This is a genomic window from Roseobacter sp. CCS2 (assembly GCF_000169435.1).
GTDB lineage: Bacteria > Pseudomonadota > Alphaproteobacteria > Rhodobacterales > Rhodobacteraceae > Yoonia.
Map to the genome: position 1 here is coordinate 1 of NZ_AAYB01000003.1, position 57,671 is coordinate 57,671.

Below are 57,671 nucleotides of genomic sequence, written 5' to 3' on the forward strand. Positions count from 1 at the left end.
GTTACCAACCGCCATGACAAGATGATCGTCCGCATCCCACCACGCTGAAAAGGCTGTTGTCCAATCGTCTGATGGGGGCAAAAGACTGCCCTGCGCAAACGCGCAGGCACCATCCCCCAGCATCAGGCGGTTCTGTCCGACGCGCATCACAAACAGGTCCATGAACCCATCACCATTGACGTCAAGCGGATAGGCACCGGTGACGCCAGTCATTTCTTCAATCGGGGTCGCGTTGAAGGTCATGTTGCCTTCATTGACCATCATCTTGGCCGGGTTTTCACCACCGGCAGCAAAGATATCAGGCAAGGCATCGCCATTGCAGTCGAATACGGCCACGCCACCGCCGACGAAATGTTCCCATCCGCCGTCATAAACATGATCCGGCAAACCAGCAGAGCGATCTTCAAACAGTGGATCAGCGATGGCGGGTGTGCCCGCTAGCACCATTACAAGAACCCGCATCATGCGCGTGCTTCGCCCAATGCCGCGTCCGTCACAGCCTCAAGCGCCAGTGCCGTCGCGCCGCGCGCCCAGATCATGCCACCCCATGCGTGGATTTCCACTTTGCAGGGTGTGCGGCCATCGCTGAGGGTCAGTTTCTGCATCTCGGACAGCACCTCGTTTGAATACAGATAGTCATACTGCATGCGTTCACCCGATAGGATAATCAGGCCGGGATCAAAAAGTTGGATCACATTTGACAGGCCCACCGACAGATAACGCCCGGCGCGGCGAAAGATCGTGCGTGCGGCTTCATTTCCTGATTTGGCTTGGGTGAAAAGCGTGTCCATCATGGCGTTTGTACTTTGCGGGATACGCGGGTTGCGGTCCAGCGCCGTCGCCGCCTCGCGCGCCAAAGCGTAATCCGCCAGATAAGCCTCAAGACAACCCCGTTGCCCGCAACGGCAAAGCGCGCCATCCAGTTGCACCTTGGTGTGACCCAGTTCCAGACCCATCCCACGCGCACCGCGAAACAGGCGGTTGTCAAGGACAAGCCCCATGCCAACGCCGTTTTCAATCGTCACAACAGCAAAGTCAGAAATCGAGCGTCCAGCGCCGAACCACAGTTCAGCAAGGCTTAGCACATTGGTGTCGTTGTCGACATGAACAGGCACGCCAAACCGCGCAAGGAACGCCGTGCGCAGATCAACGTCTGATGTGTTCAAAAATGGGGACCACGCAATCGTACCGGTATTGTGGTCGATAATGCCGGACATTCCCACCCCCACGGCAGACACCTCTGAAAGTGGCATCTTGGCCTCTTTCAAGGCCAGATCCATCAGGACGTCCATTTCCTCCAACAACGTCTCTAATGACTTGCGGCCCGGCGATGATGGCAAGGTCGCAGACGCCACGATACAACCCGCAAAATCGGTCAGAACGGCAGAGTGTGTGTCATCTGACAGCTTTATCCCGATCACATGTCGGGCCTCTGGTACAACTTCAAGCGCGACTGGCGGGCGCCCGCGACCCGTCTCGCGCGGCAAACCGTCTACCTCGCGCAATAGACCTGCGGCGATCAAATCAGCAGTCAATGTCGTGGCGGAACCCGCACTGATGCCAATCGCCCGTGTGATGTCAGCGCGCGCAGCCCGTCCATGCGCACGGACATGTTCAAAGATTTGTTGACGCAGGGGCTTGGCGTCAGGAGTATCAGTGGACAACAATGGCCCGCAGCCCGCCGGACCGTCCGATTCGTCGTGCTGATCTGTTATAACGTCATACATAGTTCAATCTCTGAATTAATATGGCGCTTCTCCCTACCATTTTGCCCTGATTTCGCTAGACTGCCCAATAATTTGGCGCGTGCAAAGCGCTTTTTCCTATTTTGCACCAATTTTTATTTTGACAACTGAATTTAATAAGTCATGCTGATGAACGTAGGGTCAAAAGGCCCACGCCCCAATGCATGGGGCACACTATGGGAGGAAAACATGCATAAATCCGTTATCGCGGCAGCCATTGTTGCTGCCGGTTTCAGTTCTGCCGTATTGGCTCAGGACAGTGTCACAGTTGGCGTCAGCTGGTCTGATTTTCAGGAAGAGCGTTGGAAAACCGACGAGGCCGCCATGTTGGGCGCTTTGGAAGAAGCTGGTGCTGAATATCTGTCTGCCGACGCGCAATCATCTGCAACAAAGCAGCTGGCAGACGTCGAAAGCCTGATCACACAAGGTGTTGATGCGCTGATCATCTTGGCCCAAGACGGCGCGTCCATCGGCCCTGCACTGGATGCTGCCGAAGCTGCTGGCATTCCGGTCATTGGCTATGACCGCCTGATCGAAGATCCGCGCGCGTTCTATTTGACTTTCGACAACGTCGAAGTGGGCCGGATGCAGGCCGCAGCCGTTTTTGCTGAACAGCCGACGGGCAACTATGTCTTCATCAAAGGTTCGCCCACAGATCCAAACTCTGACTTCCTGCGTGGCGGTCAGCAAGAGGTGCTGCAAGCCGCAATCGACAGCGGTGCGATCACCGTTGCTGGCGAAGCCTATACAGATGGCTGGCAGCCAGCCAACGCGCAGCGCAACATGGAGCAGATCCTGACACAGACCAACAACGAAGTTGATGCTGTTGTGGCGTCTAACGACGGTACTGCTGGTGGTGTTGTGGCGGCTCTTGCTGCACAGGGTATGGACGGTATTCCGGTATCCGGTCAGGACGGCGACCATGCCGCACTGAACCGCGTGGCCCTTGGTACGCAGACCGTATCTGTCTGGAAAGACAGCCGTGAGCTGGGCCGCAATGCAGGCGAAATCGCCGTTGCACTGGCCGGTGGTGCTGCACTTGGCGACATTGAAGGTTCTGCCACATTCACATCACCTGGTGGTGTAGATGTAACGTCCATGTTGCTGGCCCCACAACCCATTACACAAGACAATCTGAACCTTGTGCTGGATGCTGGCTGGATCGAAAAAGACGTCCTTTGCCAAGGTGTCTCGGGCCTCGCGGTCTGCGAATAAGCTGACAACCTAAGATATAGGCCCCATCCGCCAGCGCGGGTGGGGCCTGTTTATAAGACGGTCCGCAAACGGGCTGAAGGGGAGGGAACCAATGTCTGGCGGACTTGGGAATTTAATCAAAACACTACAGATTGATACGCGACTGCTGGGTATGATCGGTGCGTTCATCGTGATCTCTTTGGTGTTTCATGTGGCAACCGGGGGCACGTTTCTGACACCCCGCAACCTGTTTACGCTGACCTTGCAGACCGCATCGGTGGCGGTGATGGCCACAGGCATGGTCTTTGTCATTGTGACCCGGAACATCGATCTTTCGATTGGGTCTATGCTGGGTATCATCGGGATGCTGATGGGTGTTATTCAGGTCCAGATCCTGCCCGATATTGTGGGCTTTGGCAGCCCATCCATATGGATGATTACTGTGCTGGCGGGCCTGTTGCTTGGCGCTGCTATTGGCGGTTTTCAGGGGTGGTTGATCGGCTATTTGGCGATCCCGTCCTTCATTGTCACGCTGGGCGGGCTGCTGATCTGGCGCGGTGGCGCTTGGTGGGTGTCGAAAGGCACCACGATTTCGCCCCTTGATCCGACCTTTGTCAAACTGGGCGGGGCGTCAGGAACCATCGGCGTCACCGCAAGCTGGGCGCTGGCCATCGTGGGCTCGATCCTGACAATCATTTTCCTGATCAACACACGACGCAAGCACATCAGCCACGGTTTTGCAGTCAAGCCGCTTTGGGCCGAGTACGCACTGGGTGGTATCCTTGTGGCCGCGATTTGCGGGATCACCGCAATCATGAACGCCTATCTGGTGCCAACCCGCATTCTGGAGCGGCGGTTCGCGGCAGAGGGCCTTGAGATGCCAGAGGGCTATACCGAAGCTTACGGTTTTCCGATCTCGGTTCTGATTGTCCTCTTCGTCACAATCGCGATGACCATCGTTGCCAAGAAAACCCGCTTTGGTCGGTATGTCTTTGCCATGGGCGGCAACCCTGATGCGGCAGAATTGTCTGGTATCAATACGCGCATGCTGACAGTTAAGGTCTTTGCACTGATGGGCGCGCTGACTGCGATCGCCGCGGTCATCGCATCGGCCCGTTTGGGGTCCGCTGGTTCGTCCTTGGGTGAGCTTGACGAATTGCGCGTGATTGCCGCTGCCGTCATCGGTGGCACCGCGCTGGCTGGCGGCGTTGGTACGATTTATGGCGCGATCCTTGGTGCCTTGATCATGCAGGCGCTTGTGTCCGGCATGGGCATGGTGGGCGTCGACAGCCCTTTGCAAAACATGATCGTCGGTGGCGTGCTGATCCTCGCTGTCTGGATCGATATTATCTATCGCCGCAGAACAGGAGACGCGTAATGAGCACCCCACTTTTGGAAATGCGCAATATCTCGATCCATTTTGGCGGGATCAAAGCGGTTGATGATGTATCCATCGACGTGATGCCGGGCGAAGTTGTGGGCCTTTTGGGCCACAACGGGGCAGGAAAATCCACACTGATCAAGATCCTCTCAGGTGCTTACAAGAAGGACGCGGGCGAGATTTTCGTGGACGGCAAGAAGGTCGAGATTAACAGCCCGATTGATGCGCGCGAACACAACATCGAGACGATTTATCAGACGCTTGCGTTGTCTGATAACCTTGATGCCGCATCAAACCTGTTCTTGGGGCGCGAGATCACCACCAAGTTCGGTTTGGTCGATGACACTGCGATGGAAGCGGAATCGCGCAAGATCATGGCGCGGTTGAACCCGAACTTTCAACGCTTCTCTGAACCGGTCCGGTCTTTATCAGGCGGTCAGCGCCAATCAGTTGCCATTGCGCGCGCGGTGTATTTCAACGCGCGCATTCTGATCATGGATGAACCGACAGCGGCGTTGGGCGTGCATGAAACGGCCATGGTCGCGGACCTGATCAAAGAGCTAAAGGCCCAAGGCCTTGGCATCTTTTTGATCAGCCACGACACTCGCGAAATGATGGATCTGTGTGACCGTGTATCGGTGATGAAAAACGGCCAGTTGATCGGAACCGAGCGGGTCGAGGATGTCACCGAAGATGACATCCTGTCGATGATCATCATGGGTAAGAATCCTAAAAAGGCCGCATAATGTATATCGGTCTTGATCTGGGGACCTCCGGTCTCAAGGCTGTTTTGATCAATGACGCACAGGCGATTCTGGCGGAAGCCACAGCACCGCTTGAGGCCGTGCGCCCGGCACCCGGTTGGTCAGAACAGGCCCCTGCAGATTGGTTGGAAGCAGCGGAGGCTGCGATGCAGGCGCTTGCCGCGCAGACATCGCTGGCATCGGTGCGTGGCATGGGGCTGTCGGGGCAGATGCATGGCGCGACTTTGCTGGGTGCGGATGATCAGGTGCTGCGGCCCTGTATCCTGTGGAATGACACGCGCGTCGCCGGTGAGGCGGCAGCGCTGGATGCGGATCCGCAGTTTCGGGCGCTGACGGGAAATATCGTGTTTCCCGGCTTTACCGCGCCAAAGCTGGCGTGGGTTGCAAAGCATGAGCCAGAGGTTTTTGCAAAGATCGCAATGGTCTTGCTGCCCAAGGACTATTTACGCCTTTGGCTGACGGGCGAAGCGGTGGCTGAGATGTCTGATGCAGCAGGTACAAGCTGGCTGAATGTGGGTGCGCGTGATTGGTCGGATGACTTGTTGGCGACCACTGGCATGAACCGCGCACAGATGCCCCGTCTTGTTGAAGGGTCAGAAGTGTCAGGGCAACTGCGTGACAAACTGGCCACGCGTTGGGGCCTGCCCAAGGGCGTCGTCGTGGCTGGCGGTGGCGGTGACAATGCGGCGAGTGCTGTTGGCGTGGGCGTCGTGAAAGCGGGCGATGCGTTTGTGTCGCTGGGCACGTCCGGCGTGTTGTTCGCGGCCTCTGATGCCTACCAACCTGACGCCGCAACGGCAGTGCATACATTTTGTCACGCGCTGCCAGATACGTGGCACCAGATGGGCGTGATTTTGGCGGCGGCGGACGCACTCAATTGGTTCGCCAAGATCACTGACAAACCTTCGGCGATGCTGACGGCAGATTTGGGTGATCTGCAAGCGCCCGGTCGTGCGTTGTTCCTGCCGTACTTGGGCGGCGAACGGACACCGCATAACAATACCAATATCCGCGGGTCTTTCCTGCATCTTGATCATAGCACCGATCAGGCGGCGATGACCCGCGCTGTTTTGGAAGGTGTGACGCATGCTATTCGCGATAGCTATGATGCTTTGTCCGCGACAGGCACCCAGATCAGCCGCTTGATCGCCGTCGGCGGCGGATCGCGATCTGATTACTGGGTGCAGGCAATTGCGACCTCGCTGAACCTGCCTATTGAACTGCCGGTCGCGGGTGACTTTGGCGGCGCGTTTGGCGCGGCTCGCCTTGGCATGATGGCAGCAACCGGTGCAGGGGTTGAGATCGCGACTGCACCCCAAATTGCGCGCACAATGGACCCCGATACATCCCTTACCAGCGCCTTTACCGAGGCGCATGAAAGATACCGCGCGGGTTACAGCGCGTTGAAAGGACTGACATGACCGACTTTTTCAAAGGCATCCCCGCGATCAAATACGAGGGGCCCGATAGCGACAATGATTTCGCCTTCCGCCACTACAACCCTGATGAAATCGTCATGGGCAAGGCGATGAAAGACCATTTGCGCTTTGCCGCGGCCTATTGGCATTCCTTTGCATGGCCGGGTGGTGATCCCTTCGGCGGGCAGACCTTTGATCGCCCTTGGTTCGGTGACAGCATGGATGCGGCGCGCATGAAGGCGGATGTGGCGTTTGAGATGTTCCAGATTCTCGGCGTGCCATACTTCTGTTTCCACGATGCCGATGTGCGGCCTGAAGGGGCGACGTTTGCGGAAAGCACCGCCAACTTAGAAGCTATCGTTGATTACTTTGCTGAAAAGATGGACCAGACCGGCACCAAACTGCTTTGGGGTACGGCGAACCTGTTCTCACACAAACGCTTTATGGCCGGGGCGGCGACGAACCCGGACCCGGATGTGTTTGCCTACTCTGCCGCCACGATCAAAACTTGCATGGATGCGACCATGAAACTGGGCGGTGAAAACTATGTCCTTTGGGGTGGGCGCGAGGGGTATGAGACCCTGCTGAACACCGACATGGGGCGCGAACGCCAGCAGGCGGGGCGCATGTTACAGATGGTCGTCGATTATAAACACAAGATGGGTTTCAAAGGCGCGATCTTGATTGAACCCAAGCCGCAAGAACCGACCAAGCACCAGTATGACTACGATGTGGCAACGGTTTATGGTTTCCTCAAGGACTTTGGTCTTGAGGATGAGGTGAAGGTGAACATCGAACAAGGACATGCGATCCTGGCCGGGCATTCGTTTGAACACGAGCTTGCGCTGGCACGCGCGTTGGGTATCTTTGGGTCCATCGACATGAACCGCAATGATTACCAGTCAGGTTGGGACACCGACCAATTCCCCAACAACGTACCAGAGATGGCGCTGGCTTATTACGAGGTGCTGCGTGCTGGTGGGTTCACCACAGGCGGGACCAATTTTGACGCCAAGCTGCGCCGCCAATCGCTTGATCCAGAGGATTTGATCCTTGCGCATGTAGGCGGAATGGACGCTTGCGCTGCAGGGCTGAAAGCGGCTGCTGCGATGCTTGAGGATGGCAAATTAGAGGCCGCGCGTGATGCCCGCTATGCCGGATGGGATACGCCGGATGCGCAAACATTGCTGACGCAGACCACATTGGATCACTGCTATGACTGTGTCGTACGCGACAACATCAACCCTGCACCACGCTCTGGCAGGCAAGAGCGGTTGGAAAATCTGGTAAACCGCTACCTCTAAGCGCTGACCTTGTGCCTTGGTGCTGCCACCCATAACGTGGTCTGGCAAGCAACAGGTGCGGCGACGTGATCGGTACGATTTTCAAAACCTTCGGGCGCAAATACATGGATGTGACCCTGCGCACGGGCGATGACTATGTCGTGCGTATCGTGGAACGTCCGGGGCTTTGGATGGACGATGCCGCACTAGGCGCGCTAAGCGCAGATCTGCGCACGATTGCTGGACGAACGCTGAAGGCGGGCAACCTGACCTACGGTGTGTTTTCAGGCAAGAAAGAGCGGATGGGCGCTGTGATCATCACGCTTGTATCACGGCGTGACGGCACACCTGTCGCCTTTAATGCGTTGGCGGTGATGGCGCTTGATACCGCGCCGCACCCGACAGATGTGCTGCACCTTGGCCTTGTGATGGTTGACCCGGACGAACGATCCAAAAACCTGTCTTGGGTGCTTTATGGCCTGACCTGCTTTTTGATTTTTTTTCGGCGACAGTTCCGCCCTGTTTGGGTGTCCAATGTCACGCAGGTCCCTGCCGTCGTTGGCATGGTGGCGAATATGTTTTCGGACGTCTGGCCCAGCCCGCGCGACGGGCGGCGGACGCTGAACCATTTGCTCCTGGCCCGTGAAATCATGGAAACCCACCGGCATGTATTTGGCGTGGGGGATAAAGCTGGATTTGACGAAGAACGGTTCGTCATCACGGATGCCTATACAGGCGGTTCGGATGATCTGAAAAAAACATGGGAAACAGCCCCTAAGCATCGCGACGAAAGCTACAATATTTTTTGTAAAGAAGCGCTTGATTACGTCAGGGGCGATGATGTGCTGCAACTGGGGCAAATGGATTTGGCCGCGATGCGCACTTACCTCACCCGCGAAGTGCCAAAGTCCGCCGTCATTGGCCTGCTGTTGACCGGTGGTCTGGTTGCATTGCGCCGGATTGTGCTTCCTGCGATCCATTGGGCCGATACCACACGAGGCTGGTCCATTTTGCGTCCCTATAAGGTGCGCGGCAAATGATAGCTGCCGCAACGATAATGACGCAGCTTTTTCTCTCATGCGCAGCACTGATCGGGCTTTTTGTCCTGCAAACGGTGTTGGACCGCCGCGACCCGTGGGAGCCGATCAATCGCCGGTTTCTGTTCGGGGTGCGCATCACCATGGTGCTGTTTGCAGGGCGTGTCCTCATGATCCTAACGGGGATTGAGGCATTTCGTATCCTGATCCTCTTTGCCGCGGCGGTCATCCCGCTGGCGGTGCTGATCTTGACCGAAGGGTTGCTACGCAGGCATGCACCGCCATTGGTCAAGACGGTGATTGGGGGCGGTGCTGTTGCTTTCGCGATCTCATCGCTTTGGTATTCTGAAAGCATTGATCCCACGCGTCTGTTTGCGCTGCTGGGGTTCCAGCTGTTGGGTTTTATTCTATCTGGATGGCTGATTGTGATGCGGGACAAGGCGTCGCTGTCGATCAACGAAAATGCGATGGTTGTGCGCCTTGGCCTGTCGTTGATCCTGTTCATTCCGCTGGCGGCGGGGGATTTTCTGTTGCTTTATATCGGCTTGCCGATCCAGTTTTCGGCGCTTGGTGTGCTGATCCTGTGCTGGCTTGCGATTGGGTTGGGGCGCACGCATCTGGGGCATCGCGCAACTTTGGTCAACCTGGGTGTGATGGTGGGGGCCGCTTTGATCGTTGGCGGGATGATCGGCACGTTTGCGCAGCTAGGGCGTGATGGATATTTGCTGACGATCGCAGCTATCATGACAACGCTGTTTGTCGTGGCAATCCTGAATGATGCGCGCGCACTACGGCTGGAAGAACAAAGCCTTGGGTTACTCAACCAACTGGCAACCGCCAGAACCGACGATCCCATGACGTTCCTGCGTGACCTGCAAAACCACCCATTGGTCGAAGGTGCGGTGGTGGTGAGCGAAGACAGCCTGCACGGTCTTCAAGATGATGTGCTGGATAAGATATTCTGCGCAGCACCGGTACTGCGCCGCACAGACCCACCGCAACTGGGGGCCGTTGCAGATGACTATATCACCTATCTTTTTGAGCGGTATTCAGCGACCCATGTCATGCTGGCGATGTCGCGGCCACGCGTGTTAGTCGCGCTTGCGATGCCGTCGCTCAGCACATCACCTTCGGCTGAGTTAGAGCTTCAGGTGGTGCAGCGCATGGCGGCATTGATAGCGACCAGAGAAGGACCAGACGATGCAAAACCCACGCGATGAGGTGCAGCGCATTTTTGGGGCAGGGGTTGCAGCGGCTGATCCGTTTGCCGCCGTACAAAGCGGGTTGGATGATGTGCCCGTACCAGCCTTGATCGTTGCGGTCGGAAAGGCGGCGCGCCTGATGGCAAAAGCCGCGTTGGCGCGGTTTGCAGGTGTGCAATGTTTGGTGGTGACGAACTATGAAAATGCAGCAGATTTGGCCGGTGCTGCCGTCATGGCGGCGGGGCATCCTGTGCCAGATCAGAACGGCGCAGATGCAGCGCAAGCCGTTATTGCAGCATTACATGCGGCGGAAGGGCCGGTTCTGGCGCTGATTTCGGGCGGCGGATCTGCGCTTTTGCCAGCACCTGCCGGGAATTTGACACTCGCCGATAAGGCACGCGTGAACGATCTGCTTCTGGGATCCGGGCTTGATATCGTTGCGATGAACCTGATCCGTCAGCAATTATCGGATCTCAAAGGGGGCGGGTTCCTGCGACATGCGGCACCGCAGCCCGTGACGGCGTTGATCCTGTCGGATGTGATTGGTGATGACCTTTCAGCGATTGCGAGCGGGCCAACGGTTGGCCCGATTGGTACGGTCCTTGATGCTGTGTCTTTGCTGCAAGAGGCCGGACTTTGGGCGGAACTGCCTATCGTCGTCCGGACGCATCTGCAAACTGCGGGTGCACCTGACCCTTTGCCGGAGGCAAAAAACCTTTTGGTTGGTTCAAACGAAAAAAGTGTCACGGCGATGAAGGCTGCGGCTGGCAAAGCGCATGTAATCGCGACACCTATTGAGGGTGATGTCGCACAGGCCGCGCGTCTGATTTGCGACCAAGCGGTGATCGGCACCACCGTTTGGGGCGGTGAGACAACGGTTGTCCTACGCGGGAATGGACGCGGAGGGCGCAATCAAGAGCTGGCGCTGCGCATCGCGCTGGAAGCAGCACGGCGTGGATGGACGCGGTGGACCTGTCTGCAAGGCGGCAGCGATGGCCGCGATGGACCAACAGACGCGGCCGGCGGATTGGTTGATCAGGATACGCTGGGTAAGATCGGCGATCTTGACGGGCTTTTGGCAAATAATGACAGTTATGCCGCGCTGAAAGAGGCGGGCGATTTGCTGATGACAGACGCGACGGGAACCAATGTGGCGGACCTTGGTGTGATGATCCGCACGGGTTGATCCAATTGAAAGCAGCGGAGCCTATGGCAGAAGTTTATCGGGCAAGATTAATGGTTTAGTCGACAGGTAGCCCACTTGGCACTGCGGTCGGGCGCCCCAGCGGGCGGGTCAGGGCCGTTTCACCGGTGAGCGCGTTTAGAAAGGCAATAAGGTCTGCGATATCGGCCTCGCTCAATTCCGTTGGTCGCATGTTGATAGCGGCTGCTTGGCGGGCCATTTCGCGGGTATCTTGCTGAATTGCAAAGTCGGCGGGGGCCAGCCATGGCACGTCTGGCAGGTTGGCTTGCAGGGATGTCCAAGCATCGCGCGTGGCATGCGGATCTGCGTGATGGCGGATAATGTCAGCCAGCGTCGGATAAGCACCATTATGTCCGTAGGGTGCTGTCAGTGCGACATTGCGCAGCGAGGGTGTTCTGAATTTATAGGCATCCTCCAACAGGTTTGTTTCGGCCATGCGGCCAACATCGCGCGATATCTGGTCCCAGACCCGTGTGCGCCCGGGTCCAAAAGCGGGCAGGCCAAGCGCGTGAAAGCTTTGATCGGTGAACAGATCACCTGCGTGGCATGATGCACAGCGACTATTAAAGAAAAGTTGACGGCCCCGTTCGGCATCATCAGGCAAGGGCGTACCGGCCAACCATTTGTCGTAAGGGCTGTCGTAGGATTGCCATTCACTGATGATGAACGCCCCCAGCGCATTGCCGATTTCGACGATGGTCACATCTGCTGGTTCTTCAATGTGATCAAATGCTTGCACGAACATTTCGCCATAGGCGGGAATTGTGCGGACGCGTTTGGCGATGATCGGCCAGGCCACATCAATGCGGTCATGTGTGGCTCCGGCGATTTCGTTTTCGCGCGGGTTTCCCGCCATCTCAAACTGGGCGATCAGCGGGAACAGGGCCTGGGCCGCGACAAGGTTATCAAGGCCTTTTGGCAGCCGCTCGTCGGCAGGTGAATCGAAACCGTTCCCGTAGATTTCAGAACGTGTTAGGCGCCCATCGTGAAACAGAACATCGATGTCATTATGCCCAAGATTCCAAAGGCTTGGCGCATTGCGGGGGATGCGTTTTCTGATCGCATCTGGGCCGGTGCCAGCGGTGCGTTCAGGGCCCACGCCGACACCGCCTTCGCCGATACCAAGGGACAGCCCATCACCACCGGCGTGGTCATGGTGGTGGCATGTTCCGCAAGAGATATTTTTGTTGCCTGACAGTATCTTGTCGTAAAACAATAGCTGCCCCAAGCGGGCTTGATCCGGGTCGGTGGGGATGTAATCATCAGCGCTGATCCCCTGTGCCGCAGCCATGCCGCCGCCCAAAATCACACCAAGGAGAGCCGTATGAACCCCGTACATAACACGTACAGAACCTGTACATACGTTTGTACTGCTTTGCTGGTCTTCGCGACCTCTGCGCTTGCCGATATGGAAGAAGCGCGCGACCTGATGGAGGCGGGTGAATACACCCAGGCCCGGGAATTGTTTGAGGTTTATGCGCGATCCGGCAATGCCGAGGCCGAAGAACTGATCGGCGTGATGTATGCCCTTGGCCTTGGTGTCGACCGCGATGATGAGCGGGCGTTTGACTGGTATTTGCGGGCGTCGTTGAAAGGGCATGCCGGGGCGCAATCGGGGCTGGGGTGGTACTATGAAGTGGGGCGCGGGTTGCCGGCCCCTGATATGGTACGAGCCTACCTCTGGTATGCGTTATCGGCAATAGGCGGAGACCCGGATGCGTTGGATTCCTTAGAGTTGATTACGCCTCGGTTGACGGCGGAAGAACGGGCGCGGGCGGAGGTGTTGGTAGATGACTACAAGGGGTGGATTTATCCGTTTCGTTAAGGAGGGACACGGCGGACACTGATGAATTTTGCAGCGATGGTCGGTAAGAGCCCAAAGCAGAAGTGCCAGATTTGTGCTGCGTGCGCTCGCAGCACGGAAATTGCTGCAGCTGCGTACTTCCCCGTTTTGCAATACGGCGATAAAGCCGGTCATTCATGCGGAGCGCTGCATGGGTTACTCATAGTGCCTGAAAACCGCTTCGCAAATCTCAAAATCCGCTTCGACAAATTCATTAAAGTCGGTGCCGTCATCGCCATTTTCCATCATTGTGACAAGTTTTGCGACATACAATTGCGCATAGGCGAATATCGTCAGACCGCTTTCATAATTTGCAGTCTCTGAATCGAGCCCGGCTTGCATTTTCATAGCCTGCGCTTGCCCCTGAAAATAACCATAAATAGTCCGTACATGGTCAATATCCTCGATGAGGCCGTGATTGCCATTCCGTGCCAAATTTTCTGATGAGTCCAACCTAAAACGCAAAAGACCGCCACACTGATGAACGATAGCTCTTGAGGGTGGTATGATATAACCCGACGTTGTCAGATCGTTTAACACAAGGGCTGTTTGCGAATAAGTAGGCAAGGCGACAAGAGCCGCCGCGCAGTACAGTAGTGCGGCTTTGAACTGACAAATGGGTGAAATCATAGGGTACGCCATGGTTTATAAGCTGAAATAACGTAGAAACGGGTGACAGAGGCTCTGACTAAAAACAAACGGGTGCACGGTGCCGCTGCGACAGCCAATCCGATTGCACCTACGTGCAACAAATACCAACCATAAATTTCTGATGTACGTGAACCTGGCATTGATGGCTAGCATTATCAAGCATCTATGCTCCTCCAAAATCGTTGGAGGCCAGAATCTCACATGACAGACCACCGCGATACCATGGGGCGCTCGCACCGTTTACGGTTGGATTTGGTCCATGGTGGCAGATTTGAATGGCCGCTCTGGTGAAATCCGCTGCACCGCAAAAAAGCGCTTTGCTGCAACCGTGAGCAGATGCTGCGTCAGCAACATGCCCAAAAATCAATGTCGGCTTAGTCCGCATAGCTACCCCCGATATCTGTTGCAGTCAAAGTCTGTTTTGCACCACGACAACATAAAAGGCCGCCCTTTCGGACGGCCTTTCTTTCGTTTTGCTCAATCAGTGCTTAGTTCAAATCGCTCTCGTAAGCCCCTTCAAGCTCTGCCTCGACCTGGGCCACGGCTGCTTGTAGTGCGTCCAGCATTTCGCTGCCGCCATCGACGTTTTCGCGGAACCATGCGTTTACAGGCTCGGCCGCTTCTGCGAATGCGGCTTTCTCTTCCGGGCTGGGCATATAGATGTCGCCGCCACCTGCGACGAAAGCTTCATAGGCTTCGATTGATTTGCGCTTGGGCGACGCGAATGTTGCCTGTTGCAGCGCAGAGAAACCATCGACAACCACACGGCGCAGGTCTTCTGGCATCGCAAGGAAGTTTTCGTTATTCATCCACCACATCGCACCCATGTAAGAATGCCCGTCGAGCGTCAGGTATTGCAGGCCTGCATCAGGGAATTTCATGCCCATGATGTCGGTGATCCCGTTTGCGGTGCCTTCCACAACGCCGGTTTGTAGCGATGTGAACAGCTCTGGCCACGGGATGGGCGTTGCGGAGGCGCCCATCGCTTCGACCAGTTGCACGGGCAGATCAGCCACAACGGTGCGCAGTTTCAGACCTTCCATATCGGCGGGGCTTGTCACGCGGCGTTCGGTGTTCGCAAAATTGCGCCAGCCGCCGGTGTTGCCGATGGTCATCAGGCGGATGGTGTTGTCGCTGTCCTCAAGCGCTTTGGCGCGCATTGTGCGGACGAAGTCGCCAGACAGCACTTCTTCGGCCACACGGTCGGATGACATCAGGTAGGGCAGGTCCAGCACTTGCACATAGGGGAAGATGCCCGCGGCACCGCCCGAAGTCGAGATATAGACGTCGATGGAGCCTTCAGAGACACCTTCAAGGCATTCCGCACCTGTGGCGCACAACTGCGTGCCGATGAAAAGTTCGACCGCGATGCGCCCGTTTGAGGCGGCCTCAACATAGTTTTTGAACACGACCAGACCGTCATAGTCTTCGTCGTTCTCGTTTGAGTTCGCTGTGGCGCGGATCGTGAAATCCTGTGCCCAAGCGGCCAGCGGTGTCGCCAGCAGTGCGGCGGTGGCCGCGATTTTTGTGAACTGTTTCAGCATGATCTTCTCCCTATTGATGCTGTTAGTTGATGCCCGGTGCCGGGCTAATGCAAGCGCTAAACCCGATGTCCGGGGCGCAGCCCAGGAAACCAGCCAGGTATGGCACTGTCATGGAAATGGCGGGGATATAGGTGATCAGGAAGATCACTAGGATTTCCACCGCAAGGAATGGCAGAATGGCTTTGGCGATGGTTTCCACCTTTTCGCCCGAGACCGTACTGGCCACGAATAGCACAAGCCCCATGGGTGGCGTGGCCAGCCCCACTGTCAGGTTGACCGACATGATGATCGCGAAGTGCACAGGGTGCACGCCAAGATCAACGAAGATGGGGCCAAGGATGGGGCCGAGGATGATGATTGCGGGCCCCGCATCCAGGAACATGCCGACGATGAACAACAGGATGTTGATGAGGAACAGCAGGATCAGCGGGTTTTCCGATAGCGACAAGATGTAATCACTCAAGATCTGCGGTGCATAAGATAGGCTGACCACGGTTTTGAATGCCACGGCCGCACCGACCAGCAGCAAGACAGCTGAGGTCGCGAGGGCAGAGCGGGTCAGGACATCGCCCAGATCGCGCAGTTTCATGGATCGCAGCACAAAGAAGCTGACGATCAATGCGTAGGCGACGGCGACAGCTGACGCTTCGGTTGGGGTGAAGACACCGACCAAAATACCGCCCAAGATAATGATGGGGGTCTGCAGGGGTGCGATGGCCTTTTTGCAGACTATGCGGAAATCATGGCTGACTTTTTGCCGATAGCCCATCAGCAAAAAATGCGACGCGATCAGCAAGCCCAGAAAAACGATCCAGATGTTGAGGTTGTGCACCTTGTCGCCAGCCTCATTGATCGACGCCAGCCCGACGCGGGTGGACAGGCCGCTGTAGATCGCCAGCAGCAGGCCGCCCACGTTGATCCGCAGCAGCACAAAGCTGACCCAGTATTCGACCGGGGTGATGTCCTGATTTTTGGTGACGATCCGTTCGGCCTTAGGCAGGTCATAGCGGTCGGCCATCAGCCGGACCATGACCATCAGACCGGCCCCCACCATGATGCCGGGCACGATGCCTGCCAGGAACAAGGATGCCACGCTTTCGCCCATGACATAGGCATAGATGATCATGATGCCGGAAGGCGGGATGATCGGGCCGATAACGGAAGAGGCAGCGGTAATGGCAGCTGCGAATTTACGGGTATAGCCGTTCTTTTCCATCGCCGGGATCAGGGTGGACCCCAGCGCAGAGGTATCCGCGACAGCAGAGCCGGACAAACCGGCGAACAGCATCGACGACAGGATGTTCACATGCGCCAGACCGCCGCGCAGGTGGCCCATGAAGGCTTGGCTAAATTCTACGAGGCGCAGGGTGATGCCGCCGCGGTTCATGATCTCACCGGCCAACATAAAGAACGGCAGCGCCATCAGCGGGAAGCTGTCCATGCCGTTGTAAAGGTTGCGGTAGAGGCCCGCGACAACGTTGCGATTGTCACCTTCGAGCATGATGAGCGCGAAGGGCGAGGCCAGCAATGCAAAGACCACCGGCAGGCCGATCATGATCAGGATCAGGAAGAGGGGCAGGAACCATAACAGCATCAGTCGGCCCCTTGAAAATCATCAGCGCTCAGCGGTTTCAGGCGGTCACCTTGGCCGAGGAGTTTGATGGTTTGGCGGATCATCAGCTCAACATTCACGAGGATCAGCAGGTTCACCCCGACCCAGAGAGAGGCATATTGAAAGTTGTTCTGGAATTTATCGCCGCAGCGCCCGTATTCGATGCCGAAAGGCCAGCGCAGGGATGAGGAGCAGCCGCGCCCGGAGATCGTGTCAAGATGGTTGTTGAGGCCGCGGTCCCAGGCGATGACCAGAACCCAGAGTGTGATCGCCAGCAATACCAATGTCAGCAGGCCAGAGACCAGCCGGGGCAGGGCGCGTTCGAGCATGTCGATCGAGACGAAACCGCCCATGCGGAACGCGAGCGGTGCCATCAGCCCGGTCATCCAAAGCATGCCAAAGCGCGCGCCTTCTTCGGTCCAGTTGGGTGCGTCGCTGAGCACATAGCGGAAAAAGACCTGACCCAATATGAGTGAGGCCATGATGGCGAGCGCGATAACCGCGATGACTTTGCCGATGGCAAGGACCGCGGTGTTGAACCGTTCAAGTGGCCACAAAAGACCAAACAGGACCGACATCGGCTCCTCCCCTGTTTATGTTGCGGGTTTTCCCCGCGTTATTGGGGCTTTGCCCCCGCCGCTTTGCGGCTCCCCCAAGGTATTTTTGAACATGAGAAGACGGGGGGTCAGTCTTCTTTTGTCAGCGTGCGGTATTGTCCTGCGTGAAAGACGAGCGGATCACCGCCTTGATGATGGGCTTTGGTCACACGGCCCACGATGATGACGTGATCGCCTGCGTCATGGGTGGCTTCAAGATTGCATTCAAAGGTGGCCAGCGCCCCTTCGACGATGGGCATGCCGCAATGGGACAGATGCGTGGGCACGTCCTTGATCGCGGTTTTCGACTTGATGATGGCCGCGCATATATCGCGTTGGTCTGAGCTGAGCACATGGACTGCAAAGCGGCGCGAGCCTGCAAAATGTTCAAACCGTTTGGACGATTTGGCAGGTGACCACAGCACCAAAGGCGGGTCAAGCGACACGCTGGCAAAGCTATTTGCCACGATTGCAACGGGTCCTTCGGGGCTGTCCGTTGTGATCACCGTAACGCCGGTCACGAATGTCCCCAGCGCGCCGCGAAAACTGTCTGCATCCGTGCTGGGGTCGAATGTCGCGATGGTGCCTGCGTCCATTACGGGACCTCCGTGCCGAGGGCGGCTGTATAAAGTTCAAACCACGTTTGGCGGTCCATATTTACTTTGAAAGCGTCTGATAAAGCTTTGATACGATTAAGATTATTTGTTCCCATAACCGGCATGACATTGGCTGGGTGTGCCAGCAGCCATGCGACGGCAACAGCGCCAATATCAACGCCGTGGTCTTTGGCAACACTGGTCATGACCGTGCGCAGTTCGGCGTTGCCTTGTCCGCTGACAAGGCTGCCACCACCCAAAGGTGACCATGCCATGATGGGAATGCTGCGTTCTTGCAGGTAGGCGACATCGCCATTGGTGAAACCTTGGTGTGCTGTCAGCGACAGTTCGATCTGGTTGGTGATCAAGGGGGTTGTCATCGCTGATTGTAACAAGCTCCAATCATGCAGTTTGAAGTTTGACACGCCGACAAAGCGGACTTTGCCGGAGGCCACGACTTCGTCAAGTGCCGCACCTGTTTCATGGTGATCCATCATGGGGTCAGGACGGTGGATCAGCAGCGTGTCGATCTTGTCGATGTTCATCAACCGCAATGAGTGATCGACAGATGCAAGGATATGCGCTCGGCTGGTGTCATAGTATTTGACGCGTGCATCGCTGTAGCGGCCCATTGGGGCCACGATATCGCATTTAGTTACGATCTCGATCTGATCTTTGAGGGCAGGCGCCGCTTTGAGCGTGTTGCCGAGTACTTCTTCGGCCTCATAGCCGCCATAAATGTCGGCTTGGTCCATTGTTGTGATGCCTTGTTCAAGGCAGGCTTCGATCTTAGCCTGAACGTGGGCAACAGACGTGTCGCTGTCATCGCCCAGCCGCCACATGCCATAAACGATGCGGCTAAAAGAAAGGTCGTCGGTGATATCAATACGGTTCAACGGCGTGGTCCTGTGCCCAATGGGGTCGCTGGTGTTTCGGATGGCACACGCCCGTATTCATGGGGCAATGAGCAGGTTTTCAGGTGCGGCATCACGCGGGCGCCAAAGTGTTCGGCCTCGTCGATATGCGGATAGCCTGAAAAGATGAAAGCACGGATGCCCATCTTTTGATAGGCCTCGATTTTGGACATGATCTGATCAGTTGATCCGACAAGGGCTGCGCCGCAACCAGAGCGCGCGCGCCCGACGCCTGTCCACAGCCCCGGTTCGACATAGCCGAATTTATCAGCCAGTTCGCGTGCTTTGGCCTGGTGGGCGACGCCCAGTGAAATGCTGTCATGGGCGCGGTCGCGGATCAGTTTGCCGTATTCGTCGTCAAGTTTAGAGGCGATGTAATCGGCGTATTCCTTGGCCTCTTGTTCGGTATCACGCACGATCATGTGCACGCGCAGGCCATAATCGAGGGTGCGATTGTGGGCTGCGGCGCGGTCGTTCACGTCCGTCATGCGCTGGGCGAGCTGTTCCATGGGCTCTGGCCACATCAGATAAACGTCGCATTGCGCGCCGCAGAGTTCGAGTGCCGCGGGAGAGTATCCGCCAAAGTAGAGCAGAGGCCCCCCGTTTTGCTGATAGGGGCGGGCCGGGTCTGTCGACAGTTTTGAGATTTGATAGATATCGCCATCATAGCTTACGTCGTCTTGTGTCCAGCATTTACGCAGGATTTCGATGACCTCATGCGATCGCTTGTAGCGGTAAGCGCTTTCCGCGACTTCGCCGGGGAAGTCTGAACTGATGACGTTGAGTGTCAGGCGGCCTTTCAGCATATGATCAAGCGTTGCAACGGTACGCGCCAGCATGATCGGTTGGACTTCGCCGCAGCGGATGGCCGCCAGGAAGTTGATTTTTTCGGTCAGTGGGGCCATGCCCGCGACAAATGAAAGCGTATCCTGGCCGACCTGATAGGAAGACGGTGCAAGGATGTTGCGAAACCCTTGCTTTTCAGCCGTTAACGCAATGTCACGGCAGTGTTCCCAAGACGAGCGCAGATCGCCGTCTGGCACACCGAGGAATTGATAATCATCAGAACAGAGGGCTGAAAACCAAGACACTTCTGCGGCGGCGAGATCGGCGCTGGTGACCGGCACGATGCTCATTGATTCTCCTCCCCAGAAGATACGCTTTCCACTTGCCTAGCACGCAAATATCTGTGCAACAATAGTGTATCAATTTATCACGCTGGCTCGGGGAGGTGCCGCCGTGGCGCGAACCTCTGCCTTACCGAAGTTCATTCAGCTGAGCGAAATGCTGATCCGCGAAATTGCCGCAGGGCATTTGGCGGATGGTGCACGATTGCCGCCCGAACGGGATATGGCGGATGATCTTGGTGTGGCCGTTGGCACGCTGCGCAAGGCGTTGGCAGATGTTGAGGCCAAGGGTCTACTGGACCGGGTGCAGGGATCAGGGAACTATGTGCGGCACAGGCCAGCGGTGGATTCCGTCTATGCATTCTTTCGGCTGGAGCTGCTCAAGGGCGGTGGTTTGCCCACTGCGGAGGTCTTGTCGGTGGATCGCTTGGCCAAGCCTGACGGCTTTGCGCGATTGGGTGGTCATGATAAGGGGCATCGGATTATGCGATTGCGGTCTTTGGATGGCGTGCTGATCGCGTTGGAAGAGATTTGGCTGGATGCCGGGCAGCGAGAACAGGTTGCTGTCTCTGACCTTTCTGATTCGCTTTATCATTTTTATCGGCATGAACTGGGTCTTGTGATTGCATCGGTCGAAGATCGGATCGGGATTGATGCATTGCCGGAATGGACACCGGACGCGTTTCATCTCAAGGCGGGTGCTGCAGCAGGATATATTGAGCGGGTCAGCTGGACCGCCACCAAGGAACCGGCAGAATTTTCGCGCACTTGGTATGACGCCACGCGTGCCACTTATATTTCTCGAATGGGTAAAGGTTAGACGACGTGGATACGGTAAACTATGGCCTGATTGGCTGCGGCATGATGGGCCACGAACATATTCAAAACATCAACCTGTTGCCGCAAGGACGGGTGTCTGTCGTCTATGATCCCGTGGTCGCACTGGCAGAGGCTGCGGCGACCTTGGCGGAAGATGCCCATGTGGCGGGATCGCTGGAGGAGTTGTTGGCATGCGATACGTTGGATGCGGTTGTGATTGTCAGCCCGAATTATCTGCATGTGCAACAACTGCAGCAGATCATTGCCACCCGCCCGATGCCGATTTTATGCGAAAAGCCGCTTTATACAAATCCTACCGATGCGGCAACCTTGGACAGACTGTTTGATGGGTATGCACATCCAGTTTGGGTCGCGATGGAGTATCGATATATGCCGCCGGTCGCGGCATTGGTCGCACAGGCAGAACAGGCCACCGGTGGCATCAAGATGCTAACAATTCGCGAACATCGCTTTCCGTTCCTGCCCAAAATCGGTGACTGGAACCGGTTCAACGCCAAGACAGGGGGCACCTTGGTTGAAAAGTGCTGCCATTTTTTTGATCTCATGCGTTTGATTTTGGATGATGAACCGGTGCGCGTCATGGCCAGTGCGGGCCAATCGCTGAACCATATTGATGAACGCTACGCAGGGAAGGCACCGGATATTTGGGACAACGGTTATGTGATGCTTGATTTTGCAAAGGGCGCCCGCGCGATGCTGGAATTGTGCATGTTTGCGGAAGGGTCCAGATATCAAGAGGAGATCAGCGCCGTTGGCCCCAAGGGCAAGATCGAGGCGCTTGTGCCCGGCCCGGGCCGGTTTTGGCCGAAATTGCTGGGGGCGCCACCTGTGCCGCAGATGATCATCAGTCCGCGCGCGCCAAAAGGCCCCTATGTGTCAGAGATCCCGGTTGATCCCACGCTTTTGGAAGCCGGCGATCACAATGGATCAACTTTTTATCAGCACCAGCGCTTTAACGCTGTCGTGCGCGGGGAAGGGGAGGTTGAGGTGACCTTGGCCGACGGAGCCAAGGCTGTCGCAATCGGGCTGGCCGCGCAGGAAAGTGCGCGGACCGGACAAGCTGTGGCGATTTAGCCAGCTGCCACGATAACAGCTGTGGGCGACACGCAATCAGCACCATCATGTGTCACCATATCCTTGGGTACTGTGACTTCGCCGTGATCTGTGACAATCACATAGCTGCTGTTGGTTGCCGACTTGCAATCGCCTGTTATCGCGAAACCGTGCTCTTCAAAAGTCAGCGTGATTTGGTCAGCACTGACAATTGAAGGAGCAATTAGCGCAACTGCACATGCCAAAAACGCGGCACGGATACTCTTTACTTGGTGAAACATACTACTCGTTACTTTCTAAACTATGACCTGACGTAAAGTAGCACTAGTGAGCGATGACATATTCCGTCAATGAAATTTTGGGCTTTTTTATTCAATCGTGAAGAAATCACGATGCTGCCACACGCGCCCCACTTTGTTGCCATTATGGCGCCACCTTTCGATTGCGGGCCGCAAGTTCGAAGCCAAACCAATGGTTTTGAGCGCGCCAGACAAAGGATAATTCAAAAGCGCCGACACAAGCTGATCCACCGCTAAAGTGCCATGGTTTGGTCTGCCTCAACTGTATCTGGCAGGCGGCAAGCTGGCAGGATGGTTGCATCAGCGCCAACGCCAAGTTGGACCAACGGTTTGGCCCGATTGGCTGGATCCTGCGGCGTGTTTTCACACCATTCCGACATCTCGATACTGACGACACGGTCCACCAAATAGCCAACTTGATGGCCCGCCGGGCCAGTCAAAAGTATCTTTGCCTGTGGATTTTGGCTGGTCGGGCGCCCCATGCATTCAGACAGATCAAACAGCGCAATACTTTCGTTTGACTGCGAAAAATAGCCTCGAAACCCGGGTTTTTTGATATCTGCCGGGGTAAGTATTTTGGGCTGCTCGACAATGCAGTTCACCTGTGAAAGCGGAATCGCGGTTTGAAATTTTGCAAGGCCCTGTCGCTATTCTGTAAGATCCAATTGTGGGGCCGGACGCCGCGACATCGCCGCGATATCAGCCGCTAAAGTATCGATCTGCGAACTTAATTGATCTTGTGCGGCATCAGGCGCGGGTGCGTCTTTGAGATCGTGCAAGTCTTGCATGACCACGGACAGCTTTTCATCCAATGCATTCAGTGCAGGTAAATTTTCCAACCGTGACATGAGGTCCGACGTGTATGCATCTGATACCGTTTTTGAATCTGGCATATTGTGCGCGGAAAATAACGCTTTTATGTCGTTTGACAGCGTCGTTAACGCTTGTTCGGTCACCTGCTGTGCCGCGTTGATCGCGTCTGTTGGCAGGGTCAGGTCAGGGGGCGGTGCAGCGGCGATTTGCGCCATCAGGCGGGTTTCCAGACCGGCCAGAGTGTCTTGAATACTGTCTATCGTCGCGCTGTCGTGCTGTGCTGCATGAGGGGGCGCAATCTGCGCTATCTTAGCGCGGAGTTGCGCCAGTTCCTGCGCCATCTGCGCGCTATCTGGCGTCTTGGACGTCGCTTCAATCAATTGTTCAAGCTGTGCATGGATCGGGGCAAGTGCGCCGTCGGGTAGGGTTTGCGCGTCGCCCCCCTGTGCCATCTTAACCGCTGTGGCGACGTCCGAGATGTGTTCTTGCAACGTTTGACCCAGCTTCGCCTGCGTGTCTAACGCCACAAAGATCCGGTCTTGATCTAAAGTGGGCGTTGTGTCTTGCGGTTGGGCCGCGGAAATCTTTTGCAACTGCGCGACAATGGTATCAAGTTTGGCTGCCGTTGTGTCTGTTACCGGGGCGTCCACCGGCGTGATCGTTTGTGCCAGACCAACCAGGGGTTCAAGCAAGTCACCTTTGCACCCCAACACAACAGTCCCGTCTTCAAAGGCCGCTGCAAAAGTGACTTGAGGGAAATCCTGGGTTTTGGAGAGGGCGAAAACAGGATCAAGTGCATCACTGTTTGCAACCACATGGGTTGCGACACCAGCCTGTAGAAGCTGTTGAATTTGCACCTGAAAGGGCTGCCCCATCTGCATTTGATCCTGTCATAGGTGCCAAGTTCTTGGTCTGAAATGCTATATGAGAATGGTTTACAGTGCGTTACCGCAGCCTCAGATTGTTTTGCCTAATGGGCCCAGGTCCAATGCCAAATCAGCTGGCTTCAGGCCAAACTTTGCCGCAAGATCGTGAATTGCGGCTTCGGCTTTCATCAAAGTGGTGCCGAGTTTTTCTTCTTGATCGCCTGATAATGTGCCGGTGTCCATCCGGCGGATCGCTTGTAATTCCATCAATTGGCGCAGAAATTCCATTAGGCCCAAAACGACCCGCGCCAAGTCTTGTTCGATGGTGTCGGGATCAATGGCGATCCGATCCGTTGCGCCAGAAAGGCGGTCCATGATGTCTTGAGCCTGTGCGGTGTCTTGCGTTCTGGATTGGTTCATTTTGTGACCTCTGCGGCAGGAGCATGGCTGGCAAAACCCAACGGTGGCCAAAGGCCCGTGACGGTAAGTGAAACATTGGCAGGCGCATTAATCTTATGGGCCATCCGCGTGATCATCGCGCGAACATCATGCGCCTTTGCGTGCCCCGTCAGAACATCGCAATATGTGCCGCGCGGTCCATGGCGGTGCGGCGTTATCGGCAAATTCAAACGCGTGGTGATATCTTGCAACATAGCATCACGGGCAAGCCGTTGTTCCTGCTGCACTTGGCGTGCCCTGAGCCATCCGCGACCGTCCTGAGGACATAGGGGCTGACTTACTTGCACGGCAAGTGCAATTGAGAATTGACCACGGCCTGTCAACATGCGCCAAAGCCTATCCAGATGGCCAGTTTGGGATATGTCGGTCGCATCCGATACTGCAAGGTTTTGTGCAGGGGCCACAGGTATAAAATCAAGGCTCGAATCAAAACAACGGACCTGCAATGCCAGCCGATCGCAGGCTGTTTGGGCCGCAGATGGATCGGCGATCAAGACTGTCCACGGGCCATCGCGTCGCTGATACACACCTGCGGGTGCCACGGGATTGCCGCGTGACCAGCCAAGTACACTCATCGGCTAGCCGCAGCAGCCATGCCTACTGATCTGACTTCGTTGTCCGGACTGACCTTTGATTTTTGTATAAGCAAAATCGCCGGCACAAACAGTAAGAGAGATAGCAACCGATAAAGACGCCACCACCCGGCAATCCATGGATCGCATTTTTGCATGGGCCATTACATGCGTCGTCACGACGACGACAACTGGACCCTCGCAGATGAAGGTGCAACCGCGCTGGGAACTTCGGGTTTCGACGATCGGTGGTTCTGGACCACGTTTTATTCTGACCAGTCTAAAGGCAACTTAGCGTGCGGCGTTCCCTTTTCAGCTTCGTACTTAGACTAGCGATTTTAGCGTTGGCGAGAATACCACCCGTTGCGGGATGACGGCGCAGGATGTGGGCGGTATTGACCGTTTCCTGCTTTTGCATGGAATCGCGTTTTCCGCAGGCGGCCTTCCTCTTGTATTGTTGGATAACGACGTTGGCCAAATCAACGATCACTTATAAAAGGATCATTGCGGCCGACCGGAGGAGTGGCGCCGCGTCGGGTGATCCTTCTGGCCTGATGACCTTTCGGAACAGCTTCACCACCCAAAGACGACTGCGGACCAGATATTGGCAATCATGCTGTGCTTGTGAAGGTTTGGTTCGCGTACTGCGAATTTTACCGATGATCCCAAAGAAATTGTTGCGCTGATTTTTTTTGTCACAACTCCGCCGCAGATGAAGGACCGATCACGGGGCAGACATTTCATGGACGCGCAGGCGCGATATAGGCGGCACGCGAAATTCTTTGCCTGTTATCCTGGAATATTCTGTTTACCTTTTGTGTCATTCGTATCTAGTGCGTCAGTGTAGAAAGTGAGCAACGGTGGAGCGACGAGTAATGAACGAATGGTGGCGAAGCGCCGTGATCTATCAGGTCTACCCGCGTTCATATCAGGATAGTACCGGCGATGGTGTCGGCGACCTGAATGGCATCACGCGGCGGTTGGACCATATTGCCGGGCTGGGCGTGGATTGTATTTGGCTGTCACCCATCTTTGCGTCGCCGCAGAAGGATATGGGCTATGACGTGTCTGACTATCTGGCAATTGACCCTTTGTTTGGCGACCTGACGGCCTTTGATACCCTGATCGAAGGCGCCCATACGCGCGGATTGAAAGTCATTGTCGATCAGGTGCTGTCTCACACGTCGGACCAGCATGACTGGTTCAAGCAGTCTCGTGTCAGCCGCGAAAATGACAAGGCTGACTGGTATGTCTGGGCCGACCCGCAGCCTGATGGATCGCCGCCAACGAATTGGCATAGCCATTTTGGTGGCCCGGCGTGGGAGTTTGATCCGCAGCGCGGGCAGTATTATTTGCACAATTTTCTGGCCTCGCAGCCAGACCTGAATTTTCACAATCCCGATGTTGTTGATGCGATATTGGACACCTGTAAATTCTGGCTGGACCGGGGGCTTGATGGGTTCCGGCTTGATACTGTGAACTACTATTTCCATGATCAGAAATTGCGTTCCAATCCGCCAGCGCAAGCTGCGCCGCAGGTGATGGCGACCGATCTTTATGGGATGCAGAACAACATCTACAACAAAACCCGACCGGAAAACCTAGGCTTTCTAGAGCGTCTGCGCGCGCTGACGGATCAGTATGATGACATCATGATGGTGGGTGAGGTCGGCGAAATGGGTCGCCGCTCTATCGAGATTATGGGCGAGTACACGGCAGGCCGCACGCGGCTGCATATGGCCTATAGTTTTGCCATGTTGGGCCCGGATTTTAACCCGGAGCATTTCCGCAATTGCATCGAGGGTTTTCAGTCCGGCGCGCCGGACGGGCATCCGTACTGGTCGTTCAGCAACCACGATGTGCCCCGGCAGGTGAGCCGCTGGGCAGGGCATGCCGTCTCAGAAGACAGCATCGCCCGGCTGGCCTGCGCGATGCTGATGTCATTTGAAGGCACGATTGGCATCTATCAGGGTGAAGAGCTGGGCCAGACCGAAACCGAGCTTGTCTTTGAAGAACTGACCGACCCGCCTGCGATCCGATATTGGCCTGGCGTAAAGGGCCGTGATGGCTGCCGCACGCCGATGGTTTGGGAAAAAGATGTGCCGCATGCAGGCTTTTCGACAGGTAAACCGTGGTTGCCGGTCAAGGAACCGCAGGCAGCGAATGCGGTGGACCAGCAGGGCGAAGGCAGCATCATGGCTTACTACAAGGACATGATCGCCTATCGCAAAGCCAGTCCGGCGCTTTCACATGGCAAAACCACCTTTATCTCATTACCGGACCCTTTGCTGGCTTTCACACGCCACGATGCTGCACAGTCGCTGACGTGCATTTTTAACCTTTCGACGGACACGCAGAAGGTGCCGCTGAGGGCCGCGGCGGAAATCACGAGGGCAGAAAGATCGTCAATCGCAGACGGGCTGCTGATCTTGGAAGGCAATGGGTTTGCCTACCTCAGCCATGACGCGGACACACCCTATAGCGTCAAGCAAACTCAGGTGATGACGTCGGGCGTACTGCGCCCCGTCATCGCCACAAGATCAGATAGTGTTAGCGCGGCATCGCGCACCGCCGTCAGCACGGCGTCAGGCGCCTCTTGCAGGCGGTCGGTATTGGTTTCCAACTGTTCAAGATAAAGACGGATCGTGGCACCTTGCGTCCCCGTACCCGACAATCGGAACACCGCCCGCGCATCACCGGCAAAGGTAATGCGGATGCCTTGCCCGGTGGATTGTGACCCATCCACAGGATCAAGATAGGCGAATTCATCTGCCGCCGCGACCGTCAGGCCACCGATGGTAGACCCCGCAAGACCATCCAGCTTGGCGCGCAGCCGGTCCATCATCGTCATGGCTTTGTCGCTGTCTACCCCCTCAAAATCAAGGCGTGAATAATAGCAACGGCCATGCGCTTTCCACAGATCCGCCATCAGCTCTGACACTGATTTCCCTGTCTCTGCCAGGATATTCAGCCATAGCAAAACCGCCCAAAGCCCGTCCTTTTCGCGCACATGATCTGATCCGGTACCGGCGCTTTCCTCGCCACATAATGTGACCTTGCCTGCGTCCAGCAGGTTGCCAAAAAACTTCCATCCCGTTGGCGTCTCAAAACATCCTATCCCAAGGCTTTCTGCCACCCGGTCAACGGCCCGTGACGTTGGCATTGAGCGCGCAACACCTGCAAGCCCATCGCGATAGCCCGGTGCCAAATGCGCATGTGCCGTCAACAGCGCAAGGCTGTCAGAGGGCGTGACATAGGCACCGCGCCCAACGATCATATTGCGGTCCCCATCACCGTCGGACGCTGCCCCGAAATCAGGCGCATCGGCGCTGTGCATTTTGTCCATGAGGGTTTTGGCCCAGATCGGGTTTGGATCTGGATGACCCTTGCCGAAATCCGGGCTGGGCTGGCCGTTGATAACAGTTCCCTTGGGCGCGCCCAGCATGTCTTCGAGAACCGTATGGGCATATGGCCCGGTCACCGCATGCATGGCGTCAAAGCACATGGTAAACCCATCAGCGAAAAGCTGGCGGATTTTCGGGAAATCCACGATAGTTTGCATCAGATCGGCGTAATCGGCGACCGGGTCCACGATCTCGATCACCATGTTTTCAAGCTTGTGGGAACCAAGCTTATGCAAATCAAGGTCCTCGGCTGCTGCGATTTTGTAAAGGACGAGGGTTTTGGTGCACTCGTAAATCTTATCCGTCAAAGCCTCGGTTGCCGGGCCACCATTGGGGCCATTATATTTCAAGCCAAAGTCCGCGTCAGGGCCACCGGGGTTGTGGCTGGCCGACAGGATCAGACCCCCATCTGCCTTTCGTAACCGGATCAAATGGGATGCCGCGGGCGTCGACAAAAGCCCGCCTTGCCCGACAACGCACTTTGCCGCGCTATTGGCGCAGGCCATGCGCAGTATGATCTGGATCGCTGCATCGTTGAAGAAACGTCCGTCACCGCCGATGACTAAGGTTTTCCCTTCTACGCCGCCAGTCCCATCGAAGATCGACTGTACATAGTTTTCAAGGAAATGCGGCCGCCTGAACACCGCTGTCTTCTTGCGAAGCCCGCTGGTTCCCGGTTTTTGCCCTTCGATTGGAGTGGTCCGCACGTTTTGCATCGGCATCTGTCGTCCTCCCTAAATTCATCCCCTATGATCATCCATCTGCGGTTTCATGTGAAAAGACCGCGACACTGTCGGTGGCCACGGTCATGCCCACAGTGACCTTGATTGCATCTTCCTGACTGGTGTCAAAGCGGCGCACCCATGCTTCGCCTTGCGGCAGGTCCGGTGGCGTGACTTCGACCGCCTCCCCGCGGTTAAGCACGACCAAAAGCGCGCCTTCGCGTTTGACGTATTCAGGTGCGCCTGATGCCATCCGCATTTCTGCAACCAAAGTATCAAGGGCCGGGTTATCCCAATCCTCTTGCTGCATCGCCTCTCCATCGGCGCGCCGCCAGAACAAATCAGGCTCTCCGTCGATCAGCCGTTGGCGTGAATGCAGAAAGCGGGTCTGCCTAAGCAGGGGATGCATCTTGCGAAACGCAATCGCCTGCTGACAAAACGTAAAGAATGGATCGTCCCGGTCCGGCCAATTGACCCAGCCGATTTCATTGTCCTGACAGTACGCGTTGTTGTTGCCGCCTTGTGAATTGCTCAGCTCATCACCCGCCAGCATCATCGGTGTACCTTGCGACAACATCAGCGTGGCGATCATGTTACGTTTGCGCCGCAAACGGGCAGCGTTTATCGCGGGATCATCTGTTGGCCCCTCAACACCCATATTGTCGGAATGATTGTTGGAATGCCCATCGCGGTCGTCCTCGCCATTGGCAAGGTTGTGTTTGCGGCTATAGCTGACGGTGTCGTGCAGCGTGAAACCGTCATGCGCCGTCAGGAAATTCAGCGATGATGTCGCGGCACGCCCGTCATGGTCAAAATAAGGGGCAGAGCCCACCAGCCGTTCAGCCAAATCGCTGACCTTGCCTGCATCGCCACGCCAGAATTCACGCACATTGTCGCGGTATTTGTCGTTCCATTCCACGAAGGGCGATGGATAGGCGCCCAACTGATAGCCGCCCGGTCCGATGTCCCAGGGTTCTGCAATCAGCTTGACCTGATTAAGCACCGGGTCCTGTCCAATGGCCCGAAAAAACGGCCCGTCGCGTTCAAACCCGCGCGCGGTCCGACCAAGGGCCGAGCATAGATCAAAGCGAAATCCGTCGACATGCATGACCTCTACCCAATAGCGCAAGCTGTCCATCACCAGCCGAATGACAAACGGGTTTTCAAAATCAAGCGTATTACCGCAGCCTGCGTCGTCGATATAGTAGCGCGGGTTATCCGCCAGCCTGTAGTAGCTCGCGTTATCAAGGCCCCGGAACATCAGTGTCGGTCCCAACTCGGACCCTTCGGCAGTGTGGTTGTAGACCACGTCAAGAATTACCTCGATCCCGGCAGAGTGAAAGCGACGCACCATTTGCTGGAATTCGGCGATGTCGCCACCTTGCATATAGCGCGGGTCGGGGGCGAAGAATCCATAGGTCATGTACCCCCAATAGTTCGTCAAACCCCGATCCAGCAGGAACTTTTCGTTTAGAAACGCCTGCACTGGCAAAAGTTCCACCGTCGTCACGCCCAGCGTGTTCAAATGTTCTAGGATCGGGTCAGAGGCCATCGCCAGATAGGTGCCGGGGTTTGGAATATCGTGCCGCCCGGCTGTCAGCCCTTTGACATGTGCCTCGTAGATAATCGAGTTTTCCAGCGGATGACGCGGCTCTGGCGCATTGTCCCAGTTGAAAGACGGATCAACAACAACGCAGCGCGGCATGTAGGGCGCGCTGTCGGTTTTGTCGAAACTAAGGTCTTTGTCTTTATGACCATTCTTATAGCCGAACAGGGCATCATGCCATTTCGGGTGTCCGGTCAGATGCTTGGCATAGGGGTCGATCAGCAGTTTGTAGGGATTGAACCGATGGCCGTCATGTGGCGCATAGGGACCATCCATGCGCACACCATATTGCTGGCCCGCTTTCATGCCGGGGAAGTAACCGTGCCACACGTGGCCTTCGCGTTCGGGCAATGTAATGATCTGGTTCTCGTTGCCGTCTTCGTCGAACAGACACAGCATGACCTTGGTCGCATGGCGTGAAAACACGGCAAAGTTCACACCTTCGGGGTCTAGAGTGGCCCCTAAAGGTGTGGGGCGCCCCGGCCGCGTCTCAAATGGTCCAAAGTTCACGGACGGGTCCCAATCACAGATCTGTAGATGTCTTGATATGCAGCAGCCGAGGTTTCCCAGCCGACGGGTTGTTTCATGGCGTTGCTTTGCAGTGATTTCCAGGTTTTGCTGTCATGAAACAGATCAGTGATGCGCACAAATGCGTTCGCCAAGGCCTGTGCCGTGACAGGAAAAAATTGCACGCCGGTTGCAACCCCACGCGCCAATGCGGCGGGCGATGCATTGATGACCGTATCAGCCAAACCACCCGTCAAGGCTACCAGTGGCAGCGCGCCATAACGCAGCCCGTAAAGCTGGGTCAGTCCGCAAGGTTCAAACCGAGATGGCACGACTATAACATCGCCACCGGCCATCATCAGATGGGACAGGGCTTCGTCGTAGCCAATTTTGACGGCAAGGTTCTGGTGATGCTCTGCAGCCTCTAGCAATGCGATTTCAAGCTTTGGGTCGCCAGACCCCAAAAGCGCAAGTTGCCCGCCGCGCGTCAGCAAAGCGGGCAGGGCATCCAGTAGCAGGTCGATGCCCTTCTGTTCGGTCAGGCGCGACACCAGCACACAAAGCGGACCGGCCGCGGGGGATAGCCCAAAGGTTTGGCGCAGCGCCTTTTTGTTGGCGGACTTGCCGGTCGCGCTTTTGTAGGGCGTGATGTTGGTGTCGGTTGCCGGGTTCCATGCATCAAGGTCTATCCCGTTCACGATACCCGACAGGTCCGCCTGCCGCGCACGTAAAATCCCGTCCATCCCGATCCCGAATTCCGGCGTCAGCAATTCCTCTGCATAGGTTTGCGAAACGGTGTTGATCTTTGCCGCACCGGCCAGCCCGGCTTTGAGTGCAGAAATCTGGCCCCAGAATTCAAAATGCTCTGACGTGAACCGCGCGGGATCAAGGCCAAGGATACCCAACTTGCTGGCATCGGCGTTGCCGTGAAAAGCGATGTTGTGGATCGTGAAAACGAACGGGGTGGTGACGCCAAGTGCGTGCATATATTCTGGTGTCAGACCGGCCTGCCAGTCATGGCCATGCACAATGTCGGGCGTCCAGCCATCCGCGCCATCCGCCGCAATCATCGCGGCCACTTTGCAAAGTGCGGCGAAACGTTCGGCGTTGTCTGGCCAGTCGGCGCCAGTGGCGTCGCCATAGATCGCGCCATCGCGATCATAAAGATGCGGGGCATCCAAGATCAGAAGGTCAAGCCCTACAACACGACAGGCAAGTAGCTTTGCCGGGCCACCAAAAAGGTCGTCGTAACGCGCAGCAGTTTTGGCTTTGCCGATCTGACCCATTACCGTGCGGTATCCCGGCAGCAGCACACGTACAGCGACACCATGTTGCGCCAATGCGCCGGGCAAGGCCCCGGCCACATCAGCAAGCCCGCCGGTTTTCACCAGCGGGGCGCATTCAGAGACGACAAAAAGCGCCTTTGTCATAAAGCAGCGGCCCTTTTGTCCAGCATATCTTGGGTAATCAGGGTGATGCCGCGATCTGTCACGCGGAACCATTTCGCGTCTTCAGAAGGATCTTCGCCCACAACAAGGCCTTCGGGGATCACAACCCCACTATCGACCACGACCTGCCGCAGTCTGGCGGATCGGTGAACGACCACATTCGGCAGCACCACCGCTTGGTCCAGCACAGCGTAGGAATTGGTGTGCACATTGGTGAAAAGAACCGAATTGCGCACCTCGGTGCCGGAAATGATGCAGCCGCCCGCCACCATGGACGAGATAGCCATGCCGCGCCTGTCACGTTCATCATGGATGAACTTTGCAGGTGGAACGGCCTCATTATATGTCCAGACCGGCCAGTTCTTGTCCCACAGGTCCAATTCCGGTGTAAAGTTGGTCAGGTCAATGTGCGCTTCCCAAAAGGCGTCAACCGTGCCGACGTCCTTCCAATAGGCCGGGGCATTTTCATTCCGTACACAGCTTTCGTCAAAACGATGCGCCATTGCCTTGCCGTTTGCGACGATGTCGGGGATCAGATCATTACCAAAATCGTTGCTGGAGTCCGGGTTTTCGGCGTCTTTTAGCAGCAGATCGCGCAAGAATGTCCAATTAAAGACGTATATCCCCATCGAGGCGAGGGCCTTATCCGGGTCCTCTGGTGTGCCGGGCGGGTCGGCAGGCTTTTCCAGAAAGCTGGTGATGCGCCCTGCGTTGTCGGTGTCCATGACACCGAATGCTGTTGCCTCCATCCGTGGCACGGTTAAGCACCCGACCGTGACATCTGCGCCCGTGTCCACATGCTGGCGCAACATAATCTCATAGTCCATTTTATAGATATGGTCGCCCGCAAGGATGACCACGTAATCCACGTTGTAACTGTCCACGATATCAATGTTCTGTGTGACAGCATCAGCGGTGCCCTTGTACCAGCTGTCGTTGCCGCCGCGTTGTGATGCGGGCAGCACATCAAGAAATTCATTGCGCTCTGCGCGGAAGAAATTCCAGCCACGCTGCGTATGCCGGATCAGGCTGTGGGCTTTGTACTGAGTGGCGACAGCGATCTTGCGGATGCCAGAGTTGACGGCATTCGATAGGGCAAAGTCGATAATCCGGGCTTTGCCGCCAAATGGGACAGCGGGTTTCACCCGGCGATCCGTCAGTTCCTTCAGGCGGCTTCCCCGTCCTCCCGCCAGAACGAAGGCCATCGATCTTTGCGTGATACGCTTTGTTGGCATGTCTTTTTCCCCCTCTTATCGTTCTTTTGACTTAGCTTTGCAGCACAACAACTGACAATGGCGGCAGTGTCAGTGTTACCGAATGGGCTTGCCCATCGGCAGGCGTGTCTTCTGCGTCGCAGCCACCCAGATTGCCGCGGTTGCCACCACCGTAGATGGCGGCGTCCGTGTTCAGCACTTCGCGCCAATGACCGCCGCTTGGCACGCCGACACGAAAACCAACGCGTTCCACAGGCGTAAAGTTGCAGACAATCAGCACGTCACTGTCGGCGGCATTGCCTTTGCGCAAATAGCCCATGACCGATTGTGCAGGGTCGTTGCAAAGCCACTGGAAACCCGAATGGTCGCAGTCTTTGACGTGCAGCGCAGGCGTGTCGCAATAAAGTCTGTTCAAATCCTGCACCAGTTGCTGGACACCTTTGTGGGCAGGCTGTGCGGCCGCGCCCCAGTTCAGCTCTGCGTCGTGGTTCCATTCTTCTGGCTGTGCAAACTCGCATCCCATAAACAGCAGTTTCTTGCCCGGCTGCGTCCACATAAACGCGTAGTAGGCCCGCAGATTAGCGAATTTTTCCCATTCGGTCCCGGGCATTTTGGCAAGCATTGCGCCTTTGCCATGCACAACTTCGTCATGGCTGATGGGCAAAATGAAATTTTCGGTAAATGCCCAGTCGATGGGGAAGGTCATGAGGTGGTGATCATGCTGGCGGTAAATCGGGTCTTTTTCCATGTAACGCAGGGTGTCGTTCATCCAGCCCATGTTCCATTTGTAACCAAACCCAAGGCCACCGGCATGGGCAGGCTGTGATACGCCGGGAAACGATGTACTTTCTTCGGCGATGGTCATCACGGTGGGATCGGCGCCATAGGCGGCGATATTCATTTCCTGCAAAAACGCGATCGCCTCATAATTCTCGCGTCCGCCGTCTTTGTTGGGCACCCATTCGCCCTCGTCGCGCGAATAGTCGCGGTAGAGCATAGAGGCCACTGCATCTACGCGCAGCCCATCCAGGTGATACTCTTCAAGCCAGTAAAGCGCGTTCGCGACGAAGTAGTTTTTCACCTCCGTGCGTCCGTAATTGGGGATCAGCGTGTTCCAGTCCTGATGAAACCCTTCGCGCGGGTCGGCGTGTTCATAAAGTGCGGTGCCGTCAAACTGTACAAGGCCATGTGCGTCCGTCGGAAAATGACCGGGCACCCAGTCAAGCAGAACGCCGATACCGGCGGCATGTGCTGCATCAACAAGGTCGCGGAATTCATTTGGTGGACCAAACCGGATCGTCGGTGCGTAAAGGCCCACAGGTTGATAGCCCCAAGAACCATCAAAGGGGAACTCTGACACGGGCAGTAGCTCAATATGGGTAAAGCCCATGTATTTGACGTAAGAGATAAGATCGCGGGCCAGTTCCTGATAGGACAACGGCCTGCCATGATCATCATAGCGCCGCCGCCACGACCCTAGATGTACCTCATAGATCGAAATTGGCTGCGCCCTGTCAGTGCGGGCGGCACGGCTTTTCATCCAAGCGTCATCGCGCCAGCCATAGCCAGCAAGATCGCGCACGATAGATGCCTGCTCTGGTGGATGCTGTGATCCAAAGCCCACCGGATCGGCCTTGTCCCGGCGTTGCCCGTCAACACCGACGATCTGATACTTATAAAGCGCGCCGTCTTCGACCTCTGGTAAGAACATCTCCCAGATGCCGGTGTCGCCGGCAGGGCGCATCGGATGGCGCCGCCCATCCCACATATTGAAGTCACCGATTACGCTGACGCGCTGGGCATTTGGTGCCCAGACCGCGAAATGCACACCGTTACTACCCTGATGTTTGGTGACATGGGCACCCAGCACACGCCAGAGTTCCTTATGGGTGCCTTCGCCAAAAAGGTGTTTATCCAGATCAGACAAAACCGGATCAAAGGCGAACGGATCGCGGATGGTGTGTTGCGTGCCGTCCGGATAGTGCATTGTCAGTGTGTAGGCTTTTCCCGGGACCTTGCCGCAAAAGACATCCCCTTCAATACGGGGCAAATCGGTTTGCTTGCCTGCTACCGTTGCGGTTACGCTGATGGCCTGTGGTTGAAACGTTGTGATCCAGCGTTTGTTGCGGCTTTTGTGCGGGCCAAGGATATCAAATGTTGCTTTGTGAGTACCGGCCATTAACGCGGCCAGCGCGTCATCGGTTAAAAAGTCTGGCCTGTCGACAGGATCTTTGTTCGCCAATCTGGACACTCCGATGCGTTGACCGGTCTTGCGTGGCCATTGCAGCCGCCAGAACGGTTCTGGATTGAACCATGGGGCGATTATGAACGCAACCAAGCATGATATGATGCATCCTTGCCTGATCTATGGGTTGCGGAACCAGCGTTTGATCTGCACTGATTTCGTGCGATCAGCATCAACGGACTACGTGATCGCATCAAATCGCCGACGCCGTGGAATAGCGATTGGCATGCTGCTGGTGCCGACCTATCGTTTCGTCCAACTTTGCATCTCACTCACCACAGATCGGTAAGGATCCCCATTGGCGCGCATTTTTGTCTTCGGGTTTGACCTGACCGAAGCCTCACAGGTCAGGCGGATCAAGAGCATTCAGATGCTGGGGCATGATGTGCAGTCAGCAGCGTTTCAGCGTGGCAATATGAATGCGCATTTTGTCCCTGACTGGCCGAATATCGATCTTGGGTTCGTTCCAAACGAAAACCATGCCAAGCGGGTGGTTGGTATCCTGCGTGGTATCTGGCTGGTCATGAAACAACGCAAGGCCCTTAAACGTTCTGATGTGATCATCGCGCGCAACTTTGATCTTTTGGTGATTGCGTGGGTCACGCGGTTACTTTCCGGCACAAGTCGCGTGCCGTTGATTTATGAATGTCTGGATATCCACGGGCTTTTTACCAAAGCGGGGGCAGTGGGGGCAGTGATGCGCTGGTGCGAACGCAGACTGCTGGCACGGGTGCAATTGCTGATTGTGTCCTCACCCGGTTTTGTGACGCATTATTTTACTGCCGTGCAGCATTACAATGGTCCGCATATCGTTATTGAAAACAAGCTATGGTTTGATGGCCCGCCGGCTCCACGACCAAAGACGCGCGATGACCATGATGTACTGACAATCGGTTGGGTCGGCTCAATCCGTTGCGCGCCAAGCCTGAAGGTGTTGGTGGAAACGGCAGATCATTTTGGTGACCGCATTGCGATCCGCATTCATGGCAACGTGCACAGACATGCCCTGCCTGACTTTGACGCGCAATTGGCTAGCCGTGCAAATGTGACCTACTTTGGTCCCTACGTGTATCCCGACGGACTGGGAAAGGTTTATGGTGCCTGCGACATGGTCTGGGCGCAGGATTTGTGGCAACGGGGCGCGAATTCCGACTGGTTGCTGCCAAACCGTATCTATGAAGCAAGCTGGTTTGGTTGCCCGTCCATTGCCGTGGCTGATACAGAAACCGGGCGCAAGGTTGCGGCGGACCGGCTGGGTTTTGTTATCGACACGCCATCTGCCGCAGCTTTGATTGACCTGATCAACCGGCTGGATCACACGAAGATCCAGGATGTGGCTGAACAGCTTTTGGCCATGGATGACAGCGCGTTCATGTTACGCGCCAGCGATGTTGCTGCGGCATTGGACGTGGTGCTACCCAACCGATCCTAAAGCCCGGCTTTCTGACGTAGCTTTTTCGCAACCCGCGTTGTGCGGCCGCGCCATATCGTGGCATTTGTCGGATGCGAAAACCCGGCAACCGACCGGCCCTGTGCCAGTGCAGCACGGCTATCTGACTGATACCGCGAAAGCCAATCAGCGGCCTGCGCGGTCTTTTTCTGCTGCTGTGGTGTAAATGTTGTTGCTGTAGTGACTACGCTATCCATTGCGACGCCCAGATAATCTGCGATCTGTGCAATAGCGGCAGATGCATCAGCTACAACATCTTCGTAATAAAGCTGAAGTGGTTGAATGCCCATGCTGGACAAAAAACTTTGCCAGTCGGCGTTGCCGCGCGAAATCGCATCCATTTTATCCGTGATCAGCGACCAATCGTATGAGCCTGCCGCCTTTTCCGGCATATCTGAAATCCACGCACCGGTTTGCTGTGCACGCGCAAAGGAAATCGCCTGCTTCATCAGATCACGTCGCTGCAGATGAATGAATTTATAGTCCAGTGGCGCGACCTCCTGCTTTAGGAATGCCGCTAGATGTTCGTGATGTAACTTGACCGAAAAGACACCATTGGGACCAGTCCGCACTGATTTGATATAATCCAAGGGTGGGGTTGGGCCTGCGCGCTTTTCCCAGACATGCCAGTTGCCCGGGTTGAGGTATTCCAGCGGATACCCGAAGGCACCTGTGCCATGGAGCCTGTGACCAAGAAAGTGGCTACCGCACCGCGGTGTTGTACAAAAGGCGACTTTCGTTGTGACTGGTGTGGTAGGGAAGTCATAGGCGGCATCAAACTGGCGCTGCCAAGGACCGGCGGAAATGTCTTTTGAAGACTTTGTTTCGGACATCATTTGCCCCTTTCGAGTTTCCGCACATTGAAGCTTTTGACCAGAATCACACTGAGCTAACTTGAGTACGATTATACGGAAATCTGGCGTTCCTTGGTGGTTGCCGTGCTGCAGCGCGGAATCAGGCGCAAATCTGCCCAAACCATCATTGCCCAGGTTTATGGCATCGGCGTGTTTTTGACACATGACGCGCGAAAATCCGGCAATAGGTTTAAGGCGCTGAAATAGTTAACTAAATCATGGGTCAATCAAGATGGCACCCGCCAGATTGCGTAAATGTCGGGCATATACCGTCTGGGTTGTCAGCATCGCAAAGCGAGTTATTGCCGAATTTCCGCGATCGAAGGATTAAATGCTGCAACTGAAAATTACACTGTAAGCCTTGGGCATTCCCGTCACTTTTTCGAAATGAGGACAGCAAAGATGCCGATCTTGGAAACCGTAGGATTTACAGCGTTTGACGAAAAACGGACGCGTGGTCCCGTAGGTGATATTGCCCTGTCCCAGCCTGCGTCCGGATATGCTGTGGTCGGCGGCGCATCGAAGCGATTGTTTGATATCTGCGCAGCCCTGATCGCATTGATCATGCTTGCCCCTTTGTTCTTGTTCACAGCTATCGCTATCAAATTGGTGTCACCTGGACCGGTGCTGTACGGGCATAGGCGTATTGGCCACAACGGCCGCTATTTCAAATGCTGGAAGTTCCGTTCCATGGTGACTGATGGCGATGCTGTTCTGGCAAAATACCTCGCAGATCATCCTCAGGAACGGGACGAATGGGTGCGCAGCCGAAAGCTGCGCGATGATCCACGTGTTACGCGCCTTGGGGCGGTACTGCGTGCTTACAGCGTCGATGAATTGCCGCAGATCATTAACGTTCTGATGGGCGATATGAGCATCGTTGGTCCCCGCCCGGTCGTGCGGGATGAACTGGATATCTATGGTAGCGCTGCCGCACAATATCTGCGCAGTCGGCCAGGTATCACGGGGCTGTGGCAGGTCAGTGGCCGCAGCGACACTAGCTATGAGCAGCGGATCAAGTTCGACACACAGTATGTTCAGAATTGGTCATTGGCCGCTGATCTTTGGATCATCATGCGGACGATCCCGGCTGTTGTTTCCTCAAAGGGATCATACTGAAAGTCTGCAGGATGATGATTGCACGAAATATGCTGGCCACACGTTTGATCGCCTTCATTGTGGCGCTTTTGCTGCCTCTTGCCGCATGGGCAGAGGCGTACCGCGTTGGGGTTAATGATGTGCTGAACCTTCGGGTTGCGGTCTGGGATGAATTGAACGCGGTTGTCAGCGATATGCCCGGTGTCTCAGGTGATTATCCCGTGGGCGCTGATGGCACGCTCTTGGTGCCTTTGGCGGGCACCATCGAAGCCGCTGGTCGCACCCCGAGCGAGATCGCGCAGGCCCTTGACGCAGCGATGCTGGGATATGTGGGCATTGGGCAATCGGCCAAGGCCGCCGTAAGCGTCGGGACCTATGCGCCAATTTATCTTGCCGGTCAGGTGAAAACCCCTGGTGAGCATCCGTTTGCGCCCGGCCTGACTGTGCAGATAGCGCTGGCGCTGGCTGGCGGGGCAGGGGCGCTTGACCCCGCAGAGGGGCAAGAGCGAAATTTCCTGAGCGCGCGGGGCACGATCACCGTACTACAGCGCGAATTGATGTTCCTGACAGCTAAACGCGAACGCCTTATGGTCGAAATGGCTGGCGCTGACGCGGCCCCCGACCTGTCAGATATTGATCCAGAAGCATGGGCCATAGAAGAGGCTATTCTGCGGACGCGACGGGCGCGACACGATCATGAGATTGATGCGCTTGCCCGTGCACGCGTGTCTTTGGCGCAGGCGACAGCGGTGTTGGAAAGCAAGCTGGACACCAATCGCACCCAACTTGAAGCGGGCCAAGAACAGTTACTGCGCGAAGAGGATCTTGTCGATCGCGGGCTTGCCGCATCCGCGCGCGTGTTTGAGCGCGCAAGCTATGTAAACGAGCTGGAAAGCCGGCTGCTGGATATTGAGCGTTCAATCTTGCTGGCACAGCAGCAAATGCAGGAACTTGATCGCAGCGAAGGGGTGTTGTTGGCGGCGCGCGACGAAGAGAACGCAACGACACTGCAACAAGTTGAAGCCAGCATCGCAGATGTCGATGCGCGGCTGGCTGCGCAATACGCGCTTTTGTCAGCGGCGGCAGGCCAGCAAGCAGGTCTGCTACCCCCGGTTGACTTTGCAACCGCCCAAATGCGCTACACGATCACCCGAAGCCGCGGCGGTCATGAGACGCTGGTTGCCGACAAAGCAACTTTGTTAAGGCCCGGTGATGTTGTTGACGTAGCAGTTGCGCAGCCAACTGCCATAACACCTTCAAACTGATGGCAGGCCAATGACGCATCCCGCCATCACCAAACCAGAACTTGATAGCTATCGGCCGCATTTGACAACAGGCAGGTCCGCTTTGGCGATCACTGGCGTGTTGTGGTCGTCATTGCAAACCCTGATCCCCACAATCAGCGCGGCAGTCGTATTCTTTATCAGTGCAATATTCCTGTCGCCCGCAGATTTTGGTCTGGTGGGGTTGGCCAGTAGTGTTGTGATGACGGTCCTTGCCTTTACACCGGTGGCTTTCGGTGAGGCGCTGGTCCAACGCAAATTGCTGACCAAGGCGCATACCGATAGCGTGTTTTGGTTGACCCTATTCTGTGGCGCCTTGTGTTTCCTGCCTTTCGCCATTTGGGCAACACCCATGGCAACGCTGATGGGGGACGCAAGCATTGCGGCGGTGCTGCCTGTGCTGGCCTTGCGCATTCCGCTTGATCTGGCGGCTGCCGTTCCGAATGCGATGATTATTCGGTCTATGAAATTCAAACTGATCGCCCTGCGCACGGCTGTGGCGACAATGATCAGTGTCACAATCTGTCTGGTGATGCTTTTTGCCGGTTACGGCTACTGGGCGTTGGTTGCAAGCCAGGTGTCAGCCAGTTTTGTCGCCTGTGCGATGGCCTATTGGGTGGCAGGATGGCGACCGGGAATAACCCTGCAATGGTCTGCATTACGAGACCTGTTTAATTACGGTGCCTTTGCGTCGGGCAACCGGATGCTGGCGACGATCAAGATTGACCACTTTGTGCTTGGTGTCTTTGCCGGGACTGCAACGCTTGGTCTGTTTTTCTTTGCGCGGCGACTTTACAACATGCTGTCCAATCTTGTCGGCGGTGCGCTGGCATCTGTGTCGCTTGCACTTTTATCGACGTTGCAGGATGACCGCGAAAAAACGCAGCTTGCTTTTGATATGGCGTCGTTTCTGTCAGCTGCTGTCAGCATGCCGATGTTTTGCGCATTGGCGATCATAGCACCCGATCTTTTGGGCCTGCTGCTTGATGATAAATGGGCCGGCGCCGTCTTTCCTGTGCAGGCTTTTTGTGTTGCTGGTGTGATAGCAAGCATCGGTGTTGTGCAGGCTTCATTGATTCAAAGCCAAGGCAAAACGCAGTGGTGGTTCTATTATCAACTAGGGCAGCAAGCGACTTCTGTTCTTGTGATCCTCGCGACATACCGTTTTGGTTTGCCGGTTTTGATGGTCGCACTCATGACCAAAACTGTTTTGCTTTGGCCGGTGTCTGTGGTCATGACTGCAAAGCTGTTGAAACGCAGCGCATGGCACTATCTGGCCGGTTTTAGATACCCTGTTCTGGCCGCGCTGATTATGGCGTGCGGCATGGTTGCCGTGTCCCACATCATGCCGGATCAGTCACAAGCGATGCGCCTGTTGGTGCAAGTCATCGTGGGCATTGCCCTTTATACGCCGGTCATCGTGTTTTTGTCGCGTGACCGCATCGCGGAACTGCGCCGTTACCTGCCTAGAAAAGGAAAGCCAGCCTAATGAAATTGACATATTTTCAAGGTGACCCGCCCAATTTCGGGGACGAGTTGAATGCAACGATGTGGCAGCATTTGTTGCCCAGCGACTTTTTTGATGACGACCCGTCAGAGCTGTTTGTTGGTATAGGATCCGTAATCCAGCACGACTATCCCGCGGCGGCCAAAAAGGTTGTCGTGGGATCAGGATATGGGGGGTACACGAAAAAGCCTGATGTCCATGATGGCACTTGGGAGTTTCATTTTGTGCGTGGTCCCCAAACGACGCAAGCATTGGGTCTGGACCCGCAACTGGCCATTGCCGATGCGGCCATTCTACTGCGCGAAACGCCACTGCCCGCACCCGCAAAAGACATCAAGGTTGGCTTTATGCCGCACTATGAAAGTATTGAGCGCGGTAATTGGCAAAAGGCCTGCGCTTTGGCTGGGATCACTTTTATCGACCCTTCCCATCCAACAGAAAAGGTTCTTGCCGAAATTCTGGGGGCGGAGCTGGTCATTACCGAAGCCATGCATGGTGCGATCGTATCAGATGCGCTGCGCACCCCATGGATCGGTGTACGCACCATGCATCATGTGCATCGCTTCAAATGGCACGATTGGGCCAACGCTTTGAACATTGATTATAATCCGGCGTTTTTGTTCCCATCAAACCTGCGCGAAGCTTGGGCGCTTTCGACTGGGCGCGGTGGATCAGGTGCCCGGGTCACGGCGATTAGCAAAAGCCGTGCAGCCCAACCGCTCAACGCGGCATGTCACCACATGGCAGCACGTAGTTTGCAAAAACTCGCACAGCGCGCCCCAAGCCTGTCGTTGGATGCCGAAACAGAACGCGCCACCGACAAGGCCATGACAGCCGTCAATCGTTTGATCGCTCAATACGCTAGCAATCGCGCCTTTGCCTGAACGGTGCTGCGGTCTGCGGCCAACCCGCGCACTGCAAAGACAAAGGCGCAGACCGCGATCACGGTTCGTAATGAAAACTGAAAGAATATGGGCACTTCGATAAAGCTGACCATCACAATCATCATGACCAAAATGAACAGCAAAGCGGCCTCTGCCCGGTGGCTGCGCAACGCCCAAAGACCGGTTGTGATCGCAGCACCATAAAGAATGACAACCTGCAAAAAGACACCGACAATTCCGATCTCTACCGCGTTGGACAAATAGGTGTTGTGAAAGTTGAAGCCACTGCGACCGTCAATGCCGAACCTGTACCATAGCGCCTCTGCCGGGCTGTGGCCTTTCACCCAAAACGCCTGATACCCCATGCCCAGCAAAGGCCGTTCAGCAATCAGTTCAAGTGCGATGCGCCAAAGATCAGTACGGCCAGTCAGGGTGACATCCTTGCCGGTTGTTTCCAGCAGGGTGGCGAACAGGACGCTTGAAAATATGACCAACAAAACAAGCATCAATCCTGCGGCCAGCACCGCAAATGTTAGAACAGTGACCTTTTGCAAGGCTGACAGCCGGTAAAGCATCAGCAACAAAAACAGGATCATCAAAGAGGGCGGCACGATGGCAAGTGCGCTGACCGATTGGGCCAGCAAAAGCAGCATAACGCCGACCATCAAACCCATGACGGCCAGCAGCCGGTAGCGGTACGATGCATAGCTGTCTAAAACTTGAGCGACACAGATAATCACATAAGTCGCTGCGGCCCCCGCAAGCGCGTTTTTGCTGCCGTAAATGCCCAACCACGCACCTGTGTCATTGCGCACATCGCCAAAAAGCACACTTGCCAGCATCGCCACCGAATAAAGGCCAAACAAAATGCGCGCGAAAACCCGGGCTGATGTGGTTGCGGCAATGGTCACAGCAATAACCATTGTGGCTATAAGTTGCAGACTGAACCGAAACGTGGCCGCGGGATATTCAGACCAAACGGTTGAGAGCAGACAAAAGGCAGGCAGCGCGATGATGTACCAATACGTCAAACAAAGGCTGACCTGCATTTGAAGGCGCCGCACAAGCAGCGCGCAACCCGCCCCCAGAAACATCAGGGCACCCATACTACCCAGCACAGGGACGAACACCAAACCACAAAGCGCCAGAAATGCCAGAACAACATCCGGTTCAATCGTGATGACGCCATTATCTCGCCTTGGCAAATGGGTGTTTGTGCTACTCATCGAGACAAACGATAGACGCCGGAAATTTGCATGCCTCGCCCAGTGCGGTGAACGCGATCCAATCCACTTGCATGGTCAAATTGGTCTCCGGTTCGGCAAACGGTCCCATCCAGTTGGGAAAGCTGTCACTGCCCCAAAAGCTGGCATATATTTTTTGCTCGTTTTCTGGCAGTACCGCGCCGGGCGGCGTTTCATGCATCATAACGCCATCAACATACCAGCGAATGCCATCAGGCTCCCAGACAAATGAGTAGGTGATAAAGCCGTCGTCGGCAGGTTGCGGCAACGGTACGCGTTTGCCGTTTTTTGGGGCACTGTCGACATAGGTATTCAGGCTGACAGCGGTAGTGTCGCGGGTCAGCACCTCAAAATCAATCTCGTCGTGTCGTTTTCCGTGCTGCGGGCCGATGTAGGTAAAGAAAGCGGCATTCAAACCCGTCCCGGCCGCAGTTCGAAACCGGGCCTCATAGGTTCCGTATCCATAGACATGGCGGGATTGGATTTCACCGCAGGTATAATCCCGCTTTTCGTTCGGCTGTATCGCAAAATCCAGCAAAAGGATGCCATTTTGCACAGCCACATTATCGCCTGACCACAGGCAATTCTGCCAGTCGCCGTTCACCCAACCATCAGAGATACCCCAAAGTGTTTCATCTATGGTTTCAAAGTCGTCAAAAAAGCTGACGCCTTTGGGCAAATCCTGCGCATGAAGCGCTGTTGACCACGAAAATACGAGGCCAATTGCCGATGACCGAACGATCTTTGCCATGGCGGTGGTCCGGTTGCAGGGCAGATTTTTCATAGGCCACCTCTTTGCCGTAGTTTCGGTAATTTTTACCATATTTTATGGGTGGATTACAAAGATCGCTGGCCAGGTCGGCGCATGATTGCCGACCAAAACGGATGACCACAATTCATGTGAGCTAGCGTATCAAACCGCGTATGCTGCAACTGCAAAGAATGGCGAAAGTGACGGCTTGGATGATACCCACAGTTTCTGTGATTATGGCGAATTACAATGCCGCCGACCACGTCTTGGCGGCGCTGAAATCCGTGTTGGCACAATCCATACCAGAGGTTGAAATTCTGCTGGCGGACGATGCGTCAACCGATGCAAGCATTACAATTGCGCGCCAGATTGCGGCCGCTGACCCACGACTGATTATTCTAGAATCTGATACCAACGCGGGGCCCGCTGCCGTCCGCAATCGCGCGCTGGATGTCGCGAAAGGCGAGTGGGTGGCGATCGTCGACAGCGACGACATTATCCACCCCCAAAGATTTGAACGTATGCTGTCGGCGGCACGCGCATTGCAAACCGAAGCAATCGCAGATGACCTGACCTATCTTATTGATGACACTGTGCACCCGAACATGACATTGCTTGGCGATGTACGGTTCGTTAATCCACAAACATTGACGGCGCAAAACTTTCTATCAACCACACCACGGGCGCCTGAACTGGGTTATCTGAAGCCGATGTTTCGGGCCGATGCGCTGAATGGACTGCGTTATCGCGAAGACATTCGGATTGGCGAAGACAATGACTTTTACATCCGGTTTTTGCTGAATGGCGGGCAGATGCATTTGCTGCCGGAATCCTATTATCTGTACCGCAGGCATGCGCAGTCGTTATCGCATCGTATGTGTCCCGAAGACGTGCAAACCATGATAACCGTCCTTGATGACACGTTGATCCGCTATCCTAATTTATCCGATGATCTAAAGGCCGCGTTCGCTGCGCGCCGTGCGGCGTTACAAACCCCATTGGCATTTGAAACTCTGGCGCAGAACATCAAGGCCGGGCGTTATGTCAGTGCGACAGGCGACTTGATCCGAAAACCTGCCTTGCTTGGGCCATTGGGGCGGGTTGCAAAAGACCGCTTTGCATGGCCGTTAAAGAAACCCGCAAAGCAAACAGGCCTTACCACCAATCCCAGCGACTGGACCGCGCAAGACTGGTCTGCAAATCAGGCCACGAGGTCTTGATAATGCCGGACAATCAGCCTCTTGTTCATGTACGAACACCAACCTACAAGCGGCCAGACGCATTGCTGCGATGCCTGAAAAGTTTGCAATCGCAAACGGCGGCCAACTGGGTTTGCGACGTTTATGATGACTGTGCAGACGGATCAGCAGGCGCGGTTGTAGCCGCGCTGAATGACCCACGCATCCGTTTCACGCATAATCAGCCGCAGTTATTTGCGTCAAGCAACATTGATCAATGCTTTGGTCGACGCAATCCACATCAGGCCGATTATTTTTTCGTTCTGGAAGATGACAATAGCATTCTGCCTGATTTCATCGCCAAGAATATTGCGATCTGCGAACAACATGACGTCCACATCGTATTTCGTAATCAGTTGATCGAATTTGATAGCGGAACCGACACCGCCCGACTATCGACGCGCGGTATTCTTGACGACAAGTTGCAAGGCGGACTTTATGATCCTGATGTGTTTCGCCTGTGTTTGCTGGCTGACATCGGTGTTTCAAACGGTGGGCTATTCTGGTCAAAGGATGCAGCGACCGATCTGGAAATACACTTTGCATGCAGCGCCACCTTGCAGGAATACATGCGCACCTTCGCAATCTGCGAACCTATCTATGTCGCGATGGAGCCATTGGCCGTCTGGGCCGAAAACGGTGAAGGAACAACCCGTGATCTGGGTTTGGATGCCGGATATTACAAACGTGAACTTTCGCTCAAACGCTCGGTCGGGATTTTGCAGCGTAAAGCGTGGAAATTAGCAAAGGTCGAAGATCGCAACCGCTTCCTGACCCATCCATCGTTTCGATATTCAGAGCGGCAGCGCGCCACAGGATTGGTCAAATCGCATATTCAACTTCGTGTCGGGAAATCATTGGACAGGGTTGAGGTCGCACGGCTTGCATTTCGTGGCGCGATGATCCGCCTGATGGGAAAAGCCGAGCCTGCAATCAGCGCGTTTCTGAATACCCGCGCAGGATAGCTATGGCTTTTGTGTTTTGGCCGCAGGATCAGCCTGTGTCGTGTTTTTCGGCTTCAATGCGGATGGCTTTGGTGGTGAAATCACGCTCATCAGAACAAGCAGCAGGAAGTAGACAAACTGCAAAATGATAAGTGCCGCGATCGCGCGTAGAATGCTGATCCCAAGACCGGCACCTGTCATATAAGACCCCGCCGCAATGATGACGGCGGAACACACCATGAAACCAATGAATACTTGCAGACGCACACGTCCTCCTATCCCCGCGCCGAGTATAAGAGAACAAAGGCCATCGCGCTACTGTTTCAAAGACTGAATCTTTGGCATCTTACATATCTGTTGCCAAATAGCTTTCAGGCCAGCCGGGGCGCGCATATTTGCGCAGTTGCCTGACATTGACCTTGTTCAGCGCGATACCGGCAACTTTCTGTGCAATTTCAGGTTCATGCGCCAGATATTGCGCCACCAAGGATCTATGCGTCTTACCCCATTCACAGACCAATACGATTTGGTCCAATTGACCTATCATGCTTTTGGCCCCGGACCCTCTGCCCAATGGTGGCAGGTCCAGAACGATGTAATCGTAGTGCTTGCGAAGCTCGGATATCAGGTCTTGCTGATACGCCACATCACCGGTGACGGATTGCTGCTGTGCCGGACCGGATGGCAAAATGTTCAAACCGGTAAAATCAAGCTTATGCAACGCGTCTGGCAGTGCTGCGGTCCCGCCCACAACCTCGGTCATGCCAGGGACAGACGGAATTTTGAGTGCGTCGCTGATGCTGGTATTCTGCAAATCCATGTCGATCAACAAGGTTCGTGCACCTGATTTTGCCAGCATATTGGCATAGTTGACCGCAAGCATCGTTTTGCCTTCGTCAGGCAACATCGATGTGACCGCCACCACCTTGCTTGGGTGATCGGACGTGCCAAGATCAACGGTGGCGTGGATATTGCGCAGCGTTTCGCTGAACATGGATTGCGGCATCAGAACAGACCAGAAATAAAGTGGCGCTGTGTCTTTCGCCTTGCGTCGATACGTTTCCATTTTGGCGACATCGTTTGTGGCCGCACTCTGATCGCCTCCGCTAAAGGTCATGCGTTTGGTTTTTGGTATTGGCGCATCAGCGATGTTTTTTGCAAAGACCCGTGGCAAGTGGCCCAAAAACGCAAGTCCCGTATCATTATGAACGTCTGTACTGACGCGAAAGGCGCGATCACCCGCTTCACGCAGAACCGCAATTGCAAAACCGAACATCAGGCCAAGCAGCGTTGTCAAAGCCAAGGTTTGCCAAAGTTTGGGTAAAGCCGCTTTTTGAGGAACAGTTGATTGGGTCAGGATACGCCCGTTCGAGATTGGGAAAGACCCCTGGATCAGAATTTGTTCATAGCGTGCTGAAATCGTCTGGTGCAGCGCGTCAAGCGTTGCTGCCCGCTGCGCCAGGTCGCGCAATTCAGCGACTTTTGTCGGATCGCTTTGGCGCAAGGCGGCGGCCTGCGCCAACACATCAGCGGCATTTGCCTCCAACGTGTCCAATCGCTCGCGCATCCATGCGGCCGTACGCTCTGTGGATTCCACATTCGCGTTTAGGCCATCCTCAAGATAAGCTGCGGCATAAGTGTTCACGATGTCAGCGGCGAGTTCGGGATCATGCCCGACATAGCTGATCTCGATCGAAAAGCTCAGGCCGATGCGCGTGACAAGGATATCGCGCTGCAGGCGCGACGCAGCTGCGGTTAACTGATTGATGCGTTGCTGTTCAAGATCGACAGTGGCAGGTTCATCCGGTGCTTCGCCCAGACCAATAACACCAGTAACGCGCTGTTGCAGCCCTGAGACGATGTCGCGGGCAAGCGATGATGGAGGATACATGAAGACGTCATTGTTCTGCAGGTTCAACGTACTGGCAACCTCGGTCGCAAGCTGCAGTGACTTTAAGACCTGCATTTCGTTCAATAGCGATGTGTCGTTTCGCGCAAACGGTATGCTGGCCGTGATCTCTTGATCGACTTCGCTGCCTCTCTCGTTCACCAGAACCGTAGAGGACGTGTAATATTGTTTAGGTGTGGTCAGATGATGCGCGGCACCCACAACCATACCCATCACAGCACACAGGATCAGTGGCAGATATTGCCGGCGCAGTGCCGCCATCACATCGCCCAAGGTTGTTGCCTCGTTTATCGCGTGCGGCTGACGACGATCTACCGGCGCTTCGGCGTCTTGAATGCGTAATCCAATGTCTTTCATCTTATCGGCCCCACCCGTTATTCGCTTTTCCGTTGTGTGAAACCAGGCCCGTATTGTTGCAGCCCACGACCACCAGCCAGCCCCGATAAAGCGCCAACATGCAAAGCACCGCGCAAAATCGTTTTATTGCGGCGCGCTGGCATAACAGCCTGTAACAGCGCCACGCCTGCACAATAGACGACCTTGCCAACTGTAATGGCCCAAAGCCGCGCGGTGACGCCATTTTCGGCAACCAGTTGCCCATGGGTCTGCCCCATTCGAAAGCGCCGCCGCAACAGCCAGCGAAAGCTGACACGATTGGCGGGGATCGTTTCGTAAATCAGGGCGTCTGGCGAAAATGCGATCCTGCCCCCATCCGCGACCACCTTGGCAAAAAACGCGGTGTCCTCGCCACCGGTTTGCCCCAAAGCCACATCAAAAATGCGACCTTGCAATGCTGTACTTTGGCGATCCAGCAGGACGTTGCAGGTGTAGCCGGTGATGATCTTGTCATCGACCCAAACCGGCATCGTGGCATGGATGCGGGTCCGCTGCATCCAGTCGGGGGCACCATCTGGATAGTCTGCCTCGACCGGGCCTAGAACCACGTCGGCGTTACTTTTTGCCATTTCCCCGGTCAAATGAACCAACCAGTTCGCCGGTGCGACTTCATCGTCATCAATAAAAGCCAGAAAACGGGCGTTGCTGTGGGCCAATGCCCCATTGCGCGCGATCGAGATATTGCCTTGCGGGCAATGCACATAGCGCAAGGGCAGGGGTGCGTTCTGTGCCATCGCATCAACAGTCCGCTGTGCGCTTGGGTGATCATCATTGTCGACCACAAGAATGGCCACATCATACCCGTCCGGCAGCACCAAGGCCATCAGCGACGTCAAAGTCTTGGTCAGCTCAGGCCGCCGATAGGTACATACGCAGATGTCGAGTGTTTTGGTCATTGTGTCACCTGCGATCTGGTGTTTGTGGTGCTGCGCAGCACCCTTTGCCAGAACCCCAGCGACCAGGAAAAATGCATAATCATTGCAACAGGACCGCATAAAGTAAGCATTAAATCGCGCTGCTCCCACGCCATTCGCAAACCCGTAACAATGCAATACGCAGCCCATAAAGCAGCGGGTATGGCGAACAGCCAGTGGACCGGTCCCAGCAGCGCCAGCAAAACTGCCGGTGCCACCATCATGACCTTGGCCTGTCTGATCCGTGGCCTTATGCGGTGCTTTAACAAATTGCTGGCACGCCCGGCCCCATAGAAAAAGTACTGACGCCCCGCTGCCATCAACGAAGGGCGCGGAAAATAGGTCACAACCGTCGCGGCCGTCAGCCAAATTCGATATCCGGCCTGCCGCAAGCGATAGTCCAGTTCGGCATCCTCATTATGGGCAAAATTTGGGTCATACCCGCCAACGGCCTGAAACGCGGCGATCTTGATCAGGGCGTGGTGCCCGTGATCGACGTAAGCACCAGACGGCACATTGCGATGCGCAGACCCGCCATTGCCGATAGGCGCATTTTGGGTGGCGGCATTGATGCGTTGAACCCGTTTGTCCCCTTGCGCAACCATGCTGACCACAATGCTGTCAGCATATACGGACCGGGCCTGCTGCAACAGAATATCGCAATAGTCATCCGGATAGGCGCAATGCGCATCAATACGGATCAGATGCGTGGCGCGACCATCATCCATAGCGACGGCCATATTGATTGCGGCGCTTTGAATGCGGTCGGAGTTATGCAACAGCGCGATACGGTCATCTGCAGCGGCGCATTCTTGCACAATTCTAATCGTCCCGTCTGTGCTGCCACCATCAACGACAACAACGCGCCCGCCCAGCCTGTCCATCGCTGCACGAAGTTGGCTAAGAATTGTTCCGATGTGCATCGCTTCATTCAAGCAGGGAATAACGATAAGGGGGTCCGCGATGCGGTTGGTCGTATCAGTCAAATCTGACATTTTGATCTTTCGTGTAACGTAAGTTGCTGTCGGAAGAGGCAATGCGTCACTGAATAAGCGTACCACTAATGCGGCCGATCATAGGTCCCTTCGCCAAGGGGCGCACGCCATCCAATGCAGGGTCGGCCATAGCTTGCCACCGAACGGGCGGATTATGGGCGCGATCATGCAATATGCCCAATTGTTCAGCGTAAGCGAGCCGGTGACCTGAAACAGCATTGATTTTAAAAGAAGAAACGAATGTGAAACGGTGGCATGATTTGTTTGTGATCGGTGATAATCCGCGCAAACAGGTCGCGTGATTGGTGTGACAGTCACAGATCGCCTTTTTGACGCGGCCATCGAACATGCTGGTCTTTGCTTACTTGTCGCTACGGTCGATCAGCTGAAACGGATCGCGCAGGTTTTCAAGTCGATAGGCGCGGGGGGTTGTGCCGTATTGCCGACGAAACAGGCGGTAGAAATAGCTGCTGTTGTCAAATCCGCAATCGTTGACAACATCATCAATTGACCTTTCGTCACTGCGCAGCAGGTGCGCTGCATATTCGATCCGCACTTGGTTAATGTATTCCGACGGGGTCAGCCCGGTGACCGCCTTGCAGGTACGGCAAACATGTTCGTGACTGCGTCCTGCTGCTGCGATGAAACCCGCGGCACCTTTGCTAAAGACGGTCTGCGACTGGGCGGCACTGCATGCTTCGGCAAACCACCGCGGCGCATTTTGCGCGATGCCGCCTGCCGCGTCAGCGACGCGGTTTGTCAGCACCAACAAAAACTCCTCGATCCTGGCCAAAGACCTGTGCGCTGTTTGAAGCTGTTGGGCCACGTTGATCGCACGGGCAAAGCGGACAGGATCAAGCATGTGCATTTCAGGCAACGCCGCGCGGCTGTCAAAGAACGCGCTTTCGATAGTTTTGGCGTAGCGGTTTGTCAGATGTTTGGCGGTTTCAACGCGGAACATGACGTTGATGATCTGACAGCCTTTGGTACGGTCGGCGCTAAACGCGTGTACATCATTTGGTCTGATGAAGGTCAGATGCCCGGGTTCCAGTTGCTGTGTTTCGCCATTCACCCAATGGCTGGTCTGGCCGCTTTCGATCAAGAAAACTTCGAAAAAATCATGGTCGTGTGCCGCATTGGGAAATCGTTTTGCCAAAGATTTCCGGGCAAAATGAAACGCGTCATCGGCACGGATGTAGTTATCAATATGGAATGTCGTTTTGCGCATACCACAATATTAGCAACTAAATGCTGCCTTGCGGCATGAAAATATCAATATAGTGCAAAAAAATATCAAAACACGTTAGTGACTCTTTGTATGTGGTCCTTGACGATACCACTTCGGAGGGGGGACGATGTTAGAAGAAAAGCAAGACCTGCGTTTTGCGCCAGCGCCCGAAAAAGATGGTCAAAAGCTGTCTGCGCAGGACATTGCCCGATATAATGCCGAAGGCTTTGTTCAGCCTTTCGATGTATTTTCGGCTAGAGAGATCGCTGACATCCGTCGCTACGTTAACCGGCTTATGACAGATCTGGGTCCCAACGGTGCTTATGGTGTGAATTGCTATCAGGCACGCCTTGCGGGTCTGTGGGACATTGCCACTGATCCCCGTATTCTTGACCATGTGCAGGATATTATCGGTCCCAACATCCTATGTTGGGCGACGGCCATTTTATCCAAGAAACCCCATGACCCGAAAATAGTGCCTTGGCATCAAGACGCGTCATTCTGGGCGCTTTCGCCTGCGCGGACGGTGACAGTATGGCTGGCCATCGACGATGCGGATCAAGAGAATGCGGCCATGTGCTTTATTCCCGGCACGCATAACCAAGGTGCGATGGACGTAAAGACGACGACAGACAAGGCAGTCTTTCACAAGGAAACCGCCAATGCAGAAGCGCTTGGCGATCCTTTCACCAATGTGCTGCAGGCAGGCCAAATATCCTTACATGCCGATATGCTAGTGCATGGATCGCAGGCCAACCGATCTGATCGCAGGCGCTGCGGATTGACTTTACGCTATTGCCCGCCAAACGTCAGGATCACCGATCCTGCGTGGGCGAGAGGGGTTGAGGCCATTCTTTGCCGTGGCAATGCTGGTGATTGGGTCACCCATCCGCGGCCTGACAATAATGATATTACGCAGACCCAAAGTCCGCATGTCGTAGGGAATAACTGAATGGACATCACATGGTTCGGTCACGCCGCATTTGGATTGACACCCGCCGAGGGGCCGAAGGTTATTACTGATCCCTACACGCCAGAAGGCGTTGGATATGTGCCCATCAAAGAGACTGCTGAGCTTGTTATCATCTCATCCGATGATGACAGCGCCCATTGCCGGGCTGACCTGATCGCCGGCGATCCAACAGTGGTAAATGCGCTGACCGTTGCGCAAGGCGGTGGGACGACAACCGCAGAAGGCGTTGAAATCACCGCGATTGAAGCCGCTGAATGGGACCACCACCCTGAACACGCGGTGCCGGGGCAGAATGGCATGTATCGTTTCACGCTGGACAACATCAAATTTGCCCATATGGGCGACGTAGGCAATCCGCTGACCGATGCGCAGCAGGCGTTCTTTGAAGACACCGACGTGCTGTTCGCGCTGGCGGGCGGCTATCTGACTTTGGAACTGCCGGACCTGATGGAAATGATCCACCGCACCCGACCCAAGCTGGTGATCCCGATGCATTTTCGCACGCTGACCTACAAACCGCGCAACACAATGTGGATCGAAAGCTTTCTCAGCCATTTCAAGGATGAAGACGTCGATTTTGCCTTTGGCGCGACGCACACACTGACAAAAGATGACCTGCCGGATCGCACCCGCGTTCTGGTCATGGACTACGTTCGGTAGACGGACAACATCATGGGCGCAAAGCCCTTTTCTGGGAGGAAAAACATGAAACTGGGAAAATTACTTTTGGCGACCTCTGCGTTTGCCATGGCGACATCCGCAGCGCTTGCGCAGGATGTATCCCGTGAAAACACGGTCATCTTTGATCTTGATCGCACCATTCAGGACCCTGAAAATTTCAACTGGATGACACCGGGTACCAAGCGGATGCATGGCGCACACCAAACGATGTGGGAGCCGCTGTTTATCCTTAACTATGGCACAGGTGATGTAGATCCATGGCTGGCGACTGGCTTTGAAAGCAATGCCGACAGCACCGAGTTCACGATTTCCCTGCGCGAAGGTGTGGAATGGTCCGATGGTGAGGCGTTTGACGCCGACGACGTGATCTTTACCACCAACATCGCGCTGACTAACGAAGAGATTTCTTCGCGTGAGGCATCAACCATCAAGGCGCAGGTCGCGTCGGTTGAAAAGGTGGATGATCTGACAGTGAAGTTCACCCTCAACACCCCCAACCCGCGCTTCATCGTTGAAAACTTTGGCGTGCGCATTTTCGGGTCGTTCCTGATCATGCCAGAGCATGTCTGGAACGGTGAAGACCCGGCGACCTTCGCCTTCAACCCACCTATCGGCACCGGCCCCTATACTTTCACTTCTGCCGCATCAAACCGTGCGATATGGGATCGTAACGATGACTGGTGGGGCGCCAAGACAGGTTTCATGGACCTGCCAGCACCTGAACGCGTGGTCTTTGTTGAAACCGGTGGCGAGGAAAGCCGCGCACAATTGATGGCCGCCAACCAGCTAGACGCGGCCCAGAACGTCACAATCGGCACGTTCGAGGCCATTCAGGCGCAGAACCCAAATGTGATCGCATGGTATGCCGATTATCCTTACGCCGCCGCCGACCCCTGCGCACGACAGCTGGAAATCAACACCACCGTCGCCCCATGGGACAATGCCAACATGCGCAAGGCGGTTGCCCATATCATTGACCGCAATCAGATCGTGAATGTCGCCTACGAAGGCACGACAGCCGCGTCGCAGACTATGTTTGCACAGTACGGGTCTATGGCACCGTTCATTGATGCAGTAGTCGAAGCCGGTTATGGCCTGCCTGCCAGCGCAGATGTTGCCGCCGGTCAGGCGTTGATCGAAGCCGAAGGTTGGGCCCGCGATGGCGATTATTATACCAAAGACGGCGAAACCCTGTCGGTGCAGATCCATGTGAACTCTGCCTCGACCGAATACACCCGCACGATTGATGTGATCGTCGAACAGCTTCAGCGCGCAGGTGTTGATGCCCGCGCCGTACCGGTTGAAAACGGTGTTTTCTGGGGGGAAGTACTGCCATTTGGTGCTTATGAGATGTCCTATAGCTGGCTGTCCTGTGGATCAGTGAACGAACCCTGGGCGTCGATGGGCCGTTATACCGTTCAGGACGTCGTGCCAGTGGGCGAACGCAGCCCCGGCTTTAACAATACCGCCCGTTGGGATGGTGCCGCGGCAGAAAGCTATAGCGCGATTATGGACGATATCGCCGGTCGCCAATTGGGTGATGACGCGATCCCCGGTCTGGTCGCCGAAGCCTATGCCCATCTGGACGCTGAGATGCCGTTCATCCCGCTTGTTCAGGCCGCCAAGCTGCTGCCCATGAACGAGACATATTGGACAGGTTGGCCCACGGCAGACAACTACTACAACCATCCGTTCTTCTGGTGGAACCACACCCACCAGATCATCCATAATCTGGAACCGGCTGGAAACTAACGACCCTCCCTGAGAGAGCGACCGGCGCCTAGCATACGAGGCGCCGGTCGCATGTAGCTGCTTAAACGCGCTGCAAAACAGCAAGGAGAGACCCCATGGGACGCATTCCGCGATCATATCTTATCAACCGGCTGACCACGCTGATCCTGACCATCCTGATCGCTGCGACGATCATCTGGATCATCCCGCGATTGTCGCCCGTTGATCCCGCTGAAATCGCCCTTGGCCGGATGGCCGCAGGAGCCGGTTCAGTCGCCAATTCGGAAGAGATTTTGGCCCAGCTGCGCGCCAATATGGGCATTGATGAGCCGTTCTTGATCCAATATTTCCGCTATATCAGCGGTGCCTTGGTTTTCGACTTTGGGCTATCGACCGCCGCCTTCCCAACGCCTGTTTCAACCCTGATTTTGAACGCCCTACCTTGGACATTAGGCCTGATGATCCTGTCGCTGATCATCACCTTCGTCATCGGCAACCTGCTGGGTGCGCTGATGGTCTGGGACCGATCGCCAAAACTGGTCCGCGTCGCGATCCCCGCGGCGATGGTTTTCACGTCAATTCCGCCGATCCTGTCAGGTCTTTTGCTGATGTGGGTCTTCGCGGCCAAGCTGCAATGGTTTCCACTCACGGGCGCATATAGCATCTTTGTTGAACCCGGTTGGAACTGGGCGTTTGTGCAGTCTGTTCTTCACCACGGATTCTTGCCGGCGCTGTCTATCGTCGTTGTCACATTCGGCTTTTGGGCCTTGGGGATGCGCGGCCTGATGATCGGTGTGCAGGGCGAAGATTACGTCAAGCTGGCCGAGGCTAAGGGCCTGCGCCCGCGTTATATTCTTTACCGTTACATGATCCGCAACGCGATCCTGCCGCAGATTACCGCCTTTGCGCTGAAGATCGGGTTACTGATTGCAGGGCAGGTACTGGTTGAACGCATCTTTGCCTATAACGGGATGGGCAAGCTGCTGTACGATGCGATCCTCAATCAGGATTTCCCGGTGATTCAAGGCGTCAGTTTTGTGATTATCCTGATCACCGCCCTCAGCGTGTTCTTGGTCGATCTGGTCTACCCGTTCATCGACCCCCGCATCCGGCACGAGGTGGCTTGATATGACATCGCAAGACAACATGCCCATGACCCGCGCCGAAAAGCGACAGGCGAAACGGATCAAGCGCTTTGATAATCCGTGGATGAACCCCAAACTGATCTGGGGTGCCGCCCTGCTGCTGGGCATTATCGCGATGGGGATCATCGGGCGGTTTGTCTGGGACCCTGATCTGGTGTTTACCGGGTCCAGTATGCTGCGCCTGCCACCCGTGGGGTTTGAAAACCTGCGCGGTCAGGCGGGCACCATGGCGAACCCGCTGGGCACAGATGGCGGCGGGCGGGACCTGCTGGCGCTGATCATCATCG

52 protein-coding genes and 1 pseudogene (1 of these 53 running past the window's edge) are annotated in these 57,671 nt (G+C 55.6%); 25 read left to right on the forward strand and 28 right to left on the reverse strand.

What is annotated here, in order from left to right; genetic code table 11:
* Window positions 1-465 (reverse strand): FG-GAP repeat domain-containing protein (locus tag RCCS2_RS11240; RefSeq protein ID WP_008234284.1); only part of this gene is annotated, 465 nt, incomplete at its 3' end.
* On the reverse strand, window positions 462-1,727 hold the full coding sequence (locus RCCS2_RS11245) for an ROK family transcriptional regulator (protein WP_008234286.1): 1,266 nt from the start codon (window positions 1,725-1,727) through the stop codon (window positions 462-464). The genes RCCS2_RS11240 and RCCS2_RS11245, both read right to left, overlap by 4 nt.
* Before the next feature lie 207 nt (window positions 1,728-1,934).
* Here RCCS2_RS11245 and xylF point away from each other — a divergent pair, with 207 nt between their 5' ends.
* From xylF to RCCS2_RS11285, 8 genes are all read left to right on the forward strand, one after another.
* On the forward strand, window positions 1,935-2,960 hold the full coding sequence (gene xylF / locus RCCS2_RS11250) for a D-xylose ABC transporter substrate-binding protein (RefSeq protein WP_198007048.1): 1,026 nt from the start codon (window positions 1,935-1,937) through the stop codon (window positions 2,958-2,960).
* A gap of 91 nt (window positions 2,961-3,051) precedes the next feature.
* Window positions 3,052-4,317 (forward strand): sugar ABC transporter permease, encoded by a 1,266-nt coding sequence (locus tag RCCS2_RS11255; protein ID WP_008234290.1) that lies wholly within the window; start codon window positions 3,052-3,054, stop codon window positions 4,315-4,317.
* Window positions 4,317-5,066 carry an ATP-binding cassette domain-containing protein gene (locus RCCS2_RS11260; RefSeq protein WP_008234292.1) on the forward strand — a complete coding sequence of 250 codons (750 nt, stop codon included), beginning with the start codon at window positions 4,317-4,319 and terminating at the stop codon, window positions 5,064-5,066. The genes RCCS2_RS11255 and RCCS2_RS11260 overlap by 1 nt, the downstream gene beginning before the upstream one ends.
* Window positions 5,066-6,505: a xylulokinase gene (xylB, locus tag RCCS2_RS11265; RefSeq protein ID WP_008234294.1), complete on the forward strand. Its 1,440-nt coding sequence runs from the start codon at window positions 5,066-5,068 to the stop codon at window positions 6,503-6,505. Before RCCS2_RS11260 ends, xylB begins: the two co-directional genes overlap by 1 nt.
* Window positions 6,502-7,806, forward strand: a complete 1,305-nt coding sequence (xylA, locus tag RCCS2_RS11270; RefSeq protein ID WP_008234296.1) for a xylose isomerase — start codon at window positions 6,502-6,504, stop codon at window positions 7,804-7,806. Before xylB ends, xylA begins: the two co-directional genes overlap by 4 nt.
* A 65-nt stretch (window positions 7,807-7,871) precedes the next feature.
* Window positions 7,872-8,825, forward strand: coding sequence for a hypothetical protein (locus RCCS2_RS11275; RefSeq protein WP_008234298.1), 954 nt, complete (start codon window positions 7,872-7,874; stop codon window positions 8,823-8,825).
* 17 nt (window positions 8,826-8,842) lie between these two features.
* Complete coding sequence (locus RCCS2_RS11280; protein WP_008234300.1) at window positions 8,843-10,042, forward strand: hypothetical protein; 1,200 nt, start codon at window positions 8,843-8,845, stop codon at window positions 10,040-10,042.
* Window positions 10,023-11,210: a glycerate kinase type-2 family protein gene (locus tag RCCS2_RS11285; protein ID WP_008234301.1), complete on the forward strand. Its 1,188-nt coding sequence runs from the start codon at window positions 10,023-10,025 to the stop codon at window positions 11,208-11,210. Before RCCS2_RS11280 ends, RCCS2_RS11285 begins: the two co-directional genes overlap by 20 nt.
* A 55-nt stretch (window positions 11,211-11,265) precedes the next feature.
* Here RCCS2_RS11285 and RCCS2_RS11290 read toward each other — a convergent pair whose 3' ends face one another.
* Window positions 11,266-12,519 (reverse strand): cytochrome-c peroxidase, encoded by a 1,254-nt coding sequence (locus RCCS2_RS11290; RefSeq protein ID WP_008234303.1) that lies wholly within the window; start codon window positions 12,517-12,519, stop codon window positions 11,266-11,268.
* Window positions 12,520-12,552: 33 nt separating this feature from the next.
* Here RCCS2_RS11290 and RCCS2_RS11295 point away from each other — a divergent pair, with 33 nt between their 5' ends.
* Complete coding sequence (locus RCCS2_RS11295; RefSeq protein WP_050770813.1) at window positions 12,553-13,053, forward strand: tetratricopeptide repeat protein; 501 nt, start codon at window positions 12,553-12,555, stop codon at window positions 13,051-13,053.
* A 174-nt stretch (window positions 13,054-13,227) separates the two neighbouring features.
* On the opposite strand, the gene RCCS2_RS18390 is transcribed toward RCCS2_RS11295, so the two are convergent.
* From RCCS2_RS18390 to RCCS2_RS11330, 7 genes are all read right to left on the reverse strand, one after another.
* Complete coding sequence (locus tag RCCS2_RS18390; RefSeq protein ID WP_156788519.1) at window positions 13,228-13,701, reverse strand: hypothetical protein; 474 nt, start codon at window positions 13,699-13,701, stop codon at window positions 13,228-13,230.
* A gap of 509 nt (window positions 13,702-14,210) precedes the next feature.
* Window positions 14,211-15,266, reverse strand: a complete 1,056-nt coding sequence (gene dctP / locus RCCS2_RS11305) for a TRAP transporter substrate-binding protein DctP (protein WP_008234309.1) — start codon at window positions 15,264-15,266, stop codon at window positions 14,211-14,213.
* Between the two features lie 22 nt (window positions 15,267-15,288).
* On the reverse strand, window positions 15,289-16,860 hold the full coding sequence (locus RCCS2_RS11310; RefSeq protein WP_008234312.1) for a TRAP transporter large permease: 1,572 nt from the start codon (window positions 16,858-16,860) through the stop codon (window positions 15,289-15,291).
* A complete protein-coding gene (locus tag RCCS2_RS11315) occupies window positions 16,860-17,456 on the reverse strand; it encodes a TRAP transporter small permease (protein WP_008234314.1) in 597 nt (198 codons plus the stop codon). Before RCCS2_RS11315 ends, RCCS2_RS11310 begins: the two co-directional genes overlap by 1 nt.
* A 107-nt stretch (window positions 17,457-17,563) precedes the next feature.
* Window positions 17,564-18,070: a flavin reductase family protein gene (locus tag RCCS2_RS11320; RefSeq protein ID WP_008234316.1), complete on the reverse strand. Its 507-nt coding sequence runs from the start codon at window positions 18,068-18,070 to the stop codon at window positions 17,564-17,566.
* Window positions 18,070-18,966, reverse strand: coding sequence for an aldo/keto reductase (locus tag RCCS2_RS11325; RefSeq protein WP_008234318.1), 897 nt, complete (start codon window positions 18,964-18,966; stop codon window positions 18,070-18,072). The genes RCCS2_RS11320 and RCCS2_RS11325 overlap by 1 nt, the downstream gene beginning before the upstream one ends.
* Complete coding sequence (locus RCCS2_RS11330) at window positions 18,963-20,120, reverse strand: LLM class flavin-dependent oxidoreductase (protein ID WP_008234320.1); 1,158 nt, start codon at window positions 20,118-20,120, stop codon at window positions 18,963-18,965. The genes RCCS2_RS11325 and RCCS2_RS11330 overlap by 4 nt, the downstream gene beginning before the upstream one ends.
* Window positions 20,121-20,223: 103 nt before the next feature.
* On the opposite strand from RCCS2_RS11330, the gene RCCS2_RS11335 reads away from it, so the two are divergent.
* Both RCCS2_RS11335 and RCCS2_RS11340 read left to right on the forward strand, forming a co-directional pair.
* Window positions 20,224-20,931 (forward strand): GntR family transcriptional regulator, encoded by a 708-nt coding sequence (locus RCCS2_RS11335; RefSeq protein ID WP_037294134.1) that lies wholly within the window; start codon window positions 20,224-20,226, stop codon window positions 20,929-20,931.
* Between the two features lie 5 nt (window positions 20,932-20,936).
* Window positions 20,937-22,025 carry a Gfo/Idh/MocA family protein gene (locus RCCS2_RS11340; protein ID WP_008234322.1) on the forward strand — a complete coding sequence of 363 codons (1,089 nt, stop codon included), beginning with the start codon at window positions 20,937-20,939 and terminating at the stop codon, window positions 22,023-22,025.
* On the opposite strand, the gene RCCS2_RS11345 is transcribed toward RCCS2_RS11340, so the two are convergent.
* From RCCS2_RS11345 to RCCS2_RS11365, 5 genes are all read right to left on the reverse strand, one after another.
* Window positions 22,022-22,285 (reverse strand): hypothetical protein, encoded by a 264-nt coding sequence (locus tag RCCS2_RS11345; RefSeq protein ID WP_008234323.1) that lies wholly within the window; start codon window positions 22,283-22,285, stop codon window positions 22,022-22,024. The two genes, RCCS2_RS11340 and RCCS2_RS11345, sit on opposite strands and share 4 nt — an antisense overlap.
* Before the next feature lie 251 nt (window positions 22,286-22,536).
* The gene (locus RCCS2_RS11350; RefSeq protein ID WP_083791185.1) at window positions 22,537-22,920 is read right to left on the reverse strand and encodes a chemotaxis protein CheW; all 384 of its coding nucleotides are present in this window, start codon (window positions 22,918-22,920) and stop codon (window positions 22,537-22,539) included.
* Between the two features lie 30 nt (window positions 22,921-22,950).
* Window positions 22,951-23,991, reverse strand: coding sequence for a hypothetical protein (locus RCCS2_RS11355; protein WP_156788520.1), 1,041 nt, complete (start codon window positions 23,989-23,991; stop codon window positions 22,951-22,953).
* An 81-nt stretch (window positions 23,992-24,072) separates the two neighbouring features.
* Window positions 24,073-24,402, reverse strand: coding sequence for a gas vesicle protein K (locus tag RCCS2_RS11360; RefSeq protein ID WP_008234327.1), 330 nt, complete (start codon window positions 24,400-24,402; stop codon window positions 24,073-24,075).
* Entirely contained in the window at window positions 24,399-25,016 is a 618-nt protein-coding gene (locus RCCS2_RS11365) for a hypothetical protein (protein ID WP_008234328.1), read from the reverse strand. Before RCCS2_RS11365 ends, RCCS2_RS11360 begins: the two co-directional genes overlap by 4 nt.
* Window positions 25,017-25,888: 872 nt before the next feature.
* On the opposite strand from RCCS2_RS11365, the pseudogene RCCS2_RS11375 reads away from it, so the two are divergent.
* Window positions 25,889-27,496, forward strand: a pseudogene (locus tag RCCS2_RS11375) (alpha-amylase family glycosyl hydrolase); the annotation flags it as partial.
* Between the two features lie 11 nt (window positions 27,497-27,507).
* Here RCCS2_RS11375 and RCCS2_RS18170 read toward each other — a convergent pair.
* Genes RCCS2_RS18170 through glgB form a run of 5 tightly spaced genes read right to left on the reverse strand, consistent with a single transcriptional unit; the run spans window position 27,508 to window position 36,156 of the window.
* Window positions 27,508-29,139, reverse strand: coding sequence for an alpha-D-glucose phosphate-specific phosphoglucomutase (locus RCCS2_RS18170; RefSeq protein WP_008234333.1), 1,632 nt, complete (start codon window positions 29,137-29,139; stop codon window positions 27,508-27,510).
* Window positions 29,140-29,170: 31 nt separating this feature from the next.
* The gene (gene glgX / locus RCCS2_RS11385; protein WP_037294068.1) at window positions 29,171-31,255 is read right to left on the reverse strand and encodes a glycogen debranching protein GlgX; all 2,085 of its coding nucleotides are present in this window, start codon (window positions 31,253-31,255) and stop codon (window positions 29,171-29,173) included.
* Window positions 31,252-32,682: a glycogen synthase GlgA gene (gene glgA, locus RCCS2_RS11390; RefSeq protein ID WP_008234336.1), complete on the reverse strand. Its 1,431-nt coding sequence runs from the start codon at window positions 32,680-32,682 to the stop codon at window positions 31,252-31,254. The genes glgX and glgA overlap by 4 nt, the downstream gene beginning before the upstream one ends.
* On the reverse strand, window positions 32,679-33,935 hold the full coding sequence (gene glgC, locus RCCS2_RS11395) for a glucose-1-phosphate adenylyltransferase (RefSeq protein ID WP_008234337.1): 1,257 nt from the start codon (window positions 33,933-33,935) through the stop codon (window positions 32,679-32,681). Before glgC ends, glgA begins: the two co-directional genes overlap by 4 nt.
* A 31-nt stretch (window positions 33,936-33,966) precedes the next feature.
* Window positions 33,967-36,156, reverse strand: a complete 2,190-nt coding sequence (glgB, locus tag RCCS2_RS11400) for a 1,4-alpha-glucan branching protein GlgB (RefSeq protein WP_037294069.1) — start codon at window positions 36,154-36,156, stop codon at window positions 33,967-33,969.
* Between the two features lie 82 nt (window positions 36,157-36,238).
* Here glgB and RCCS2_RS11405 point away from each other — a divergent pair, with 82 nt between their 5' ends.
* Both RCCS2_RS11405 and RCCS2_RS11410 read left to right on the forward strand, forming a co-directional pair.
* Entirely contained in the window at window positions 36,239-36,448 is a 210-nt protein-coding gene (locus tag RCCS2_RS11405) for a hypothetical protein (RefSeq protein ID WP_008234341.1), read from the forward strand.
* A 9-nt stretch (window positions 36,449-36,457) separates the two neighbouring features.
* Window positions 36,458-37,591: a glycosyltransferase gene (locus RCCS2_RS11410; protein WP_008234342.1), complete on the forward strand. Its 1,134-nt coding sequence runs from the start codon at window positions 36,458-36,460 to the stop codon at window positions 37,589-37,591.
* On the opposite strand, the gene RCCS2_RS11415 is transcribed toward RCCS2_RS11410, so the two are convergent.
* Complete coding sequence (locus RCCS2_RS11415) at window positions 37,588-38,445, reverse strand: Stf0 family sulfotransferase (protein WP_008234344.1); 858 nt, start codon at window positions 38,443-38,445, stop codon at window positions 37,588-37,590. The two genes, RCCS2_RS11410 and RCCS2_RS11415, sit on opposite strands and share 4 nt — an antisense overlap.
* Before the next feature lie 420 nt (window positions 38,446-38,865).
* On the opposite strand from RCCS2_RS11415, the gene RCCS2_RS11420 reads away from it, so the two are divergent.
* Genes RCCS2_RS11420 through RCCS2_RS11435 form a run of 4 tightly spaced genes read left to right on the forward strand, consistent with a single transcriptional unit; the run spans window position 38,866 to window position 43,235 of the window.
* Window positions 38,866-39,582, forward strand: coding sequence for a sugar transferase (locus RCCS2_RS11420; RefSeq protein WP_008234347.1), 717 nt, complete (start codon window positions 38,866-38,868; stop codon window positions 39,580-39,582).
* A 29-nt stretch (window positions 39,583-39,611) separates the two neighbouring features.
* Window positions 39,612-40,826, forward strand: coding sequence for a polysaccharide biosynthesis/export family protein (locus tag RCCS2_RS11425; RefSeq protein WP_232204265.1), 1,215 nt, complete (start codon window positions 39,612-39,614; stop codon window positions 40,824-40,826).
* Window positions 40,827-40,836: 10 nt separating this feature from the next.
* Complete coding sequence (locus RCCS2_RS11430) at window positions 40,837-42,333, forward strand: lipopolysaccharide biosynthesis protein (protein ID WP_008234351.1); 1,497 nt, start codon at window positions 40,837-40,839, stop codon at window positions 42,331-42,333.
* Window positions 42,333-43,235 (forward strand): polysaccharide pyruvyl transferase family protein, encoded by a 903-nt coding sequence (locus RCCS2_RS11435; protein WP_008234352.1) that lies wholly within the window; start codon window positions 42,333-42,335, stop codon window positions 43,233-43,235. Before RCCS2_RS11430 ends, RCCS2_RS11435 begins: the two co-directional genes overlap by 1 nt.
* Here RCCS2_RS11435 and RCCS2_RS11440 read toward each other — a convergent pair.
* Together RCCS2_RS11440 and RCCS2_RS11445 are read right to left on the reverse strand one after the other, a co-directional pair.
* On the reverse strand, window positions 43,205-44,461 hold the full coding sequence (locus tag RCCS2_RS11440) for an O-antigen ligase family protein (protein WP_008234354.1): 1,257 nt from the start codon (window positions 44,459-44,461) through the stop codon (window positions 43,205-43,207). The genes RCCS2_RS11435 and RCCS2_RS11440 overlap by 31 nt on opposite strands.
* Window positions 44,454-45,230, reverse strand: coding sequence for a glycoside hydrolase family 16 protein (locus RCCS2_RS11445; RefSeq protein WP_232204266.1), 777 nt, complete (start codon window positions 45,228-45,230; stop codon window positions 44,454-44,456). The genes RCCS2_RS11440 and RCCS2_RS11445 overlap by 8 nt, the downstream gene beginning before the upstream one ends.
* A gap of 212 nt (window positions 45,231-45,442) precedes the next feature.
* On the opposite strand from RCCS2_RS11445, the gene RCCS2_RS11450 reads away from it, so the two are divergent.
* Together RCCS2_RS11450 and RCCS2_RS11455 are read left to right on the forward strand one after the other, a co-directional pair.
* The gene (locus RCCS2_RS11450; RefSeq protein ID WP_198007043.1) at window positions 45,443-46,450 is read left to right on the forward strand and encodes a glycosyltransferase family 2 protein; all 1,008 of its coding nucleotides are present in this window, start codon (window positions 45,443-45,445) and stop codon (window positions 46,448-46,450) included.
* Between the two features lie 2 nt (window positions 46,451-46,452).
* Window positions 46,453-47,433 carry a glycosyltransferase family 2 protein gene (locus RCCS2_RS11455; RefSeq protein ID WP_008234365.1) on the forward strand — a complete coding sequence of 327 codons (981 nt, stop codon included), beginning with the start codon at window positions 46,453-46,455 and terminating at the stop codon, window positions 47,431-47,433.
* On the opposite strand, the gene RCCS2_RS11460 is transcribed toward RCCS2_RS11455, so the two are convergent.
* The 5 genes from RCCS2_RS11460 to RCCS2_RS17945 form a co-directional block, all read right to left on the reverse strand.
* Window positions 47,434-47,679: a hypothetical protein gene (locus RCCS2_RS11460; RefSeq protein ID WP_008234367.1), complete on the reverse strand. Its 246-nt coding sequence runs from the start codon at window positions 47,677-47,679 to the stop codon at window positions 47,434-47,436.
* Window positions 47,680-47,758: 79 nt separating this feature from the next.
* Window positions 47,759-49,678 carry an AAA family ATPase gene (locus tag RCCS2_RS11465; RefSeq protein ID WP_008234368.1) on the reverse strand — a complete coding sequence of 640 codons (1,920 nt, stop codon included), beginning with the start codon at window positions 49,676-49,678 and terminating at the stop codon, window positions 47,759-47,761.
* A 17-nt stretch (window positions 49,679-49,695) separates the two neighbouring features.
* Window positions 49,696-50,613 carry a glycosyltransferase family 2 protein gene (locus RCCS2_RS11470; RefSeq protein WP_008234370.1) on the reverse strand — a complete coding sequence of 306 codons (918 nt, stop codon included), beginning with the start codon at window positions 50,611-50,613 and terminating at the stop codon, window positions 49,696-49,698.
* A complete protein-coding gene (locus RCCS2_RS11475; RefSeq protein WP_008234372.1) occupies window positions 50,610-51,626 on the reverse strand; it encodes a glycosyltransferase family 2 protein in 1,017 nt (338 codons plus the stop codon). Before RCCS2_RS11475 ends, RCCS2_RS11470 begins: the two co-directional genes overlap by 4 nt.
* Window positions 51,627-51,987: 361 nt before the next feature.
* Window positions 51,988-52,854, reverse strand: coding sequence for an AraC family transcriptional regulator (locus RCCS2_RS17945; protein WP_008234375.1), 867 nt, complete (start codon window positions 52,852-52,854; stop codon window positions 51,988-51,990).
* A 127-nt stretch (window positions 52,855-52,981) separates the two neighbouring features.
* Between RCCS2_RS17945 and RCCS2_RS11490 the strand changes: the two genes are divergently transcribed.
* From RCCS2_RS11490 to RCCS2_RS11510, 5 genes are all read left to right on the forward strand, one after another.
* Window positions 52,982-53,806 carry a phytanoyl-CoA dioxygenase family protein gene (locus RCCS2_RS11490; protein WP_008234378.1) on the forward strand — a complete coding sequence of 275 codons (825 nt, stop codon included), beginning with the start codon at window positions 52,982-52,984 and terminating at the stop codon, window positions 53,804-53,806.
* Window positions 53,807-54,487: an MBL fold metallo-hydrolase gene (locus tag RCCS2_RS11495; protein WP_008234379.1), complete on the forward strand. Its 681-nt coding sequence runs from the start codon at window positions 53,807-53,809 to the stop codon at window positions 54,485-54,487.
* Between the two features lie 45 nt (window positions 54,488-54,532).
* Window positions 54,533-56,260 carry an ABC transporter substrate-binding protein gene (locus RCCS2_RS11500; protein ID WP_008234382.1) on the forward strand — a complete coding sequence of 576 codons (1,728 nt, stop codon included), beginning with the start codon at window positions 54,533-54,535 and terminating at the stop codon, window positions 56,258-56,260.
* A 95-nt stretch (window positions 56,261-56,355) separates the two neighbouring features.
* Window positions 56,356-57,366 carry an ABC transporter permease gene (locus tag RCCS2_RS11505; protein WP_008234384.1) on the forward strand — a complete coding sequence of 337 codons (1,011 nt, stop codon included), beginning with the start codon at window positions 56,356-56,358 and terminating at the stop codon, window positions 57,364-57,366.
* Window position 57,367: 1 nt separating this feature from the next.
* On the forward strand, window positions 57,368-57,671 hold the 5' end (the start) of the coding sequence (locus RCCS2_RS11510; RefSeq protein ID WP_008234386.1) for an ABC transporter permease. Its footprint extends 629 nt past the window's final position; the window shows 304 of its 933 coding nt (coding positions 1-304); the start codon lies at window positions 57,368-57,370; its stop codon lies beyond the right edge, outside the window.

Bases quoted from the DNA above. Each gene is read 5' to 3' on its own strand.
- RCCS2_RS11245 (WP_008234286.1), bottom strand. From the start codon at position 1,727: ATGTATGACGTTATAACAGATCAGCACGACGAATCGGACGGTCCGGCG.
- xylF (WP_198007048.1), top strand. From the start codon at position 1,935: ATGCATAAATCCGTTATCGCGGCAGCCATTGTTGCTGCCGGTTTCAGT.
- RCCS2_RS11255 (WP_008234290.1), top strand. From the start codon at position 3,052: ATGTCTGGCGGACTTGGGAATTTAATCAAAACACTACAGATTGATACG.
- RCCS2_RS11260 (WP_008234292.1), top strand. From the start codon at position 4,317: ATGAGCACCCCACTTTTGGAAATGCGCAATATCTCGATCCATTTTGGC.
- xylB (WP_008234294.1), top strand. From the start codon at position 5,066: ATGTATATCGGTCTTGATCTGGGGACCTCCGGTCTCAAGGCTGTTTTG.
- xylA (WP_008234296.1), top strand. From the start codon at position 6,502: ATGACCGACTTTTTCAAAGGCATCCCCGCGATCAAATACGAGGGGCCC.
- RCCS2_RS11280 (WP_008234300.1), top strand. From the start codon at position 8,843: ATGACGCAGCTTTTTCTCTCATGCGCAGCACTGATCGGGCTTTTTGTC.
- RCCS2_RS11285 (WP_008234301.1), top strand. From the start codon at position 10,023: ATGCAAAACCCACGCGATGAGGTGCAGCGCATTTTTGGGGCAGGGGTT.
- RCCS2_RS11290 (WP_008234303.1), bottom strand. From the start codon at position 12,519: ATGGCTGCGGCACAGGGGATCAGCGCTGATGATTACATCCCCACCGAC.
- RCCS2_RS11295 (WP_050770813.1), top strand. From the start codon at position 12,553: ATGAACCCCGTACATAACACGTACAGAACCTGTACATACGTTTGTACT.
- RCCS2_RS18390 (WP_156788519.1), bottom strand. From the start codon at position 13,701: ATGATTTCACCCATTTGTCAGTTCAAAGCCGCACTACTGTACTGCGCG.
- dctP (WP_008234309.1), bottom strand. From the start codon at position 15,266: ATGCTGAAACAGTTCACAAAAATCGCGGCCACCGCCGCACTGCTGGCG.
- RCCS2_RS11310 (WP_008234312.1), bottom strand. From the start codon at position 16,860: ATGCTGTTATGGTTCCTGCCCCTCTTCCTGATCCTGATCATGATCGGC.
- RCCS2_RS11315 (WP_008234314.1), bottom strand. From the start codon at position 17,456: ATGTCGGTCCTGTTTGGTCTTTTGTGGCCACTTGAACGGTTCAACACC.
- RCCS2_RS11320 (WP_008234316.1), bottom strand. From the start codon at position 18,070: ATGGACGCAGGCACCATCGCGACATTCGACCCCAGCACGGATGCAGAC.
- RCCS2_RS11330 (WP_008234320.1), bottom strand. From the start codon at position 20,120: ATGAGCATCGTGCCGGTCACCAGCGCCGATCTCGCCGCCGCAGAAGTG.
- RCCS2_RS11345 (WP_008234323.1), bottom strand. From the start codon at position 22,285: ATGTTTCACCAAGTAAAGAGTATCCGTGCCGCGTTTTTGGCATGTGCA.
- RCCS2_RS11355 (WP_156788520.1), bottom strand. From the start codon at position 23,991: ATGGGGCAGCCCTTTCAGGTGCAAATTCAACAGCTTCTACAGGCTGGT.
- RCCS2_RS11360 (WP_008234327.1), bottom strand. From the start codon at position 24,402: ATGAACCAATCCAGAACGCAAGACACCGCACAGGCTCAAGACATCATG.
- RCCS2_RS11365 (WP_008234328.1), bottom strand. From the start codon at position 25,016: ATGAGTGTACTTGGCTGGTCACGCGGCAATCCCGTGGCACCCGCAGGT.
- RCCS2_RS18170 (WP_008234333.1), bottom strand. From the start codon at position 29,139: ATGCCGATGCAAAACGTGCGGACCACTCCAATCGAAGGGCAAAAACCG.
- glgA (WP_008234336.1), bottom strand. From the start codon at position 32,682: ATGACAAAGGCGCTTTTTGTCGTCTCTGAATGCGCCCCGCTGGTGAAA.
- glgC (WP_008234337.1), bottom strand. From the start codon at position 33,935: ATGCCAACAAAGCGTATCACGCAAAGATCGATGGCCTTCGTTCTGGCG.
- RCCS2_RS11405 (WP_008234341.1), top strand. From the start codon at position 36,239: ATGAACGCAACCAAGCATGATATGATGCATCCTTGCCTGATCTATGGG.
- RCCS2_RS11415 (WP_008234344.1), bottom strand. From the start codon at position 38,445: ATGATGTCCGAAACAAAGTCTTCAAAAGACATTTCCGCCGGTCCTTGG.
- RCCS2_RS11420 (WP_008234347.1), top strand. From the start codon at position 38,866: ATGCCGATCTTGGAAACCGTAGGATTTACAGCGTTTGACGAAAAACGG.
- RCCS2_RS11425 (WP_232204265.1), top strand. From the start codon at position 39,612: ATGCTGGCCACACGTTTGATCGCCTTCATTGTGGCGCTTTTGCTGCCT.
- RCCS2_RS11430 (WP_008234351.1), top strand. From the start codon at position 40,837: ATGACGCATCCCGCCATCACCAAACCAGAACTTGATAGCTATCGGCCG.
- RCCS2_RS11435 (WP_008234352.1), top strand. From the start codon at position 42,333: ATGAAATTGACATATTTTCAAGGTGACCCGCCCAATTTCGGGGACGAG.
- RCCS2_RS11440 (WP_008234354.1), bottom strand. From the start codon at position 44,461: ATGAGTAGCACAAACACCCATTTGCCAAGGCGAGATAATGGCGTCATC.
- RCCS2_RS11445 (WP_232204266.1), bottom strand. From the start codon at position 45,230: ATGGCAAAGATCGTTCGGTCATCGGCAATTGGCCTCGTATTTTCGTGG.
- RCCS2_RS11450 (WP_198007043.1), top strand. From the start codon at position 45,443: ATGATACCCACAGTTTCTGTGATTATGGCGAATTACAATGCCGCCGAC.
- RCCS2_RS11455 (WP_008234365.1), top strand. From the start codon at position 46,453: ATGCCGGACAATCAGCCTCTTGTTCATGTACGAACACCAACCTACAAG.
- RCCS2_RS11465 (WP_008234368.1), bottom strand. From the start codon at position 49,678: ATGAAAGACATTGGATTACGCATTCAAGACGCCGAAGCGCCGGTAGAT.
- RCCS2_RS11470 (WP_008234370.1), bottom strand. From the start codon at position 50,613: ATGACCAAAACACTCGACATCTGCGTATGTACCTATCGGCGGCCTGAG.
- RCCS2_RS11475 (WP_008234372.1), bottom strand. From the start codon at position 51,626: ATGTCAGATTTGACTGATACGACCAACCGCATCGCGGACCCCCTTATC.
- RCCS2_RS17945 (WP_008234375.1), bottom strand. From the start codon at position 52,854: ATGCGCAAAACGACATTCCATATTGATAACTACATCCGTGCCGATGAC.
- RCCS2_RS11490 (WP_008234378.1), top strand. From the start codon at position 52,982: ATGTTAGAAGAAAAGCAAGACCTGCGTTTTGCGCCAGCGCCCGAAAAA.
- RCCS2_RS11495 (WP_008234379.1), top strand. From the start codon at position 53,807: ATGGACATCACATGGTTCGGTCACGCCGCATTTGGATTGACACCCGCC.
- RCCS2_RS11500 (WP_008234382.1), top strand. From the start codon at position 54,533: ATGAAACTGGGAAAATTACTTTTGGCGACCTCTGCGTTTGCCATGGCG.
- RCCS2_RS11505 (WP_008234384.1), top strand. From the start codon at position 56,356: ATGGGACGCATTCCGCGATCATATCTTATCAACCGGCTGACCACGCTG.